The organism is Collinsella aerofaciens (assembly GCF_040910245.1).
Taxonomy (GTDB): Bacteria; Actinomycetota; Coriobacteriia; order Coriobacteriales; family Coriobacteriaceae; genus Collinsella.
Window position 1 is genome coordinate 1 of sequence record NZ_JBDGAY010000020.1, and the last position, 49,030, is coordinate 49,030.

At 61.7% G+C, this 49,030-nt stretch carries 33 protein-coding genes and 1 tRNA gene; 6 read left to right on the forward strand and 28 right to left on the reverse strand.

The annotated features are described in order from the left end of the window. Positions 1 to 129: 129 nt before the first annotated feature. Positions 130 to 1,104 (reverse strand): nucleoside hydrolase, encoded by a 975-nt coding sequence (locus AB5Z20_RS07570; protein WP_368156833.1) that lies wholly within the window; start codon positions 1,102 to 1,104, stop codon positions 130 to 132. 4 nt (positions 1,105 to 1,108) lie between these two features. Beyond that, positions 1,109 to 2,104 (reverse strand): ribokinase, encoded by a 996-nt coding sequence (locus AB5Z20_RS07575; RefSeq protein ID WP_368156834.1) that lies wholly within the window; start codon positions 2,102 to 2,104, stop codon positions 1,109 to 1,111. A 186-nt stretch (positions 2,105 to 2,290) separates the two neighbouring features. Between AB5Z20_RS07575 and AB5Z20_RS07580 the strand changes: the two genes are divergently transcribed. After that, positions 2,291 to 4,507, forward strand: a complete 2,217-nt coding sequence (locus tag AB5Z20_RS07580) for an acyltransferase family protein (protein ID WP_349090607.1) — start codon at positions 2,291 to 2,293, stop codon at positions 4,505 to 4,507. 545 nt (positions 4,508 to 5,052) lie between these two features. On the opposite strand, the gene AB5Z20_RS07585 is transcribed toward AB5Z20_RS07580, so the two are convergent. The 8 genes from AB5Z20_RS07585 to trhA all read right to left on the reverse strand — a co-directional run bounded on the left by AB5Z20_RS07585 (position 5,053) and on the right by trhA (position 14,284). Beyond that, complete coding sequence (locus AB5Z20_RS07585) at positions 5,053 to 6,249, reverse strand: Nramp family divalent metal transporter (RefSeq protein WP_368156859.1); 1,197 nt, start codon at positions 6,247 to 6,249, stop codon at positions 5,053 to 5,055. 74 nt (positions 6,250 to 6,323) lie between these two features. After that, positions 6,324 to 8,168 carry a magnesium transporter gene (locus AB5Z20_RS07590; RefSeq protein WP_368156835.1) on the reverse strand — a complete coding sequence of 615 codons (1,845 nt, stop codon included), beginning with the start codon at positions 8,166 to 8,168 and terminating at the stop codon, positions 6,324 to 6,326. 320 nt (positions 8,169 to 8,488) lie between these two features. Beyond that, a complete protein-coding gene (locus tag AB5Z20_RS07595) occupies positions 8,489 to 9,895 on the reverse strand; it encodes a polysaccharide deacetylase family protein (RefSeq protein ID WP_368156836.1) in 1,407 nt (468 codons plus the stop codon). A gap of 72 nt (positions 9,896 to 9,967) precedes the next feature. Beyond that, complete coding sequence (locus tag AB5Z20_RS07600) at positions 9,968 to 10,723, reverse strand: PRC-barrel domain containing protein (RefSeq protein WP_368156837.1); 756 nt, start codon at positions 10,721 to 10,723, stop codon at positions 9,968 to 9,970. Further along, positions 10,723 to 11,112 (reverse strand): YtxH domain-containing protein, encoded by a 390-nt coding sequence (locus AB5Z20_RS07605; protein WP_118080297.1) that lies wholly within the window; start codon positions 11,110 to 11,112, stop codon positions 10,723 to 10,725. Before AB5Z20_RS07605 ends, AB5Z20_RS07600 begins: the two co-directional genes overlap by 1 nt. Positions 11,113 to 11,248: 136 nt before the next feature. Then, complete coding sequence (locus tag AB5Z20_RS07610) at positions 11,249 to 12,094, reverse strand: cyanophycin synthetase family protein (RefSeq protein WP_368156838.1); 846 nt, start codon at positions 12,092 to 12,094, stop codon at positions 11,249 to 11,251. A gap of 24 nt (positions 12,095 to 12,118) precedes the next feature. Further along, positions 12,119 to 13,492: a hemolysin family protein gene (locus AB5Z20_RS07615; protein WP_368156839.1), complete on the reverse strand. Its 1,374-nt coding sequence runs from the start codon at positions 13,490 to 13,492 to the stop codon at positions 12,119 to 12,121. Between the two features lie 108 nt (positions 13,493 to 13,600). Then, positions 13,601 to 14,284 (reverse strand): PAQR family membrane homeostasis protein TrhA, encoded by a 684-nt coding sequence (trhA, locus tag AB5Z20_RS07620; protein ID WP_195239889.1) that lies wholly within the window; start codon positions 14,282 to 14,284, stop codon positions 13,601 to 13,603. Between the two features lie 186 nt (positions 14,285 to 14,470). Between trhA and AB5Z20_RS07625 the strand changes: the two genes are divergently transcribed. Then, positions 14,471 to 15,436 (forward strand): alpha/beta hydrolase, encoded by a 966-nt coding sequence (locus AB5Z20_RS07625; RefSeq protein WP_368156840.1) that lies wholly within the window; start codon positions 14,471 to 14,473, stop codon positions 15,434 to 15,436. A gap of 251 nt (positions 15,437 to 15,687) precedes the next feature. On the opposite strand, the gene AB5Z20_RS07630 is transcribed toward AB5Z20_RS07625, so the two are convergent. The 6 genes from AB5Z20_RS07630 to AB5Z20_RS07655 form a co-directional block, all read right to left on the reverse strand. Beyond that, on the reverse strand, positions 15,688 to 16,893 hold the full coding sequence (locus AB5Z20_RS07630; protein WP_368156841.1) for a DUF362 domain-containing protein: 1,206 nt from the start codon (positions 16,891 to 16,893) through the stop codon (positions 15,688 to 15,690). Between the two features lie 251 nt (positions 16,894 to 17,144). After that, the gene (locus AB5Z20_RS07635) at positions 17,145 to 19,811 is read right to left on the reverse strand and encodes an ABC transporter permease (protein WP_368156842.1); all 2,667 of its coding nucleotides are present in this window, start codon (positions 19,809 to 19,811) and stop codon (positions 17,145 to 17,147) included. A gap of 8 nt (positions 19,812 to 19,819) precedes the next feature. Continuing rightward, positions 19,820 to 20,533, reverse strand: a complete 714-nt coding sequence (locus AB5Z20_RS07640; protein ID WP_368156843.1) for an ABC transporter ATP-binding protein — start codon at positions 20,531 to 20,533, stop codon at positions 19,820 to 19,822. A gap of 128 nt (positions 20,534 to 20,661) precedes the next feature. Next, positions 20,662 to 21,867 (reverse strand): ABC transporter permease, encoded by a 1,206-nt coding sequence (locus AB5Z20_RS07645; protein ID WP_368156844.1) that lies wholly within the window; start codon positions 21,865 to 21,867, stop codon positions 20,662 to 20,664. Next, entirely contained in the window at positions 21,854 to 23,041 is a 1,188-nt protein-coding gene (locus AB5Z20_RS07650; RefSeq protein ID WP_368156845.1) for an ABC transporter permease, read from the reverse strand. The genes AB5Z20_RS07645 and AB5Z20_RS07650 overlap by 14 nt, the downstream gene beginning before the upstream one ends. Before the next feature lie 9 nt (positions 23,042 to 23,050). Further along, the gene (locus tag AB5Z20_RS07655) at positions 23,051 to 23,989 is read right to left on the reverse strand and encodes an ABC transporter ATP-binding protein (RefSeq protein ID WP_368156846.1); all 939 of its coding nucleotides are present in this window, start codon (positions 23,987 to 23,989) and stop codon (positions 23,051 to 23,053) included. Positions 23,990 to 24,199: 210 nt separating this feature from the next. On the opposite strand from AB5Z20_RS07655, the gene AB5Z20_RS07660 reads away from it, so the two are divergent. Then, the gene (locus tag AB5Z20_RS07660; protein WP_368156847.1) at positions 24,200 to 25,345 is read left to right on the forward strand and encodes a sensor histidine kinase; all 1,146 of its coding nucleotides are present in this window, start codon (positions 24,200 to 24,202) and stop codon (positions 25,343 to 25,345) included. Continuing rightward, a complete protein-coding gene (locus AB5Z20_RS07665; protein ID WP_368156848.1) occupies positions 25,342 to 25,971 on the forward strand; it encodes a response regulator in 630 nt (209 codons plus the stop codon). Before AB5Z20_RS07660 ends, AB5Z20_RS07665 begins: the two co-directional genes overlap by 4 nt. A 600-nt stretch (positions 25,972 to 26,571) precedes the next feature. Here the strand turns inward: AB5Z20_RS07665 and AB5Z20_RS07670 are convergent. The 9 genes from AB5Z20_RS07670 to AB5Z20_RS07710 form a co-directional block, all read right to left on the reverse strand. After that, complete coding sequence (locus AB5Z20_RS07670; protein ID WP_368156849.1) at positions 26,572 to 32,925, reverse strand: Spy0128 family protein; 6,354 nt, start codon at positions 32,923 to 32,925, stop codon at positions 26,572 to 26,574. 728 nt (positions 32,926 to 33,653) lie between these two features. Beyond that, on the reverse strand, positions 33,654 to 33,995 hold the full coding sequence (locus AB5Z20_RS07675; protein ID WP_117848367.1) for a 4Fe-4S dicluster domain-containing protein: 342 nt from the start codon (positions 33,993 to 33,995) through the stop codon (positions 33,654 to 33,656). A gap of 7 nt (positions 33,996 to 34,002) precedes the next feature. Continuing rightward, on the reverse strand, positions 34,003 to 35,091 hold the full coding sequence (locus AB5Z20_RS07680; protein ID WP_368156850.1) for a hydrogenase large subunit: 1,089 nt from the start codon (positions 35,089 to 35,091) through the stop codon (positions 34,003 to 34,005). A 5-nt stretch (positions 35,092 to 35,096) separates the two neighbouring features. Continuing rightward, positions 35,097 to 35,798: an NADH-quinone oxidoreductase subunit C gene (locus tag AB5Z20_RS07685; RefSeq protein WP_368156851.1), complete on the reverse strand. Its 702-nt coding sequence runs from the start codon at positions 35,796 to 35,798 to the stop codon at positions 35,097 to 35,099. Beyond that, positions 35,798 to 36,415 carry an NADH-quinone oxidoreductase subunit B family protein gene (locus tag AB5Z20_RS07690; RefSeq protein ID WP_368156852.1) on the reverse strand — a complete coding sequence of 206 codons (618 nt, stop codon included), beginning with the start codon at positions 36,413 to 36,415 and terminating at the stop codon, positions 35,798 to 35,800. The genes AB5Z20_RS07685 and AB5Z20_RS07690 overlap by 1 nt, the downstream gene beginning before the upstream one ends. Before the next feature lie 12 nt (positions 36,416 to 36,427). Then, positions 36,428 to 39,310, reverse strand: a complete 2,883-nt coding sequence (locus tag AB5Z20_RS07695) for a proton-conducting transporter transmembrane domain-containing protein (protein WP_368156853.1) — start codon at positions 39,308 to 39,310, stop codon at positions 36,428 to 36,430. 285 nt (positions 39,311 to 39,595) lie between these two features. Then, positions 39,596 to 39,991 carry a transposase gene (locus AB5Z20_RS07700; RefSeq protein ID WP_349090504.1) on the reverse strand — a complete coding sequence of 132 codons (396 nt, stop codon included), beginning with the start codon at positions 39,989 to 39,991 and terminating at the stop codon, positions 39,596 to 39,598. A gap of 448 nt (positions 39,992 to 40,439) precedes the next feature. Continuing rightward, positions 40,440 to 42,470, reverse strand: a complete 2,031-nt coding sequence (gene bilR / locus AB5Z20_RS07705; protein WP_368156854.1) for a bilirubin reductase, long form — start codon at positions 42,468 to 42,470, stop codon at positions 40,440 to 40,442. Between the two features lie 528 nt (positions 42,471 to 42,998). Continuing rightward, positions 42,999 to 43,075 (reverse strand) — tRNA-Met (locus tag AB5Z20_RS07710). Positions 43,076 to 43,271: 196 nt separating this feature from the next. Between AB5Z20_RS07710 and AB5Z20_RS07715 the strand changes: the two genes are divergently transcribed. Then, positions 43,272 to 44,045, forward strand: coding sequence for a type III pantothenate kinase (locus AB5Z20_RS07715; protein ID WP_368142638.1), 774 nt, complete (start codon positions 43,272 to 43,274; stop codon positions 44,043 to 44,045). A gap of 241 nt (positions 44,046 to 44,286) precedes the next feature. On the opposite strand, the gene AB5Z20_RS07720 is transcribed toward AB5Z20_RS07715, so the two are convergent. The 3 genes from AB5Z20_RS07720 to AB5Z20_RS07730 form a co-directional block, all read right to left on the reverse strand. Next, positions 44,287 to 44,988 (reverse strand): hypothetical protein, encoded by a 702-nt coding sequence (locus tag AB5Z20_RS07720; RefSeq protein ID WP_368156855.1) that lies wholly within the window; start codon positions 44,986 to 44,988, stop codon positions 44,287 to 44,289. Continuing rightward, on the reverse strand, positions 44,989 to 46,722 hold the full coding sequence (gene folP, locus AB5Z20_RS07725) for a dihydropteroate synthase (protein WP_368156856.1): 1,734 nt from the start codon (positions 46,720 to 46,722) through the stop codon (positions 44,989 to 44,991). Positions 46,723 to 46,816: 94 nt separating this feature from the next. Then, complete coding sequence (locus tag AB5Z20_RS07730; RefSeq protein ID WP_368156857.1) at positions 46,817 to 47,569, reverse strand: NAD-dependent protein deacylase; 753 nt, start codon at positions 47,567 to 47,569, stop codon at positions 46,817 to 46,819. Positions 47,570 to 47,682: 113 nt separating this feature from the next. Here AB5Z20_RS07730 and AB5Z20_RS07735 point away from each other — a divergent pair, with 113 nt between their 5' ends. Further along, positions 47,683 to 48,501: an exodeoxyribonuclease III gene (locus tag AB5Z20_RS07735; RefSeq protein ID WP_368156858.1), complete on the forward strand. Its 819-nt coding sequence runs from the start codon at positions 47,683 to 47,685 to the stop codon at positions 48,499 to 48,501. Positions 48,502 to 49,030: the final 529 nt, after the last annotated feature.

Below are 49,030 nucleotides of genomic sequence, written 5' to 3' on the forward strand. Positions count from 1 at the left end.
GGGGCCGCGGGGGCGTTCGGCTAACTGCGGGAACGGCCTATTCGCTCAATATGTTCGGTTGAGATCGGAAATCAACCGTCGGCCCGCCAGCGGCCACATCGAGCAGATGGGCGTGCTTCGATCCCGAGCCTAGCCTAGGATGCGGGCCATGCGCGCCTTGAACTCGGACAGAAAGCGCGGGGCGTCCACGGTGAGTGCCACAAGCGCGCTCTTGTCGGGGTCGGACAGGCGATGCTCGTCGCAGATAGTGCGGCCGCGATACTCGCCGAGCAGGTCGACGCGCAAGTTGCAACCAAGTGCGCCCACGAGCGTGGGATCAATCGCCACGGCAACGGCAAGCGGATCGTGCAGCGCGCAGCCGCCCAGGTAAGGGGCGTTCATCTCGTACGAGCCAATGTAGTGCTCGACCATACTCGCAAATGCGCAGCCCGCCATGGTGCCCGAGCCCGTCCAACCGGCAATGTCGCGGCGCGTGAGCACCACGCGATGCGTCACGTCCAGGCCCACCATGGTGAGCTTGCGGCCCGAGCGCAGCACGGCATCGGCCGCCTCGGGATCGCTTGCCATGTTGGCCTCGGCACCCGCACTCACGTTACCGGGCACGGTCAGGGCACCGCCCATTACCACCACGCGGCCGATAGACATCACCGCCGCCGCATCGCGCTCCAGGGCAAGCGCCAGGTTGGAGAGCGGGCCGGTCGCTACGTAGACCAGATCGGGACCATAGGTGCGCGCGGCATCGATCAGATAATCGACCGCAGCGTTGCCATCAGCCGATGTCGCCCCCACCGGCTCGTAGGGCGACGCGGGCACGCTCGCGCCGCCGATGCCGTTCTTACCGTGAATGAGCGCGGTGGACGCCGGCGGCGTATAAGGCTCAGTCGCCTGCAGAGGACGGTCGGCACCCAGGTACACCGGCACCTCGGGACGGCCCAACAGGTCGAGCACCGCCAGGCAGTTATGCGCCGACTGGTCGACGCGCACGTTGCCAAAGCACGTGGTGATGCCGGCGAGCTCCACCTCGGGGCTCGCGATGGCATAGGCAAGCGCCATCGCATCGTCTACGCCCATATCCAGATCAAGGATCAGCTTCTTGGTTGCCATTGTTCTACTCCGCTTCTCCGTCTTGTACTAAATCGTCTAAATCAAACACGCGCTCAACTTCGGCTCGCGTGGGAATCGACTGCTGAGCGCCCAGGCGCGACACCGTCACTGCCGAGGCGCGAGCACCCGTGGCCATGCACTCAAAGAGCGGCAAGCCCTCTAGGCGAGCTGCTGCCAACGCACCGATAAACGTATCGCCCGCGGCCGTGGTATCGACTACCGTGCTCGAAAGCGCCGGCATGCGCAGCAGCTCACCACCATCGCCGAGCGTAACCGAGCCGGCGCCGCCCAACGTGATGACCGCAGCTCCGGCACCCTTGGCGAGCAGGGCATTGAGCGCCGCGATGCAGCTCGCATCATCCGCGGGCAAGATGCCCGTCAGCACCTGGCATTCGGTCTCGTTGGGACAGACCAGGTCGACCGCAGGCCAGGCCTCCGCAGGCAACTCACAGGCAGGCGCTGGATTAAAAACCGCATAGAACCCCAGCTCGTGAGCGCAAACAAGTGCCTCGGCCGTCGCTGCAAGGTCACATTCGCCCTGGGCGATAAAGACGCTTCCGGCAGCTGGGGCAATATCGCTGGCGTCGCCGTCGAGCTCATCGGCCACCAGACAACGCAGGGCGCAGGCCACATCCTCGCCCGCAAGCGCGTGGTTGGCGCCCGGCGACAGCACGATGCGGTTGTCGCTCTCGCAGCGAATGATAGTCGCGGTACCGGTCTCCACGTCATCGCGACGTGCCACGAACTCAACGCCCACGCCGGCATCCTGAAGCCCCGCCACGAGCACATCGCCAAACGCATCGCGCCCGACCGCGCCGATCATGCACGTGCGCGCGCCCATGCGCGCAGCTGCCACGACCTGGTTGGCACCCTTACCACCGGCGTTGGTGATAAAACCGCTGCCGCCGACGGTCTCGCCCGCGCGCGGCATGCGCTCGCACGCCACCGAAAGGTCCATGTTCATGCTGCCGAACACCGCAACAATGCCGTTGTCTGCCATGGAAACCTCCTCGTCTGCGGGCCTTGCACCCACCGTCGACCGTCGATTGCGCGCCTTCGCACCTCTATAACTTTAGTTCACTTTGATGTGAACGCGCCCTTGAGGTTGCGCCAGCAGCAAGCATTCACAGGAGCAGGCAGCTACAATGAATATGTGCTGATTATTCTCGTCATTGGATGATGTTTTATGGAACAATTCCCACAATCGAGCCCGCGCGGCCCGCGCCGCGCGCCCGATAACCAGGCGCCGCACGAACGCCCGCGCGCCGACCGCCGCACCGGCGAGTCGCGCCACGCCGCAGGCTCCCATCGCGCGCCCGCCAATAAGGGCACCCACACCAACAGCGCTGCAAAAGAACGGGCGACCGCTCGCCCCAAGTCCCGCTACATTCCCGCGCTCGACGGTCTGCGTACGCTCGCCGTCGTCGCGGTGGTGCTCTATCACCTCAACCTCACGTGGGCTCAGGGCGGCCTGCTCGGCGTCACGATCTTCTTTGTGCTTTCGGGCTATCTGATCACGCGCTTGCTGCTCAACGAAGTCGCTAAGACCGGTCGCATCGACCTTAAGAGCTTCTGGATTCGCCGCATCCGTCGCCTGGTCCCCGCCGTGGTAACGGTAGTGTTCGTGACCTGCGCGCTGTGCACCATCTTTAACCACGTGATGCTCACCAAGATGCGCCCCGACATCCTGCCGTCGCTGCTGTTCTTCAACAACTGGTGGCAGATTGCCCAAAACGTCTCGTACTTCAATGCTCTGGGCGACCCCTCACCGCTCACGCACTTTTGGTCGCTTGCCATCGAGGAACAGTTCTACCTGATTTGGCCGCCACTGCTGTTTGCCATGGTATCCATGCATGTGAGCAAGCCCAACACGCGCCGCGTGGTTCTGGGCCTTGCCGCGGTATCTGCCCTCGCCATGATGGTGCTTTACAACCCTGCCGCCGACCCCAGCCGCGTGTACTACGGCACCGACACCCGCGTGTTCTCGCTGCTGCTGGGTGCCTGGATGGCCTTTATCCCCGATCGCGACCTGGCGCCGGTGCGTCTCGCACATCGTTTGGGGCTCAATCGCCTGGCTGGCGCCGCCAAGCACGGCAAGAACGCCGAGGGCAAGCCTGGCGAGAAGGCCGACGAATCAGCCGAGACCGCCCCGGCACAGCCGAGCGCCCTCGTGCGCTTTTGGTCCTCGCCCGCATCCATCGATGTGTTGGGCGTCGTGGGTCTGGTTGGCCTTGCCGCCATGGTCGCGCTCACCAACGGCTATACCGCGTTCCAGTATCGCGGCGGCACGCTGTTATGCTCCATCCTCACGCTCATGGTCATCGCGGCCTGCGTGCAGCCCCAGGGAATGGTTGCCCGCGCGCTGTCCGCCGAGCCGCTCGTGTGGGTTGGCAAGCGCTCGTACAGCATCTACCTGTGGCACTATCCGCTGCTGTTGCTCATGAACCCGGTCGCCAACATCAACGATACGCCCTGGTGGCAGTACATCTTGCAGGTACTTGTGGTGGTCGCCGTAGCCGAGTGCTCCTATCGCTTTATCGAAACGCCGTTTAGAAAGGGCGCCTTCGGCCGCACCGTCACCGAATTCCGCGATGGCACCACCACGCCCGCCAACTGGGCACGCACGCACGTCCCTGTCTGTGCAGCCTGCGCTGTCGTGTTGGTCGTTGCACTGGGCGGCCTGATCTTTGTGCCCGAGACGTCCGCGCTGAGCGGCGAGGGCGCCGAAGTTCTGAACAAGGAAGCCAAAAACACCGCGCCCACCGACCAGCAGGCGGCCGATGACACCGACAAGGACAACGACGGCTTCCCCGATGGCTCCTACGACCTGTTGATGATCGGTGACTCCGTGTCGCTACGCGCCGTTGATTCCTTTGACGGTGTGTTTCCGCACAGCCATATCGATGCCGAAAAGGGCCGCCAGTTTGATGCGGGCCGCGCGACATTTGAGGGCTATATCCAGCAGAACCTTGCCGGCAAGATCGTGGTCTTTGCCCTGGGCACCAACGGTTTGGTAACGGACGCCCAGGTCGACGCGATCATGGCCGACGCCGGCGAGCAGCGCATTGTCGTGTTTGTAAACACGCGTAGCCCGCAGCCGTGGGTCGGGTCCACGAACCAGGCCATCGCCAACGCCGCAACGCGCTACAAGAATGTACGCGTTATCGACTGGTACGGGTACAGCGCCAACCGCAACGACCTGTTTGACGGCGACGGCACGCACCTGTCGGCCACCGGCGTGGCCGAGTACCTCAATCTCATCCACGATGCGGTCAAGAAGGACCTGCCCGTGCACCCCGAGGACCACGTCAACGATCCGCAGCCGGCAGCCGTCAAGTCCGCCGCCGATGCACTCGTCAATGCCCTCGCCTACAAGCCACACAAGCTCGGCGGCGACAAGTAACGCGCAGTCAAATCCGCTTGCACCCGGAGGGGGCGTCGGCCACAACCGACGCCCCCTCCGGCAGTTAGGGACGTTCCAATGTGCCGGCACTTAGGGACACTCCTGACGCGGTCGATGAATGCCCTTCCGCGGCCGAATTCTGAGTTCCTCGCCACCCCGAGTGTCGTCTGCAAGCCCCGCACCCGCAGCAAACACCCCAAGGTTGCTCTTTTCGAGCCGGCCCCAAAGGGGCCGTGGGCAAAAAATGCCAAATATGAGTACTGATACCATTTTAGTAACAGGCAAAATGGCACAAAATGGAGTTCTTTCGGTCGCCATACCCCTTTGGACCGGCCAGAATAATCGGCTTAAAGCCTGGCTGTATCGATATTAATTAACAGATACTTTAGTTATGTTCATTATCTTCATTGTCTTAATTGTCACCGGATTAGCAACAGTACTCATATTTGGCATTTTTTGCCCACGCGTATATAACCAACCCCCTACATCAGGCAAAAACAGGCCGCAGCCCATCGCTGCGGCCTGTTCGAAACCCAAAAGAGGCGCTACGCGCTGTAGCCCATCGCTTGCAGTACAAACATGACGACCGTCAACACCGTAATCACGCCGATAGTCGCCCACGTGAGCACGTTCCATACGCGGCCGTTGCGGTTGGCGCCCATAATGTGGCGATCCGCCGCGATAACCACCTGGAATACCAAGACTACGGGCAGCAGCACGCCGTTGATGACCTGCGAGGTCATCATAATCTGGAACAGGTCAACACCGGGCATAAGCACCAGCACGGCAGAGATGCCAATGATGGCCGTAATGATGCCGCGATAGACCGGGGCCTCGTCCCAGCTGCGATCGGCACCGCGCTCCCAGCCAAATGCCTCACAGATGGCGCTGGACGTAACGCCTGGCAGCACACAGGCGGCCAAGAAGCTCGCCGCGACCAGGCCCGATGCAAACAGCACCGTGGACCACTGGCCCGCGATAGGCTCCAATGCGCGGGCGGCATCGGCAGCGTCGCTAATCTGAATGTCTGCAGGGAACAACACCGTACCGGTCGTGATGATAATAAAGCCAGCGATGACATCGGCGGCAATCGAGCCGCTCACGGTGTCGATGCGCTGCAGCACGATATCGTCCTCGCCCGCATTCTTATCGACCACGTTGTTCTGCGCCAAGAAAATCATCCACGGCGCGATGGTGGTACCAATCGTTGCGACCACAAGCGACACGTAGCTGGGGTCATTTTGGATGTTGGGCACAACCAGGTCGACCGCCACCTCGCCCCAGCTGGGACCAGCCATAAATGCAGCGACAATGTAGGTCACAAACACGCAGCTCACCAGCAGCAGAATCTTCTCGATGCGCTGGAAGCTGCCCGACATGGTAAGCATCCACACCAGCAGCGCCACGAGCGGCACCGAGATGCTCGCCGGAACGCCAAACAGAGCAAGGCCACTCGCGATACCCGCAAACTCCGAAATGGTCACGGCCGTATTAGCGATCAGCAGCGCCGCCATGGCCAGCACGCTCCTGCGCACGCCAAAGCGCTCGCGGATGAGCGACGCCAGGCCCTTGCCTGTGACGCAGCCGCAACGCGCCGCAGTCTCCTGCGTCACGATAAGCAGCACGGTCATGACGGGAAGCATCCACAGCATCTTGTAGCCATAGCTGGCACCAGCGCTGGAATACGTGGCGATGCCGCCGGCGTCATTACCCGAAAGCGCCGCCAGAAGGCCAGGGCCCATGGCGCCAAAGATGGCCGCGATGGTCAGCTTTTGCTTGGTGCTCGCCTTTTGCTTCGTGTTTTGCACGCGACCACCTACCCCATGACCGACATGGTGAGCAGCACTGCGGCGATGCAGTACGCCACGCATGAAATCATGACGGCAATGACGTTCATGGCGGTGCCCGACGTATTGAGGTCGTGCTCGTCACGCCAGAACAGCACCATCAGGTAAATCACGGCGCTCATGTTGCCAATCAGGCAGACGATGGCCGCGATGTTAAAGCAGCCGGTAAAGAGCTGCTCCTCAAACATGGGCGCGTCGAGGAACGCAGCGGTGCGCACCAGCTGGGCGCACAGGTAGGTCACGAGCGACAGAATCAGGCCCATGCCCGTGCTCTGGAAGAAAAATCCCAGATAAGGCTTGGGCTCATCGTCATGGCCGTCGTACTCCAAGAAGTAATTCTTGACGAACGACACCATGCGCGAGGCAGCCAGCAACACGAGCGGCATGGCGCACATGGGGAACACCACCAGATGCGCGGAGCCCAGCGCCGTCCCCAGCACTGTTGCCATGATGCACGAGGCAATGCCCCACACGACAACCCAGTACTGGCGATGCACAAACCAGCTGAGCACATTCGTCGAATCGTCGGACGCGCTATCGCCCGAGCCAACGCCTGCGATCTGCAGGTCCTCCTGGTGCTCCTCGGCGATAACATCCATGGCGTCGTCAAAGGTCACGATACCCAAGATGTGACGGTTCTCGTCGCAAACGGGAATGGCAACCAGGTCGTACTTGGTCATCTCGTCCGTTACGTCTTCCTGGTCATCGTCGGGCGATACATAAACCAGGTCGCGATAGGCCAGCTGGCCCAGCGTGGCGTCGCGGTCGGCCACGATCAGCGTGCGCAGCGAAAGCACGCCGGTGAGCATGCCGCTCGGGTCCTCGGTATAGACGTAGTAGACGCTCTCGAAGTCCTCATCAAGCTGGCGGATCGCCTCGATGGCGTCACCGACCGTCGCTGTGGCGGGCAGGGAGACAAACTCCGAGGTCATGATGCGGCCGGCGGTGTTGTCCTCATAGCCCAGCAGGTTACGAATCGCCTTCTCTTCCTGAACGCCCATCAGGCGCAACAGCTTCTCGGCCTTCTCGTAATCGAGCTCGTCGATCAGGTCGGCGGCGTCGTCCGGGTCCATCATGGCCAGCATCGACGATGCGTCCGTATCGGACAAGCCTTCGAGCATCTCGGTCATAAGCTCGTCGTCATCGAACTCCGAGATGGCCTCGGCGGCCTGGGCGGTATCGAGCTGCGCGAACACCTGCGCACGCAGGCGCGGGTCGAGCTGTTCGATAATGTCGGCAATGTCGGCGGGATGCAGCTCGCCGAGCGTCTTGTGCGACACCGACAGCTGGATGTTTTTAGTCGAACGATCGAGCAGGTCCATATAGGACCAGGCGATAATATCCTCGCCGAGCGGTTTGCCCAGGTGCTTCATAAAGCCCTCGACAACATGCTCAAGGGCGGGGCTGATCGCGCGCAGCAGACCGCGGGCGCCAACTTCGGCACCCAGCAGGCGCAGCTGATTTTCGCCCGACATGGAAAACTTGATATCGTTCACGCGCACGACCTTCATGCCCTGCGTGTCGACGATCTGCTTGTTAAGCACGTCGCGAGCAAGTAAGAGTTCGGTCGGCTGCAAGTACGAAAAACGGATTTCGGTGGCCGGCGACTTAAGGTGTACACCCGTCTCGTCGATACGGTCGACCCATTTGCGCCAGCTGATCATAAATGGCGTCTTGCCGGGTCCGCGGAACGCGAGCGACGTCACGTGCGGAAAAACTTCGCCGGTAGCAATGCCAAAATCGTTCACAACGCCGAGCTTTTCGCCATCGACGTCCAAAACCGGCAGTTTGAGCATCTCACTCAGATAATTCACTGGTGCTCCCCATCATTATCCCTTCGGACTGCGACCATGCCGGCGCGCCGTCCGTGGACTTTTAGATATGTATACGCATGCGCGGGCGGCACGCCGCTCGGCGCTCACACCCCGTGCATGCGCAAGAAGCACCTGCATGGGGTCATCGACTGTATGGTCGAGGTTTGGATTTCACCTGCAACCTTTCTCTTGACCCTTGTTATCCGCAGTAACTATAGCATCAGCATCGCGCCGTGGCGCCAAATTTATGCTCCAAACATCGCAGGCATACCAAACGCCGACGCATCCGTGACATAGTCATTGGGGACGTTCTTAAATAACTAGTCTGTGGTGTCGTCATCTTCGGCGAGCTGGGGGAACACGGCGTTTTTGGGCATGGTGACCTTCGCCAGCGAGTTGAGCTTTTTGCTCAGCGATGCGTCCGTCTTGACCAGATCGCTCAACGTCACGATTTTGTAACCGTCGGCAATAAGCCCGTCGATAATCTGCGGCAGCGCCACGAGCGTCTGCTCGGCACATTCATCACTGTCGGTCAGCAGCACAATGTTGCCCGGCGTCACCGAATCGAGCACCGTCGAGACCTGCTCGTCGGCACCGTTGAGCAGCCAGTCGCCCGAATCGATATTCCACGAGACCACGGCAGACGCCAGGTCCATCGCATCAATCCAGTTTTGCTCGTCAAAGGCTGCGTAGGGAGCGCGCAAAAGCATCGTCTTCACGCCGGTCGCGGACTTGATCGCCTCGGTGCCCTTCGATACCTGCTCGCGCACCGCATCGCGGTCCTGGCCCTTGAGCGATTCGTCGCTGTAACTGTTGGAGCCGACCTCGCAGCCGGCATCGACAATCGCCTTGGCCGTGGCGGGCGAGGCCTCGGCCGCATCACCCGACAGGAAGAACGTCGCGGTGACGCCCTTTTCCTTGAGCACCTGCAAGATCTGCTTGGTCGCGCCGCTCGGGCCCTCATCAAACGTCAGCGCCACGTACTTTTCGTTGCCCTTGGGTGCCACGCTCGCGCACTCGACCACGCAATCGGTGGCGGGCACGACCTCGCCGCGGTCCTGCGTCTTGCCCGATTGCTCGCCGACCCACACCTCGGAGCGGCCCTGGATACCCCACGTCTTGACGTACTCGATGGCACCCGTGCCCTCGACCTTGAGCTTGGGCTCGATAACCGTCGCCTGGACCTCGTGCTTCTCATACGTGTCACGGCCGTCCTTGACCGTCACCTTCTCGCCACCCGTAAGCTCGCGGCTTTTCCACTTGCCCTGTTTTATGCGCTTGCCGTCCACTTTTACCGACAGCTTTTCGCCGCCATGGCGAGTAAGCACGCTGTCGTCAACGGCCAGCAAGTCCCCGGCGTCGTAGGTATCGGTCAGCTCCTGGCCGTCGATGAGATTTTGCAGCGTAGAGCCGACGCGCACTGCAGTCTCCTGGCCGTTGAGGACGACATCCACGCTGCGGTTGACGTAGCCCACGACGGCAGCGATAAACAGCACGAGCGCGCAACCCACGGCGATGAGCGCATAGGGCAGGCGGGACGGTCGGCGCGGCGAGCGCCCGTTGCCGATGCGAGCGCTGCGGTCGCTAAAGCCGCGGCTATGGTTGAGATACATCGCGCCGGGCTTACGGTGACGCTTGCGCTGACCGCTGGGCAGCTGCCCCAGGTCGCGGCGCGCCGTCGGACGCGCACCCGAGCGCCCGTTTAAGTTAGATCCGTTTTGGCGCATGTGCCCTCCCCCATAAACGCAGCAAGCCGGAGCAACAGGTCTCCGGCTTGCCTCCCATCAATTGGTACGTCGCTATTTGCTGGCTTTCGACGAGCCCCCGCTCGCCTTTTGGTATTCGTCCTTAAAGGCCTTGAACATACCGCGCGTCTTGCCGAGCTGCTTGCCCAGCGCGCGACTGCCCTTGTCCACGGCGACCGAACCCTTGTCATCGAGCACCTTGGCGCCCTTCTTGACCTTATCGCCCACCATGACGCTTGCCTCGGCAGCCTTTGCGGCGGCGCCGCCCGAATACCCGAGCGACTTGACCTCGTCCGAAACGATCATCGCGCCGTCCGCATAGCCGCGCAGCATCGTCGGCGGCATCTGCGTGTCGCCCACCAGCACACTCGAGGCAGTGCCGGCGGTCACGTAGAACGTCTGCACGATGCCCGAACGCGGCTTGAACTCCACATCCGAGCAATAGCCCACGACATCGCCCGACTCCGTGCGCACGTCCATGCCAACCCAGATAATGCAATCGTCCAGGTTGATGTCGAGGCGCTTGGCCGCAGCGGCATCGTAGGTGCCCTTGACGTCGTCAACCGCGATGGCGCCCTCGTAGACACCAATGGCATCGAGCGCCACAAACCGGTCGGGGCGCTCGATCATGCCCGCGATATCGGACTGGCGAACCATAAAGCCCACCACGCGCGTACCGCCCGGGGTAAAGACCGGAAAGTGAATCTTGCCGAGCTTTTTAGGGCTGCGCGGCGTGCCGTCCTTTTTGGTGCGCTTATCCTCGGTAGGCTTGCGATAGATCTTGGCGCCGACAAAATCCCCGGCGCGCATTATGCCTCGGTCGAAGGCTCCGCGGCCTCAGCGTCGGCCTCGACGGCGTTCTCGACCACGACATCGGCGGCGGGCGTCACGTTACCGCCCGAGATGGCGTCGTTGAGTTGCTCGCGCAGCTGGTCCATGCGCTCGCGGGCAAGGTCGACCTTGGCGCGCAGGTCATCGGTCTTGGCGTCGACCATCGGGCCAAAATCGTTGACCGCGGCGCGGGCCTCCTCGGCACCGTGCTCGTAGGTGTCGCGCATGTTATCCCAGGCGTCGTTGGCGATATCGGCAGCCATGGCGCGGGTCTCGGCGCCCGAGCGCGGAGCCAGGGCAACGCCGATGATGGCGCCGGCGGCGGCACCGAAGAGCGCACCCGAGATAAAGTTGAAAGTCTTACCCATGTTCATTCCTCTCCTGCGGGCACCTCGGCGCCCACCGTTTGAATGCTGTCCATTATACCCGCAGCACAGCGCTTGCCGTCTTGCTCATCTGCGTACGGTAAAGGCGCAGGTACATGATGGTGATAAGCGGGTGAGCCTACTCCTGCGGCATGGCAGGCATGGCCACTGTAGCGCCCGGGTCCTCGCCGGCGCCGTCAACGAGCGGCAGCGCTCCCTCGCGCGCGGGGGCCACCGGAGCCGTCGCCGCGCCACCGTAGACGGCAGCGGGGGCCTCGTGGCTTTCGGCGGTCGCGCCCTCGGTATCGATTGCCTCCTGCGGCTCGTCGTCAAAGCTCGGGACGCCCTGGGGCTCCGCGGGCTCGGCCTCGACGGTCTCCTCGGCAGGGGCATCGTTGACAGACTCGGCGGCAGCCTCGGCAGGAGCATCGCCCTCGGGCACATCCTCGGCCACGTCCTCGCCGTTCGCAGCGGCAACGGCCTCGTGCGGGTCCTTGCCCTCGGCCTCGGCACGCATGCCCAGCACCAGGTTGCGCAGGCCCGCGACCGTGCCTTCCACGTCGGGGGCCGGCTGGTCGGCGTGCAGGTACGCCCAGTCCATCATAAAGGTCGCCGAAGACAGCGCACCGATGGCCAGCGCGTCGTCGGGACACGAAAGCTCGACCTCAAAGACACGCTCGTCGTGCTCGCTCACGCGCGTGCGGCCGCACGAAATGCTGCCAGCGAGACCGGTCTCGTTCATGAGCTCGACCGTCACGTGCTCCAGCAGGTGGCAAAGCTCGGTCTGGCCCATGCAATCCTGGAACTCGCGACCCGAATCGCCCAGGCACAGATGCTTGGCAATCGCGGGCACCAGGTAGTACACGCGCGCCGTGGCCTCGATATCCTCCGAGGTCATGAGCGGCATGCCGGGGTTCACCAGCACATGCGCGCAAATCTTGTCCTCGCTGACGGTGACCTTAAGGATGTTGAACAGGCCTGCCATAACTCTCCCCTACTCTTCCTTGCCCTACTCGTCGCCATCGTGCGGGTCCGCAGAGCCCGCACCCGACGCCGCCGGCTTCTCGGCCGAGGACTCGGAATCCTTCTTATCGGTTTCGGCCGGAGCGATCACGCGAATGAGCGAGATGCGCTGGCCACGCATCGACTGTACCTTGAACTTGTACCCTGCGACCTCAAACACCTCTCCGATGTCGGGCACCGAGTCGCAAAGCTCCAAAATCCAGCCGGCGATGGTCTCATAATCATCGCTTTCCTCGAGCGGCCAACCAAGCTCAATCGCGTCATCGCACGAAAAACGCCCATCGACGAGCCACTCGCGGCGCGAAAGGCGCGTGAGGTACTTGTTGTCGGGGTCGAACTCGTCCTCGATCTCGCCGACGATCTCCTCGACGATGTCCTCGATGGTGATGATGCCGGCCGTGCCGCCGTACTCGTCCACGACAACCACGATCTGGTCGTGCGAGGTCTGCATCTCGGACAGCAGCGGCAGGATATCCTTGGTGTCGGGCACAAAGGTGGCGTCGCGCAGGTAATCGGCGATGGGCTGGTCGCCCTTGCCGTCGAGCGCGGGCTGAATCAGGTCCTTGATGTGCGCGATGCCCGCGACGTTGTCGGGGTCCTCGTGATAGACGGGGATGCGGCTGAAACCGGTCTGGCGCATGGTGGACAACACGTCGGCGACTGTCTCGTCGTCCTCGCACATAGTGGTGTCCACGCGCGGCACCATGACCTCGCGAGCCACGGTGTCGCCCAGGTCGAAGATCTCGTGGATCATGCGCTTTTCCTCGTCGAGCAGGTCGTCCTGCTCCGAGACCATGTACTTGATTTCTTCCTCCGAGACGTTCTGGCGGTCGTCGGCGCTCTTGATGCGCAGGATGCGGGCCAGGCCGTCGGAGCAGGCACCGGTCAGCCACACGAGCGGGCGGGCGATCTTTTGGAACACCGAAAGCGGCCCCACGACTTGTTTGGACACGCCCTCGGCATTGGCCAGACCAATGCGCTTGGGCACGAGCTCGCCGATCACGATGGACACGAAGGCGACGGCGACGGTGATGATGACCGGCGCCAGGCCGCGCGCGATGGCAGAGAGCGGCGCGATGCCAAAGCTCATGAGCCACGTGGCAAGCGGGTCGGACAGGCTCGTCGATGCGACGGCGGACGAGGCGAAGCCCACGAGCGTGATAGCGACCTGGATGGTGGCGAGCAGCTGGTCGGAGTCGGCGGCCAGCTTAATGGCGCGCTCGGCGCGCTTGTCGCCTTCCTCGGCATCGTGCTCCAACACGGCGCGCTTAGCCGTGGTGAGCGCCATCTCGGACATGGAGAAGTAGCCGTTGATGAGGGTCAAAACGAGGGTGGTGATAAGGGAGATGGTTATGTCCATCGGGAGTTTCTCGAACCTCCAAGATTCGGGACGTTAGGGTAAAACGTTGATGGCGGATAGGGCAATTGCGCTGGCGACCGAGCGGGGGCACGGGCGCTGGCGTGGTCGCTAGATTACGAAGAGGATCACCGCCATGAACTGGAAGATGCTGCCGGCGAGCACCCACAGGTGAAACACGCTGTGCAGATAGCGCACGTTTTTGGCGATATAGAACGGCACGCCCGCGGTGTAGCACACGCCGCCGACGGCGAGCAGGGCAAGCGCCACGGGGTTGAGCAGTGCCACAAGTTCGGGCAGCTTAAAGACAACGAGCCAGCCCATCAGCAGGTAGACCAGGCCACTTACCCAGTGCGGTTGACGCTCGCGCATAAAGCACTCGAGGGCGATGCCGATAATGGCGATGGCCCATACGGCAAAGAACAGCATAGGACCGCCGTCGTTTGCGAGCGTGATGAGACAAAACGGCGTATAGCTGCCGGCTATGAGCAGGTAGATGCAGCTGTGGTCGATAATGCGAAACACGCGCTTGGCGCGAGCGGGCTGAATCGCATGGTAGAGCGTGGAGGCAAGGTATTCGAGGATAATGCTGACACCATAGACAATCGCCGCGGCCATGTGGGCCGGGCCTCCGCCGCGCAGGGCAGCAAATACGATCAGGAGTACCAGGCCCGCGATACCCAGCAGGCAGCCGACACCATGGGTGACGGAGTTCATGATCTCCTCGCCCACCGTGTAGTGTGGAACGGCCGCGGTCTTGGGTCGCGGCTTAGAACTGTCGCTCGAATCGGACATGCCGGTTACATCCTCCAACGTAAAGAGTTCTCAACACTATATCAAAGCGTCTAGGTACGTGCGAAATTTGCACCATACGTGACCCTTTGTTTACCCATTCTTTGCCTGTTGACGCATCAACGGCGAACGTCCATAATGCGCTTGCATTAAATGTTGACGTATTAACATCTTATAGGAGAATACCGCATGGCTCAAAACGCACGTTCCCATCGAAAGCTCAAGATGGCCGGCATCGTTGCACTGGTGGTTGTCGTTGTGCTGCTCGGATTTGCCGGCAACTTTCTGTTTGACTTCGCGCTGAATCCCCAAGCGCCGTACACCATGAAGATGATGCAGGATAGCAAGAACGACAAAGAAGGCGAGCAGCCGGATGCCGAGGACACCGAGGCGCGGACATGGTTTAAAGAAAACCGCAAGAGCAGCAGCCTCACCGCAGATGACGGAACCGAGCTCGCCGCTTGGTTTTTTGCCGCCTCGGAGAACACCCACGATTACGCCGTCTGCCTGCATGGATATACCAACGAGCCCATCGGCATGGCCCGATACGTCAAGCGATTCCACGACCGCGGCATGAACGTGCTCGCGCCTGCCGCCCGCGCCCACGAGCGCTCCGGCGGCGACTATATCGGCATGGGCTGGCCCGAGCGGCTCGATATCGTTGCATGGATTGGGCGGATCGTTGCGGCCGACCCCGAGGCGCGCATCCTGGTCTTTGGCGAGTCGATGGGTGCAGCAACTGCCATGAACGTCGCGGGGGAATCTCTACCCGCAAACGTAAAATGCATTATCGAGGACTGTGGTTATACGAGTGTTTGGGACGAGTTTTCCCTGCAACTCAAGGACGTGTTCGGCCTGCCCAGCTTTCCCTTGCTCGATGTAGCAAACTTGGTGTGCAACGTGCGCGCGGGCTACGACTTTCATAAGGCGAGCAGTGTGGAGCAACTCAAACACGCGACGGTTCCCATGCTGTTTATCCACGGTGACCAGGACACCTTTGTGCCGTACAGCATGCTCGACCAAAACTACGATGCGTGCGCCAGCAAGGTCAAGCAAAAGCTCACCATCCATGGCGCCACCCACGCCAAGAGTGCGCAAGTTGACCCCGAGCTCTACTGGAATACAGTCGACGACTTCCTCGACGAGTATTTTTAGGCAAAAAGCAACGTCTGGGGCTTTATCTGACCCCCTATTTTCGGAAGTATGCGGCAAAATCTGGAACTGCCGACCAGACCGCAGTTTTACCAACAATTTATCAGGGGTTTTGTTGCCAAAAAATGTCGTGTGCTCGGCGATCTCGAAATTTGCCGCATACTTCCGAAAAGCCGCCCGTGGGCGCTGTGCTCACGGGCGGCTTTTGCTAACGTTGCGCTACAAAAGCGCTTATTTTGTCCAATAGCTAGGCGCTATTTGACCTCGATGAGCTCGTACTTTCTCGTGCCCAGGCCGATCTTCTCGGCGTGCGCGATGCAGGTGCGCCAGTCGGTGTCGGGATGCGTGATGCAGAAGGGGTCCTTGGCCTGATCGCCCTCCAGATGCTCGTGGTTGTGCTCCATCTTGGCCGCGCTATCGGTGAGCTCGGTGTTGGGCAGCAGCTCGGATGCCATGACGGCGTCGGCGCAGGCCTGGTCGATGGCGACCGGGTCGAAGCTCGCGAACATGCCGATATCGTTGACGATGGGCGTGTCGTTTTCGGGATGGCAGTCGCAGTTGGGGCTAATGTCCATGGCGAGCGAAATGTGGAAGCTCGGGCGGCCGTCGACGACGGCCTTGGTGTACTCGGCGATCTTACAGTTGAGCACGTCGGCCGCGGCGTCATAGCCGGGCTTGATGGCGTCCTGGTTGCACACGCCGATGCAGCGGCCGCAACCCACGCAGCGATCGTGGTCGATGGCGGCCACGTGGACCGTGCGGGTGTTACCGTTGGCAAGCTCGCGCTCGCGGGTGTCGTCAAACGAGATAGCGTTGTGCGCACAGACCTTTTCGCAGGCACGGCAGCCAACACAGTGCTCGGTCGCGACGTTCGGCTTGCCGGCGGCATGCTGCTCCATCTTGCCGGCACGGCTGCCGCCTCCCATGCCCAGGTTCTTCATGGCGCCGCCAAAGCCGGCCTGCTCATGGCCCTTAAAGTGGGTGAGGCTGATCACGATATCGGCGTCCATGAGAGCCTGACCGATCTTGGCCTCGCGCACGTACTCGCCGCCCTCGACCGGGACGAGTGCCTCGTCGGTGCCCTTGAGGCCGTCGGCGATGATGATCTGGCAGCCCGTGGCATACGGGGTAAAACCGTTCTGGTAGGCGGTATCGATGTGCTCGAGCGCGTTTTTGCGGCTACCCACATAGAGCGTATTGCAGTCGGTGAGGAAGGGCTTGCCTCCCAGCTCCTTCACGACATCCGCGACGGCGCGAGCGTAGTTGGGGCGCAAAAAGCTCAGATTGCCCAGCTCGCCAAAGTGAATCTTGATGGCGACGAACTTGTTCTCAAAGTCGATCTGCTCGATACCGGCGTGACGGATGAGGCGCTTGAGCTTGTCGAGCTGGCTCTCGCGAGCATGCGTGCGCAGGTTGGTAAAGTACACCTTTGCCGGTGCTGCGGGTGCGGTTGCGGTCATAGATCTATCCCCTCGGTCTATATGGCGTTACAGACATAAGAGGATGGTACCCGTTGAAGCAGGGTTAATGTCAAGCACGGCGCCCAGTCATTGGGTAGTCATTGGGGACAGACTTAAATGACTGAAACCACTCATTGGGGACAGACTTAAATGAGTGCCGCCAGGGACAGTCCTTGCCGGCCCGGCCAGCGAGCCGGCGAATCGGCAAAGACCGTCCCCGATGACTAGTCGTTTAAGAACGTCCCCGATGACTACTCTTGGACTTTGAGGGCTTCGGCCAGGCTGACGCGCTTGATAGAACGCGTGTGTAGCAGCGCCACGACCAGGTAGGTCGCAAAGCCAATGCCCACGCACGCCGTCATGGACCAAGCGGGCACGTAGATCTCGATATTGCCGTTGTAGGCGAGCAGCATCGAGCGGAAGATGGCCGTAAGCGAGCCAATAATGACCGGCAGGCTCAGCACAAGCGACGCCACCACGCACAGCGTGATCGAGCGGATGTACAGATGCGAGATCTCGCTATCGCGATAGCCAAAGACTTTCATGTAGCTGATCGAACGGGCGCTGTGGTCGATCACAGCCTTGGTCAACAGGTACATAAACAGCAGGAAAATAAACACCGCGAGCCCAACCATCATGCCGATCATTTTGCTCATCATGCCGATAAACTGGTCGCCCACGGCGCGCATGTCGTCGGGCGTGGTGTCGCCGGCAAAGTAACGAGCATCGAGATCGAGCTTCTCGTCGCTCACATAGCCGTTAAAGTAGGCGGCGTCGTTGTCGAACAGCTCGTTAAAGTCGTCGATACTCATATAGATATTCATGTCCGACTTGGAGCCCCAGGCACAGTCCTTGCCCGCGTACTCAAGGGAATAACGCTCGCCCTCGTACTTGTCGCCGAGCATGACCTTCTGACCCTCGCTCCAGCCAAACTTATCGAGCAGACCGCCGCCAAAGACGATGCGCCCATCGCCGACGTTGAGGTCTTTCCAATAGCGCGAATCGGATGAAATGCCGTAGACGGAAATCGTCTCCTCGCCATTACCATCGCCGCGGTCGTATTGCAGCTGGTAAACGGCGTATTTCTCGGCCTGTGCGATTGCGCCCGCGCCGTTGTCGGTCGTATTGACCGGGTGAATATCGTCGTTGTCAGTGTCAATCTTGGAGGCTTTGTCGATCAGGTCGATAGCCTCATCACGGTTGCAGCCGAGGGCATCGGCAAGATCATCGAGGCGCGCATAAAGCGCATCCTTCTTGTCCTGGACCTTGGCAAGCGCATCCTGCGCCGCAGTCAGGCTCTCGGCAGACGGAGATGCGGTCGCGGCATCGGCTGCCGTCTGCGCCGCATCGGCCGCGTCGTCAAGCTCGTCATCGGCATCCTGGGCAGCGGTTAGCAGCGCGCCGTCAACCGACTGCAAGCGCTCGAGTGCCGACCACTGCTCGCGCTCCTCGGCGGTGCCCTCGAGCTCCAGCGGCGCCTTGAGCGTGTACTGGTGCTCGGCGACCAGGCTCGTCTTCAGGTTGTCCGCGTAGTGCGTCATCGTGGGCAGAATCGCCAGGCCAAAAAGCATCAGCAGCGACGCAAATGCAATGCCCACGAAGAGCGTGGCGAAGTTGCCCAGGTTGCGCAGGAAGATACGCAGGCGGAATCGCGAGACAAAACCCATGCGCTCCGGCAGCTGCAGGCCGCGCTTGGTACCCGATTTGACGCTCGCCTCGTGACGAAGGAATTGCAACGGCGTCTTGCCCATTTTGCGAAGCAGGCCCACCAGCGTGATGAGGATGAGCGCGGCGGCGGGAACCACGGCGCACTTCACAAAGATCTCCCAGCTCCAGTACACCTGGAAGGGCGGCAGGCTGTACGAACCGTAATAGAGGCTGCGCATGGGCTCGGTAAAGAACACAACGCCGAGTGCAGTGCCCAAAAGCGCCGCGACCACGCCCACGATGGCGGGAAGCGCGAGGTAGTGCAGCACGATCTCGCGTCGACGATAGCCGCTGGCGAGCAGCGTGCCGATGATGGCGCTCTCCTCCTCGATGGTGGCGTCGGTAAGGACCACAAAGACAAACGCCATGATCACGATGATGATGTCGAGCAGCGTCATCAACATCATGGAGTCGCCGTCTACGTCGTCGCGTGCGTAGCCAATGCCCTGGTTGGAATCGGCGTCGATCAGATCGTCCACGCGTGCATCGGCATCGGTCAGCGCCTCGACCATATCCTGCTCGGCGTCGATGCGGTCTGCAGCGGAGAGATCGCGATCGGCAAAGGTGAAGGAGTAGGTGTAGGCGGGTGCGCCACCGGCATCCTCGAGCGCGGCAAAGCCGGCATCGGTGACCTCGGCCACGCCGTACGTGATGGTGTTCACCGTAAAGTCCGAATTGTTGAGGAACAGCGCCTGGCTATCGGGCTGGGTCATGATGCCGCAGATGGTGTAGGTGCGGCCCTCAAGCTCAACCTTATCGCCCACGGCGAGATCGTTGTTGGTGGCGAAGACGCGGTCGATGGCCACCTCGTCGTCCGTCTTGGGCTCCTTGCCCTCACAGTAGGACGCGATATCGACCTTGGTGCGGTGCGCATAGGTGCGCAGCGTGCGCTTGGTGCCATCGTCGCCGGCGGTCTTTTTGATGATAGCGTCGATGGAGAAATTCTTGTAGAGCGTGACGCCGCCGACGTCGCCGGCTGCATCCTCGGCGGCCTTGAGTTGATCGTCGGTAGCCTCGAAGGAAGTGGTCACGCGGCCGTCCTCAATCGTGTACGCATCGCGCATGTCGTCGATAAGGCAGCCAATGGAATGCGCCGCGAGCAAAAAGCCCGATGTAAGGGCGATGCTTCCGCACATAAGCAAAAAAATGCCCAGGTACTTGCCGATATTGCGGCGCAGCTCGCGCGGGAGACGTTTTGCGAGAGGTGTCATGGCGCCGCCTACCAATCGAGCTCGGCGGCCGCGACGGGCGACTCGTTGAGTTCATCCTCGACAATGCGACCGTCGCGCAGGCGCAGCACGCGGTTAGCCATGCGGGCGATGGCGGCGTTGTGCGTGACGATGATGATGGTGCAGCCGTAGGTGCGGTTGACATCCTCCATGAGCTGCAAGATTTCCTTGGACGTCTTGTAGTCAAGCGCGCCCGTGGGCTCGTCGCACAGCAGCAGGCCCGGGTTTTTGACAAGCGCGCGGCCGATGGCGCAGCGCTGCTGTTGGCCGCCAGAGACCTGGCGCGGGAACTTGTTGCGGTGCTCGTAGAGGCCCAGTGAACGCAGCAGGTCGTCGATATTGAGCGGGTTTTTGGACAGGTGTGCCGTGACCTCGATGTTTTCCTTGATGGTGAGGTCGGGCACCAGGTTATAGAACTGGAACACAAAGCCCAGCTCGCGACGGCGATACTCACCCAGGTCGCCGGCGTTGAGCGTGATGAGGTCGCAGCCGTCCACCAGAATAGAGCCGGCATCGGCATCCTCCAGGCCGCCGATCAGGTTAAGAAACGTCGATTTGCCCGAACCCGAAGGCCCCAGCATGACGCAGATCTCTCCGCGGTTGATGGACGTGTCGATGCCGTCGAGCACCGTCAGGCGTGCATCTCCATCGCCGTAGTGCTTTTTGAGATCCTTAACCTGGACGTAGGCTTCCTGCGTTGCCATGGTATCCCCCATTGTTAGCCTCGTACTACTTTATGAGCGTTATAGTAAACCTTGGCGAACTATTTTTGAGCGAGGCCTGGGATTTATTTCAGACTAGTCATTGGGGACGCTCTTAAATGACTAGGTGGCTAGACGCGGGATTTGGCGCGTGCGAGGGCCAGGCCTGCGGCGGCGATGGCCACGGCAAAGAGTGCCGTGACACCCAGGTCGCAGGCGATGTCGCCCAGCACGGTGGACGTCAGGTCCGCGGCGAGTGCCTTGCTGATCGCGTCGTTCACCCAATATGTCGGCACAAAATGCGCCACCGTCTGCACGGCCGGGCCCATCAGCGACAGGGGCATCCAGGCGCCGCCCAAAAACGTCATGAGCATGCCAAGCAGGTTGCCCACGCCGTTGAGCAGCTCCTCGCGTGCGCCCAAGCTCGAAAGGGCAAAGCCAACGGCCAGCGGCGTGCACGCCAGCGCAAACGTCGCCGCCAGCGCCAGGCACACACGGCCCACGCCGACCTCGGCAACCGCGCCGGCAAAGCCCACGACGCCCATCATGCTCGACACAAACCAGATGCAGACGGTGAGCACGGCAGCGGCCGCAAACACGGCGAGCGAACGCTGGCGCTCGGAGACCGGGCCGGCCTCCATGCGGCGCACGCGCTCGGGCTCGTTCATGCCCGAGAACACCAATCCCACCGACACGATGACCGACGAGATAATCGCGTACGCGCCAAAGTTGAAATACGACTCGAGCGTGGCGGCGGCTGTCGAGTCAACCTTGACCTGCTCGATCTCGACCTTGGCGCGCTTCGCGGCCGCATGCTCGGCAGCCTTGGCGACGCTACCGTTAGAGGCGGCGGGCTCAAGTGCGGCCGCAGCGCCCGCGAGCGAGATCCAGCGCGAGGCCTCGGCAGACGAAAGCGCTGCCGCCATGGTGCCGGCGCCGTAGGTCACATCGAGCTTGGGCAGGGACTCCCCCGCGCGGGCGGCTGCAACGAGGTCGCCCTCAAACCCCTCCGGGATAAAGAACACGCAATCGGCGCTGCCCTTGGCGCTGTTGCTCTTGGCGAGCGCATCCGCAAGGTCGTACGTGTCGTCACCAACGCCCGTGACCAGCTCGAAGCGCGACCCCAGGTGCTTGGTAAGCGCCCGCGAAAGGTCGCTATTGTCGCGGTCGACCACGATCACGTTGGTGTCGTAGGGCTTGTACTCGGTAAGCTGCGACGAGTTCCAGCTCACCGAGGCCGCGATGAATACGCCCATGAGCGAGATGAACACCGTATAGATGAGCAGGTAGAACGGGTGCGCCAGCGCCATGCGAAGCGCGGTCTTAAAGGTGCTCATAGCGGCTCCTTCCAAAGATCAGCGTAGCGGCGGCGACAAACACCAGCGCCATAAGGACCAGCGCGCCGGCGCGAACGGCAAAGGGGCCCAGGTCCTCAAAGAAATACAGGCGGTTGAACATGTCGCAGATGAGCTTGACGGGGTTGAGCCAGCACTCGGCCGGGCAGGCGCGGGCAACGTCGTCGGCAAGTGCCATCGCCGGCTCGCCGTAGAGGCCGGCGAACAGGGCGCACGTGGTGGCAAAGCCCGTGAGGATGCCCGACTTGGACGCCTTGCCACCCTTAACAGGAAGCGTGCCCACAAAGAGCCCCAGGCCCGTGGCGGCAAGCGCGGATGCAGCACCGCCCAGCAGGCACAGCCCCTCGCGCCCGCCAAAGTCGACGCCAACGACTAGGCGCACGTAGCTAATCGCGACCGCCATCGAGGCAAAGGAAACCAGCCACGAGCCGACAAAGATACCGGCCAGCGACGCTGTCTTGGAAAGGCCGCCCACGCAGCGGCGCGCGCCAAGGCCCGACAGATTGGGCTGCAGGTCGACGACACTCAAGGCGGCAAACTCGGCAGACATCATCGCGACCAGGCCAAAGAGCGCGTAGTAGTAGATGACCGTGCCATCGGGCGTGGTGCGTGTCAGGCTTACGCGGCGGGTGCCACCCTTGAGCGACAGGGCGCGCGCAACCGCCTCCGGGTCGGCGAGCGCCGCCGGGTTGTCCTGGGCAATCTGGCGCATGAGCTCGGCATTTTGTGTATACGAGCTTGCCACCGTCTCAAGGATGCTGCGGTCAGTGAGCACCGACGACGCACGCGAGTTGTCATAGCTCGAAAGCAACGTGAGTTTGGGCGTGCCCGCGGCATCCACCGTGTAAATGCCCGCGACCTCGCCGGCCTTGAGTGCTTTGCGCGCGGCAGCCAAGTCTTCGTACTCGCTCACATCGAGCAGCTGGTCGTCGCCCTCCTTGGCAAGCAACGTCGCCACGTCCTTAAAGGACGAAGCATCCCAGGCCTCATCCGCTACGACGGCCACCGGCACCGGGTCGACCTTGCCGTCAGAGCTCAGGTTCGCAAACATAAACATGAACATCGTTGAAAGCGCAATGGGAAAGATCGCGCCCCAGACCCACGTGCTCGGCCGGCGCAGCAGCGTCTTGACCGTAATGATAATGGTGTTGAACATGGCCGCCCCCTAGTCGCGCAGCTCGCGGCCGGTGATCTCGAGGAACACGTCGTTGAGGGTCGGTGGCTCGCTCCACACGCGGCCGAGCGCAACGTCGGCGGCGCGCAATGTGTCGAGGATGTCGACCAGGTTGTGCGGACTCGCCTCGCAGGTGCAGACGAGTTCGCCGCCGGACAGATCGACGCTGAGCACGTGCTCGAGGGCGCGCAACCGCTCGACCGTGGCGGGCTCGACGGCGCCTACCTCGACGGTCACGCGCTCGCCCATCTGAATCATTCGCTTGAGCTCGTCGTTGGTACCCTGCGCCAGCACGCGCCCGCCGTCCATAATCATGATGCGGCTGCAGATCTGCTCGACTTCCTCCATGTAATGGCTGGTATACACCACCGTGGCGCCCTCGTCGCGCAGGCGGCAGATGCCCTCCAGGATGGCGTTGCGGCTCTGCGGGTCGACCGCCACCGTGGGCTCGTCAAAAAAGATAAGCTCGGGCTTGTGCGCGATACCGCAGGCAATGTTGAGGCGACGCGCCAGGCCACCCGAGAGCTTGCCGGGGCGGAACTTGGTAAAGTCGCCCAGCCCGACAAAGTCGATCGCCTCGTCCACCAGCGCGCGGCGGCGCTTGCGGTCGTTGACGTAGAGGCTGCAGAAATAGTCAATGTTCTCGCGCACCGTGAGCTCGTCGAACACCGCCACCTGCTGCGGCACCACGCCGATGCGGCGCTTGAGGTCGTAGCGGGCGGGTGTCATGGGCTCGCCGAACAGCTCGATGGTGCCCTTGTCGTAAGCGAGCAGCTGCAAAATGCAGTTGATGGACGTGGTCTTGCCCGAGCCGTTGGGTCCGAGCAGGCCAAAGATCTCGCCGGGGGCGATGCTCAGGTTAAAGTGGTCGAGCGCGATAAGATCGTCGTAGCGCTTGACGAGGTTTTCGACGTGGACGATGTCTGTCATGAGGCGGCCCTTCTGTTGATTGCGGCCCGGTACGATTGCATCATCGCAGGAGCCGCCGGCGCGCGCCAGTGAGCTTTGTCACGAGTGCGAGGGGGCGGAGGCGAAACCCCCGCTCGCGCGAGCGATCGTCCCCGCTTTGCCGCGCGGGAGGAATGTCACAGTTGCGCAGGCAGCCCCTCCACCACGCGCGGCTTCGCGTACAATACCCGTATGAACAGGCTTTTCGACAAATCGATCGTGCTGGCGTGCTGTATTGCGGCCGCCACGGGCCTTGCTGTGGACGCTTGCCTGGTCGCGGCGTTTTGCCTTGGAGTTATCGCCACCTCGCTGGCCGAGGTCGCACAGGGAGAACGCACGCGCCGTGTAAGCGAGGCCGCGAGTTACGCTTACATCATCGCGGCCGTCTTCGTGCCGCCGTTTGTGCCGTTTGCGCCTCTCGCCCTTTATGACATCGCGCGGCGCGTGCGCCGCGAACACGCCTGGGTCGCGCTGGGCATTGGTTCCGTCTTTGCCTTTGCGCTCGTCGCGGACCTTCGCACCGACGCGCTCACCTCCCGAACGCTCCTGCTGACCGCCATCCTTTCGGTTGCCGCCACCTTGCTATCGCTACGTACCGCCCAGTTGGAGCGCGAGCAGCGGCACATGCGCCGCACCCGCGACGAGCTGCAGGAACGAGCCCTCGCGCTCGAAGCGCGCAACCGCGATCTTGCCGACCGCCAGGACTACGAAGTCGAGCTCGCGACGCTCGCCGAACGCGCCCGCATCGCGCGCGAAATCCACGATAACGTGGGCCACCAGCTCACGCGCGCCTCACTGCAGGCCGAAGCCCTGCGCGTGGTTCACGCCGACGAGCCCGGCGTCGCCGCCGATTTCGCCGACGTCAAACGCACGGTTGACGAGGCGCTCCAGCTTGTGCGCACCAGCGTCCACGCGCTCAACGACAACGCCGTCGACCTTTCCATGCAGCTCGAACGCATTGTTGAAGGCGCGCGCTCGGACAGCGGCCCGCAGATTGAGCTTGAGGTTATGACCGAGCATGCACCCGCAAACGTCGCGAACTGCTTTGCGGCGGTCCTGCGCGAGGCGCTCTCCAACACCATGCGCCACGCTTGCGCCCAGACCGTCACCGTACGATGCATGGAGCATCCGTCGTTTTACCAGCTCATCGTTACCGACGATGGCGTGGGCGGGGTCCAAGCAATCGGCCGTGGCGCCGCGGAGGGCATGGGGCTCGCCTCCATGCGCGAGCGCATCGAGGCGCTTGGCGGCACCTTCACCGCCGGTCCGCGCGCCGGCGTCGGCGGCTGGCGCGTGTTTGCCACCGTTCCCAAACAGCAAGGAGATGAGGACCGATGAGGCTCATCGTTGTCGACGACGACCGCTTGGTGGTCGATTCGCTCAAGATTATCCTGGGCGCCCAGCCGCAGATCGAGGTGGTGGGCACCGGCGCCAACGGCAACGATGCGTTGGCGCTCTACGCCGAGCACGCACCCGATATCGCACTGCTCGACATTCAGATGCCGGAGCGCGACGGCCTTTCGTCGGCACGCGAGATCCTCGAGCGCGACCCTGCGGCGCGCGTGGTGTTTCTGACGACATTCTCGGATGACGAGTACATTGTGTCGGCGCTCAAACTGGGTGCCCGCGGCTACCTGATCAAGACCGATGTCGCCGCCATTCCTCCGGCATTGACGCAAGTCATGGACGGCAAACGCGTACTCGAGGGCAAGGCGATCGAGGACATCGATTTTGACGGAACGGGCGTTGAGGCGGGCACACTCCGCCGACCCGCGGCCTTTGCCAGCCTGACCGACCGCGAGTTCGAAGTCGCCGAGCTTATCGCCCGCGGCCTCGACAACAAGGAGATTGCCGCCACCGCCTATATGGGCGAAGGCACCGTACGCAACCACATCAGCTCGATCCTTGCCAAAATGGGTCTACGCAACCGCACGCAGATCGCCATCGCCTACCTGCGCGGGTAATTACCTAGCGGCAGACCACCCCGGCATAGCAAAATGGCTGCTACCGATTTAATGCCATTTCAAAACTATGCCGGATTACGGGGCTAAAGCCAGAACCCCCATCCATACCCGCGTTTTCTGCAAAATGACGGCTCGTCTACCTGCGGTTTTATTTTCACGAATATCGGTATGGTTGGGGACTCGTGACTCAGCCCCGTAATCCGGCATAGTTTTGTTCGGGCGGCCCCGTACGAGTGCCTCTGCCAGCCTCGCGGGACCAAAATGATCCGTTTTCCTACGTCCCCAAGGGATCAGCCGGAACCGCTCGCCACGAAATGGGCCCATCTACTACGTTTGACTCGATACCCCTGAACATACCTTCGTTTTGAACAAAACCGCAGGCGTTCTACCTGCGGTTTTGTTTTCGCGTTTTTTGGCATGGTTAGGGGTAAGGGGCTAAACGTAGTAGATGGGCCGATTTCGTGGCACCCCCGGCGCACAAAAGCGCCGCCACGGAGGAGGGAGATACCTCCGTGGCGGCTGGGGGTTGGGGGTGGGGGCTGTGTTCTGGCTCCCCGCCAGCCGCCCGGGGCCTTTTGGCCCCGGGCGCTACCAGCGTGCCTAGCGCTTACGGATACCCCAGACCAGAGCTCCGACGCCGGCCATGGCGATAACGAATGCCATGAGCAGTGCGGCGGCCTGCTGGTCACCCGTGGTGGGCAGGAAACCCTTGACCGTCTTGACGATGTTCGTCACGGTCTTGGGCGTGCCGGGATCGGGCGTCGGCACGGGCGTCTCGGGCTTCTTGTACGTGTTGTTGAACACGATACCCTCGACGCTCTTGTCGCCCTTGGTAAAGGCGACATTCGCCTTGAGGTTGCCCTCGCCGTCATCGGCCACGTTGACGGTCGCGGTAAAGACGGACTTGTCGTAGGTCATACCGGCCTCGTCGCCCTTGACCTCGCTGATGGTGTAGACGTACGTACCGGGCTCGTCGTACTCGAACTTGTCGAAGTTGATCTTGCCGTCGGCATCGTTGGTGACAGTGGACTCGATGTCCTCGCCAACGAGCTTAAAGCTAAACTCGTCCTTCTTGAGCTCGCGTCCCTCGAGCACCTTGATGGCACCGATGGAGACCTGCGTGGGCATGGCATGATACTTGTTGGTAAAGCCAGCCGACTCAGTAGTTCCCTCGATCTTGTGCGTCGCGGTCAGCGTGCCGTCGCCGTTGTCGGAGACGGTGGTCACGACGGTGTAGGTCGTGCCGTCATAGGTGACGCCCTTGTACAGGCCGAGCGCGTTGGGGCAAGCCTCGCGCAGCATGTACGTGTGCGCGCCAGGTGCCTCGTAGCGGATCGGGCTCAGCGCGACGGTGCCATTGGCGTCGTTGGTGCCGGTCGCGACAACCACGCCGTCCTCGAGCAGCTCAAACGTGAACTCGCCTGCTGCAAGGTCGCGTCCGGTCAGACGCTTGACCGTCTTGACCTGATCAGTCACGGAAGAATCGATAGGCGTCACGCTGTAGGTGTTGGTGAACGTGAAGGCAGCACCGTCGTCGCCTTCGCGCACGACCTTCAGATGTCCGGCACCGTCGTCAGTCACGGTGTAGGAAACCTTGCGCGTGGCGCTGGCATCGTTGGTCACGCCAGGGGCGCTACCGGATTCGGTCACCGTGTAGGTAAAGGTGTGCGAGCGCGGAGCGGTGGGAGCTGCGGGCTCGGACTCGTCGTTGGCGTCGGACTCGTCGCCATCGACCTCGGCGTCGTTCTCATTGGCGGCGTTCTCATCGGCGTCAACTTCGGCCTTGTCAGCGTTGGCCTCAGCGTCGCTCGGCACGTCGTCAGAAGCGTCGGTCGTCACGCCCAGGGCGCGGTTGAGGTCCTCGAGCGTAAAGTGGATCTTGCCAAAGTCCACGTTGCCGACCTCGTCGTTGGTTGCGGTCGCGCGCTCGGGCATCGGGGCGCCCGCTTCGTCGGCAGTCACGGTAAAGGTGAACTTGCCCGTGATGTCGGCCGGGGTCAGGCCCTCGGCAGCCTGGAGCTTCTTGGTGCCGGCGAGCGCAGCGTCAACGGCATCGGCGCCGTAGACGTTCTCGAACAAGGGCTCGACGCCACCGTAGTCGACCGTTGCCGTCAGGATGCCGTCGCCGTTGTCGACGACGATGACCTTAAAGCCAAAGTACCACGTTGTAGCGGAAACGCCATTCGGCAGCCCGTTTATAGCTTCGTAGGCAATGTAGTTAATGGTCCAAGCGAGCTTACCGTCCTTGTCAGTGCGATGGGCAAGCCCTGCCGCCTCAAGATTAGCAAGCATCTTGGTGTCGTAGTGCAGCGCATCAAAGCTCACATGCCCGCCGATATTGGGCTTGAGGTTTTCGTAACCCACAAGCTCACCCTGATAGGCAATGCCGAACCAGAACTCGCCGTCAACCATCGGGCGACCGGTCAGGGTCTTGGCGGCAACGACCTGAGCAGCGGTGCCACCAGGCGTGTTAGTCGTCGCACTATAGCTATTGACGAACGGGACCACGGCGCTCTCGACCGCAGCCGCGCCGGTCTTGTACTCGGTCACCAGCGTGCCCTCGGGACCGCCGGAGACGGTCGTCGTGGCGGTGAGCGTGCTGGCGCCGTCATCGGCAATGGCGATCGTCACGGTGCGCTCGGCGTCATCGTAGGTGTAACCGGGCTTGCCGTCATTCTTCTCAGACACGGTGTACGCAAAGGTCTTGCCGGCGTCAGCCTGCGTAAACTTGACCTCATGGCCCGCCAGAATGTCAATCAGACCGACCGTTGCCTCTGCCGTCGCAGGGGACTTGAAGTTGTTGGCGCCGGGCAGCAGGCCGAGCGCCTTGGCCGAAGCCTCGTCGGCGGGCGTCACGGTAAAGGTGAACAGGCCCTCGGTCATGGGACGTCCGGAGAGGCTCTTGCTGAGCTTGAGGCCGCCGGCCGCGGCATAGTCGAGCTCGGAGCGGTACGTGTTGGTGAAGCGGCCGTTTTCCTTCTTGGTGACGCTGGCGAGCAGCTTGCCCTCGCCGTCCTCAGTCACGATTACTTCAGCGGTCGCAACATGCCCGTCATACGTCATGCCGGCCGCGTTGCCCGCGTTCTCGCGGATCTCGTACTTGTAGGTTCCGGCAGCCGTGTAGCGAATCTTGCCGAACTTGATGGCGGCGATGCCGTCCTCCGCGTCCTTCTTGCTCACGGTTACGGTTGCGGGATCGGGCAGCGGGGTGCCCTCGGGGGCGGTGATGGTAAAGCCGAACTCGTCCGCATCCGTCCAGTCGCGGCCGTCGATAGCCTTGCTCAAGTCAAAGTCGAGCTCTGCGTCGAGCGGGGTCACACTGTAGGTGTTCTTGAACTCGGCAGGCTCGTCGCCCTTCAGGACATGCTTCGCCTCGAGCGTGCCGTCGCCCTTGTCGGTGATGGTGGTCTCGATGGTGTACTTGGCGTCACTGTAGGTGATGCCCTTGCTGGTGATTCCACCGTTGACCTCGCGCAGCGTGTAGGCGTGCTTGCCAGCCTCGGCGTACTTCACGGCGCCCATCGTGATCTTGCCGTCGGCAGCGTTGGTGCCGGTGGCGACGACATCGTTACCCTCGACGAGCTCGAAGGAGAACTCGCCCTCCTTGAGGTCGCGGCCAGTCAGGACCTTGGTCGCCTTGATCTCGTCGGTGACGTGCGTCTCAACAGGCGTCACGTTATAGGTGTTGGTGAACGTAAAGGCTGCGTTGCCATCCGACTTGCTGGACACCCTCAGATTACCCTCGCCGTCATCAGTCACGGTGAAGGAAACCGTACGCGAAGGCTCGACGTCGTTGGTCACGCCAGCGACCTCGCCGGACTCTGTCACGGTGTAGGTAAAGGTGTGCTCGCGCTTCTCGGGCTTCTTGCCCAGAGCCTTGTTGAGATCGTCGAGCGTAAAGGTGATCTTGCCAAAGTCGACCTTGCCCTTGGCATCATTGGTCACGCTCGCGTTCGCGGGCATGGGTGCGCCCTCTTCACCGGTCACGGTAAAGGTGAACTTACCGGTAATGTCAGCCGGGGTCAGGCCATTGGGAACCAGCAGATTCTTCTTGCCCACAAGCGATGCCTCGACAGGCGCGGCAGTGTAGGTGTTCACAAACTCGTTGCCGGCATCGCCGTAGACAGCCGTCGCCGTCAGGGTACCATCGCCGTTGTCGACAACGGTTACACATGCGTCAATTGCCGACACGGTGGCGCTCACGCCCGCAGGCAGCTTGCCGATCTGCTCGGCAGCAGTGTAGCGAATGGTCCACGTGGGCTTGTCTGAGCTGTCGTCAAACGACGCCTTGTCTTCCTCGACAAGCTTGACAAGCGACTTGGTCGTGTACGTCAGCGGACCGAACTCAACCTTGCCACTCTTGTTGGTTGCGTTCAGCAGGACCTCGTCGTGCCCCGCGTAGCTCAACGTAAACTTGAATTCACCGTCGGCCATCAGGCGCCCCGTGAGCGTCTTGGTAGCCTCAAGAGTCAGCGGGGTTTCCGTCTTGGCGCTATAGGTGTTCGTGAACTTAGTCTCACCCGAGGTCTTTTCAACGTCGGCCTTAAGCTCGCCCTTGGCGTTAACCGTCACAGTCACCTTGAACGTGGCAACGTTCTTGCTGTAGGTAATGCCACCGGCGTCGCCCTTGACCTCGCGGACCTCATAGGTGTACTCGCCCGGCTTGTTGTAGGTGATCTCGCCGAAGTTAATGGCAGCCTTGCCCTCTTCGCTCAAATCGTCATTGGTCACGGTCACGGTCGCGGACGCGGGCATCGGAGCATCGTTCTCGGACGTCGCGGAGAGTTCAAACTTAAACTCGTCCGCATCCGTCCACTCGCGACCCTCGAGCACCTTGGTCAGGCCAAAGCCGGCCTTGGTATCCACCGTTGTCGGCGTCACGTTAAAGCTGATCTTACCGTTGTTGCCCAGGTGAACGTCAACCTCTGTGGCGTTCGGCTTGGCAGACATGTTGTTCCACTTGGGGTTGAGCACATCGGTCGCGGTGCCGGTGGGGTTACCGCCCACGCGCTCCTTGGTGGTGTGCAGCTCGTCAATAAAGGCAAGACGTGCGGTTCCCTTGCTAAACGACAGGTTTCCGCTCGCATCGGACACGACAGCGCCCTTAAAGCCCGCGGCGCGTCCGCCGGTAAACTCGATAACAGCAGTGCGGGATTCGGCCTTACCGTCTGCGCCCTTTGCCTCAAACTCGTCCTTGTAGTAATAGATGCCGTCGGCAGCCAGCGAATCCTTCGCAGGCTGCGTGCAATCCTCGTCCACATAAATGGGAGTCTGCTTCTGGAAATAGTAATAGCGGTTGGTGTCGGCAGGCTCAAAGTTTGCGATCGTATCGCCCAGCGCGCCAGCGTTCCACTTGTTCGCGTAGAAGTTCACGGTCTTGGAACCGTTCTCCGCGGTGATCGTATTGCTCTCGATGTAGCCCTTGAGCCCCGCTACCTTCTCGGGCGTAAACAGGTTGTCGAGCGCGTCTCTCTTAACGCTCGAGGTGTAGTTCACCCGGATGGGCTCAGTATCGTCGACCGTAAGAACACCATCGGTGATCTTAAAGTGGCGCAGCGGAATCAGCGACGCAGGAATCTTAACCGTTACGATATCGCCGGTCCGGGGCTTGCTCTTTTCGGCATGCTGAACGGTAATGACCAGGTTTGCAGCCGCGCCAGTAAATTTGTAGGTGTCGACATTGCCCTCGTTCTTTATTGCCGGTTTGGCAAACGTTTCGCCGTTGTACACGACAGACGTAAAGTTGTCGACCCGCATAAAGTCGCCCAGCTCGTCAGTAAACGTAATGTAGCCAGACTTATGCTCGCCATATCCACTGTGAGTTTTGGTTGGGTAGCCAGCCTGGATAATGCTTCCGGAGATATCTTTGAAGATTTCCTCGAGCTCGGCGGCGCTGGTTGCCGACTTGTAGTAATTGGCGTTTTCTGCGCGCGCACCAAAGTTGATGGTCCATTCGCCCCAGAAAGAAATGCTGGATGAGGCGGCAGGATAGTTGCTCGACACGGCATGCATGAACTTATTCTCTTTGCTTGTGCCATCAGCCGTGAGGTCGGCACTGGGATTTGCACCGTCAAAGATGCCGATCGTATAAATGTCGGCACCTTTATTCTTGAGACTCTTGGCACTATTAATGGCGCTATTGGCAACACTTGCTTGGAATCCACTAGAACTCGTAGGTGAACCATCAGTGAAGAAGACGACGATCTTCTTGGCGTCGGCGCGACCAAACGAAAATTGCTCATCAGCCAGCTCCAAGCCATAGTCGGCGCGCGTGGAACCGTCAGGACTGATAGAGTTGACCGTGCTCTTTAGGCTCTCCGCACCTTTGTCCTTGCAGGGCGTCAGATTCTTCATGGTCTGCGAGTAGTTGTAGGTGTCCCCCCAACTATCGCGATATTTTTTGTTGCCAACCTCAGTAGTCTTATCGCCTGCAAACTTAACGATGGCAACCTGATGTTGTTTGGATTCATCTGTGATGCTTTGGTTTTGCGTGGCGATGGTGTCAATAAAGCGATTGGCGGCCGTCTTCAGCGCATCGATGCGCTTTGTACGGTCGCCCTTAACCATGGGATCACTCATCGAGCCAGAAGCGTCCAGCACCAGCACGATGTCGAGCGGCTTGCCGGAAACCGTCGTATCGGATGTCGAAGAGATGGCTGACAGCGTGGTCAGGAAATCCGACTCTTCGTTTGCCGCGGTTTCCTTGACCGTCTTGTCGGTCCAGATTCGGCCGACGTTTTGAGTTGTTACTTCCTTGCCGTCATAGCCGCCGGCCCAGAACTTCCAGTAGTTGCCGGTATCGGGGTCGACGACCGTTTTTCCGGTCATGGCCGGTCCGTCCATTCCTGTGCTGGACCTGGCGTTGGCCTCGGGCAGCATGGCAAATGCTGTAGCCGGCAACACAAGCACTACGGCAAGTATCACCGCCAAGAGACCCCTCGTGTACTTACTCATCGCGTCTCCCTTCTCGCGGTCTCAGACCTTGCATCAGCCTAAAGTTACGGAATGAGACACAATTAGGGCAGGTGACACATGTTCCAGATTCGGTTTTGGGCGTGAGACAAATGTCTCACCAAAGTTGAGACACGGCGTTTTCGCAGGAAAACAGGTGCGACTCGGAGCCATCAGGCAAAAATGATCCGTTTTCCTCCGTCCCCGGGGAATCAATTGGTGGTGCTCACCACGAAACTGGCCCATCTACTACGTTTGACTCGATACCCCCGACCATAACCGCTTTTCATGAAAAACCGCAGGTGTTCTACCTGCGGTTTCATTTCGCATTGCTTGCCGTGGTTGAGGGTAGCGGCTTAAACGTAGTAGATGGGCCCATTTCGTGGCAGACGGGTCACGCGGCAGCCCTCGCAAGGCCAAAATAGTCCGTTTTCCTCCGTCCACGGGAGTTAAAGGGCTGTTACGAATATGGTACTATCTCAAAACTATGCCGGATTACGGGGCTAAAGTCGGAACCCTCATCCATACCTTCATTTTTTCAAAAACGGCAGGCTATCTACCTGCGGTTTTGTTTTTGCGATTTTCTGTATGGTCGGAGGTTCGCTATCCAGCCCCGTAATCCGGCATGGTTTTGTTCGTGGCGGTACAACCGCGCGTTTAAGCGCGGGGCCGGCGGGGCAATTTTGCCCCACCGGCCCCTATTCCAGCTCTATTCCAGCTCTATACCAGCGCTATTCCGGTTTGGTTTCTACCGTGGGAGTCTTGTTCGCCGCAACTGGAGTGCGAGCGGTGTCCATGCTCAGACAGTGCTTGGGGCAGCTTTCGATGCACTCGCCGCACACTACGCAGGCGTACGGGTCAATCGACCAGGTACCGCCTTTGCGATCGACCGCGAGCGCGCCCGCCGGGCAACGCCGCGCGCACATGCCGCAGCAAATGCACACGTCCATGTCGTTAACGATGTGCCCGCGCAGTCGCTCGGGCGCCGCGAGCTTCTCCTGCGGATAGCACACCGTGACCGGCCGCTTGACCATAGAACCCAAGGCCGTCTTGGCAAATGTCAGCAAACTCATGCCACGCCTACCTTTCCGTGCAGCTAATGCAGGGGTCGATGGTCAGGATAATCATGGGCACGTTGGCAAGGAGCACGCCCTGCAGCGCATGCGTCAGACCCGCCAGGTTCTGCGACGTCGGCGTACGCACGCGAAAACGGTCCAGGTTCTTGGTGCCGTTACCGCGCACATAGTAATACGCCTCGCCGCGCGGCTGCTCAATCACAACCTCGCCACGTGCGCCGTCGGCCGGCGTGAGCTTGGTGCGCCCGCCGATGCCGTCGTGCGGAATCTTGCCCACAAGCTCCTTGATGATGTCCATGGCCTGCGTGACCTCGGCGCAACGCACCTGGCAGCGGGCATAGCAGTCGCCATCGGTGGCAACAATCGGCTCAAACGCGGCCAGATCCGCATAGGCACCGTCGCCAAACATGCGCACGTCGTAGTCCACACCCGAGGCGCGACCGAACGGGCCGACCATCGAAAGCTCCAGCGCATCCTTCTTGCTGATCACGCCCACGCCATGCAAGCGCTCGCCGCAGCTGTCGTCGTCCAAAAACGTATGCACCAGGGCTTCGTAGTCGGGGCGCATGGAGTCGAGCGTCTGGACAATACCCGCCAGCTCGGAGTCCTCGATGTCGTGCTTAAGGCCGCCGATCTCGTTAATCGAAAGGATCACGCGGCCGCCGCAGGTGCTCTCAAAAATCTTGAGAATCTGCTCGCGCAGGGTCCACGAGCGATAGAACAGCGCCTCGAAGCCAAAGGCATCGGCGAGCAGGCCCAGCCACAGCAGGTGTGAGTGAATGCGCGAAAGCTCGTGCAAAATGGTGCGGATATACTGCACGCGGCCGGGCACCTCGATGTCGAGCATGCGCTCGCAGGCGCTGGCATAGCCGCAGCTATGGCCCACGGCGCAGATGCCGCAGATGCGCTCGGCGATGTACCCAAACTGATGCATATCGCGCTTTTCGGTGAGCTTCTCGAGTCCGCGGTGCACAAAGCCGATCTGCGGAATTGCCTCGATGACGCGGTCGTCCTCGATCACCAGGTCCAGATGAAGCGGCTCGGGCAGCACCGGGTGCTGCGGGCCAAACGGAATAACGGAGCGATGTGCCATGGACCTTACGCCTCCTTTTTCTGCTTGTCGCGGGCGGCCTTGGCGGCAAGCGCCGCGCGGACCTTGGCCGCTTTCTCGGGATCCATGGCGGCGAGCTTTGCTTCCAGCTCGGCGGCTTTGAGCGCGGCCTTGGCGGCAGCTTCATCGTGCTGAGCATCGGAGCCGGCAGCCGCAGCGGGCTGAGCGACAGTAGCACCCGCAGCACCCTCCCCCGCAGCGGCCGCGGCAGCGGCGGCCTTCTCGGCCGCAGCCTTGCGCGCCTTGGCCTCGGCAGCGGCACGGACCTTCATGGCCTTCTCGCGCGCAGCCTTCACCTCGGGCGTGATAACGCTCATGGGTTCGGCAGTCGAGACCTGGTAGAAAAAGCCCTTAAAGTCGAGCTGCATGTCGGTGATGGCAAGTCCAAATAGGTCGTGGGCCTCATTTTCAAACGGGAACACCGCGGGGTAATACGAGCTGATGGACGGAATCTCCTGGCACTGGTCGATGCCCTCAACCACCAGGTTCTCAATCGCATAGCTGCCGTCCTGAGCGATCCGCTCCTGAGCAGCACGAACGTTGATAAACGTATAGACCAGGCGATACGATCCGTCGTCCACACAGCGCTCGGCGTGCATTTGCACAAAGCGCGCGCCGACGCCCTTGAGCGCCTGGACATGCGACAGGAGCTCGTCGATCCCGACGGTGGTATAGATTGCCTTTTGCATTACTCGGCCTCCTTTGCAGCGACGGGCGTCTCAGCAGGTGCGTCGCCAGCGGCGGGCGCGGCGGGCTTCTCGGCAGGCGCGTCACCGGCACCGTCAGCCCCGGCCCCCGCAGCCACAAACCCGTCCTCGCCCAGCTCAACGCCACCGTCCCAGGTTGCGGCACCGCCCACGGTGAGCGGGTCACCGCCAGCACGCATCACGGCCTCCTTCTGGTCCAGGATGCCGCACGCCTCCACAATGGCATCGATTACGGTCTCGGGGCGAATGGCGCACCCGGGCGCGTACACGTCCACGGGAATCGCGCGGTCCACGCCGCCGATCACGTTATAGGCATCGCGGAATACGCCGCCCGAACACGCGCAAATTCCGCACGCCACCACGCACTTGGGCTCGAGCATCTGGTTGTAGATCTGGCGCACGACGGGCAGGTTCTGCGCGTTGACCGAACCCGTCACCAAAAAGATATCCGCATGCTTGGGGTTGCCGGTATTGACCACGCCAAAGCGCTCCGCATCGAACAGCGGCGTGAGCGAGGCCAGCACCTCAATATCGCATCCGTTGCAGCTCGAGCCGTCGTAATGAATAACCCACGGCGAGCGCGACATTTTATGATCCATGGATGCCGCCTCCTAAATAAACACGTCGACGAGGATGGGCATAAGGTTGAGCAGGCCAAACACCAGCGCCACGCCCCATCCGAGCTTAAAGCAGCTGCGCCAAGTGCTGCGCGCGAAGGTGTTGTCGATCAGGACCTCGACAAAGTACGTCGCGGCCATCACGACCAGGGCGACCACCCAGCTCACCGGGTTGTCCCAAACAAAGAACATGCCCACCCACATCAAAAACAGCACGGTCTCGCACCAGTGCATAAGGGTCATCTTGGCCAGCGTGCCGCCGCTCATCTCGGTGGCGACGCCCTGGACGATCTCCTGATGCGCGTGATGCGAGTACGAAAGGTCAAACGGCGACTTGCGCAACTTGATGGTAAGCACCGCGAGCAGCGCGAGGAAAATGGGCGCGCTGTACACGATGATGGGGGCCGACTGCCCCGTCACGGCGATGGAATCGAAGCTGTCGGTGGCAAGGTACAGGCCCACGCTCATCAGCAGAACGGCAGGCTCGTAACTCATAACCTGCAGCAGCTCGCGGTCGGCGCCGACCTGGGCAAACGGGCTTTGCGTCGAGGCGGACGCCAGCACCACAAAGATCGCGGCGAGCGTCACCATAAAGGCGCACAGCAGCGTGTTGGAGCCCGACACAAAGATGCCGCCGCCCACGACGGTAAAGATGAGCGCGCACGCCATATAGGTATCGTCCATGGTATTTACGCTGGCGGGGGCCTTGCGCAGCAGCTTGGCAACGTCGTAGAAGGGCTGCAGCAGGCGCGGGCCCACGCGGCCCTGCATACGGGCGGACAGCTTGCGATCGATGCCGTCGATCAGGCCACCAACCAAAGGCGCCAGCAAGGCAAACGCCACGGTGCCAATAAAAATGCCCACGACGCCCGAACCTTCAAAATACTTGCCGCGCAGCACCGAAGGCGCGCTCATGGCAAGCCGCTCGGGCCCAATCCACGCGCAACACAGCAGCGCAAACAAGATAATGCTGCAGCACACGACGCTACCCGCGGGGCCGATGCGCTTCTCGCCAAGGGCGTCCTCCGAGTACCAATTGCGCTTTTCGGCCTTCACCTCGTGTCCCATCGAGCCGCGGAAATGGCGATATTTGTCGGTTCCCACGCCCGAAAGGTACACGTTGACGCGCGGCTTATTGCTCACGCGGAACGACGTCAGCAGCACCACGGCGATAAACGCCACGATAACCACCATCAGATACATGGCGTCCTTGCCGATAACGTACGGCACGCGGCCAAACACCATGGCGAGGTAAGGCGACACCAGACCGCTCGAGATGAGCGGGAAGGCCACGCAGCACAGAATCAGCAGCGCGGCGATGGTGTTGAGCGCCATCCATTCGGTCTTATGGACATTGACCTCAACGTTTTGAGCCGTGGGGTCGACGCCCGAAAGCTTGGCGAGCCACTTGCCCCAGAAGAAGAACGTCGCGGCCGAGCCAAAGGCAAGCACCATGATCATGAGCACGTTGCCGGTCTGCGCAAACGCCACCAGGGCGCCCCACTTGGACACGAGCATGCCAAACGGCGCCACAAACATGCCCATGATGCCCAGCATCATCAGGCGCGTCAGGTGCGGCATGCGGCTGAACATACCGTCCATGTCCTCGATATTGCGGCTGCCGATATGGTGCTCGGCGGTGCCCACACACAGGAACAGCAGCGACTTTGCCACCGTGTGGAAAAGGATCAGGAAGATGGCGGCCCACACGGCCTCGGGCGCGCCGACGCCCAGGCAGGCACTGATGAGGCCTAAGTTGGAAATGGTGGAGTACGCGAGCACGCGTTTGGCGTTGCTCTGCGAGATCGCCATAAGGGCAGCGAGCAAAAACGTGATGGCACCCACACTCGTGACCATAAAGCCCGTCACGGGATAGATAGCATAGAGCGGGCTCAGCTTGACCATCAGGAACACGCCGGCTTTGACCATGGTTGACGAGTGCAGCAGGGCGCTCGTGGGCGTGGGGGCAACCATGGCACCGAGCAGCCAGGTATGGAACGGCATCTGCGCGGCCTTGGTAAGGGCGGCGAGCGACAGCAGGATGACCGGCATCACCAGCAGCGCGGATTGCGCGGTGCCGGCGCCGGAAAGCTCGATCATGCCCGAGATGGTCAGCGGCATGCCGTTAACGTGCAGGTACATGAGTCCGGCCAAAAACGCGATGCCGCCCAGCATGTTGAGGATGATCTGGGTGAAAGCGTTTTTAATGGCCTCGGGCGTGCGCGTGTAGCCAATCATAAGGAACGAGCACACGGTGGTGATTTCCCAGCCGCAGAACAGCCACTCAAGGTTGTCGCTCGTCACGATGACGAACATGGCCGAGAGAAACAGGAACATGAGCGCCAGGAACTGCGGGCGACGGTCGGGCGCGGTCTGCCCGCGCAGCGCGGCCTCGTGCTCGTCATGGGCCTGGAAGTCCTTCATGTAGCCCAGGGCATACACGCAGATGAGGCTGCCGACGATGCCGACGGCAAGCACCATGATCACGCTCATGTAGTCCAGGTAGAGCGGCGTCGCCGTGACGGCTTCGGCCGCGGGCAGCGTCATGGCTGCAAAGGCGAGCGAGCCCACCAGCTGGACTATGCCGAGCACCATGGTGAGCGCGTTCCTATATTTGTATGCGTTGTACAGGATGACGGCGCACAGGATGACATCGATGGCGGAGCTGATGATCGAGAGCACATGCGAGGTACCGGGGGCAACCTCAAAGCTCTGCGGACCCGTGCCAAAAAACATGACGGAGACTACAACTGTCACCGCCATAATAATGCCGGAGCCTATGAGCCCCACCGCATCGCGGGCGCGGTCACCGCGCGCGAGCAGCATGCCCAGCGCCGGTACCAGCGGAAACAGGGTAAGGAAATACAGTAGCGTCATACCATCACTCCCCCATGCAAAAATGCTGCAATTGTTTAACGTTATAGCTCAATTGAGGAGTAGCGGCGGCAGGTTTTCGGTCAACTGGGGAGTTTTAGGCGTACGGGGCAAGGGCGTGTCCGCTTTGGAGCAGTGGGGCGACGCTCCCCCTATTGCAGCGATGGGCGCGCGGGCACTGCACGCGGTTTATTGGCCACTTTGAAGGATGTCCCGATAGGCACGCGGCGATCCGAAAAGTCGGCACGGCAAGAAAAATGCGCCCCCGTGGGCGCACCATCCCGTTCGCTATTCCGCCTTTTTAACGCGCGGCTTGCGACCCCGCGGCTTATCGACCAGCGCCGCCTCGCCGCCGTCGCGGTACAGGCGGCACCAAGCCTTGACCGAAGACTCGCTAGGAATCTTGTACTTGATCATGGCCTCGCGAACCGTCAGGCCGTTTTCCAGGCGATCCTTTACCACGGCGAGCTTGACGTCGTACGAATACGTGCGGTGATGCGAGCCCGCGTTAAGCACTGCGTCGGCACCGCCCACGGCGTATGCGCGAGCCCACTGACGAGCCGTGGCCTGGGGAATGCTGAGCTCCGCGGCGAGGGCACGATGACCGACCCCCTCTTGGAGGACCTCGACGGCACGCTGCCTAACCTCGGGCGCATGCGTGCGAGTCCTTGTTGCTTCTGACATACCTGCCACTTCTTAGCCCTAAACGTTTACCTGTTTTCTTACGTGCATGTTAGATAGTAGCATTTTGCTGTTTGCTCAAAGCAGTTAATTAAAATAGACGCGGCATTATCTGGGCATTTGACACCTATTTACGGCGTTTCTTTATCGATTATTTACGCTGGTAGCTAGCTCGCAGCTAATCGTCATTCGTTTGCCAACAAAATTGGCATCTCTTTATGTCCTTTGGTCTAGAGGGAATAGTTATTAAACCCTCCCCCAATAATTTTGAGCGGCCTGCAAGGTAGTAGATGTCCTCACTCCTCATGATTACCGCGCATTGCCATCCATCAGAGCAAAACAAAAAGGCGGGGCCTGCTGCGCTTGCAGACCCCGCCCCGGTTGACACCCGATGGGACGCAGCCGGGCGAGGCGGATCCGTGCTACCGCCCCGCCCCGCCGCGATGTTCAACTACAGCTCGTTGGCCGCGTGATACGCCGTGCGAATGGCGCTCGCAATGTCGGCAGTGCGCTCGCCCGAGCAGTCGCCCACGCAGGTCACGGGCACCGTCACGCCGTCCAGGTCAAACGCGTTGGCCTTGGAGCCCACGGCCATCACCACGTAATCGCAGGCGATCTTCACCTGGTCCTCGGCGCCGTCCTCGGTGGTGCGAATGGCCTCCACGCCCTCGTCGGTAATGGCGGTCAGGCGGGTCTTCACGTGCTGCTCCACGTTGTGCTCTGCAAAGTCGCTCATAATCAGCGGCAGAATGGTCTCGGACTCGCCCGCGGCAATCTTGTCGAGCATCTCCACGATCGCCACCTCGCAGCCGTGCTGCAGCAGGTACTCGGCAGTCTCGGTGCCCACCAGGCCGCCGCCAATGACAGCGACGCGGCCCGTAAGCTCCGCCTTGCCGGCCAGCACGTCCCAGCTCGAGACGACCTTCTCCGAGTCGGCACCCGGAACGGGGATAACCACGTCGTGCGCGCCCACGGCCACAATCGCGGCGTCGGCGGCGTTGAGGTCCTCAGTAGTAGCGGCATGGTTGAGCTCAACCTTCACGCCCAGGCCGGGCAGAATCTTCTCGTAATACTCGACCGAGCGCATGATCTCGTCCTTGCGCGGAGGCGCGGCCGCCAGCACAATCTGGCCGCCCAGATGATCGCTCGCCTCGTAGACGGTCACATCGTAGCCGCGCTTGGCCGCCACGCGTGCGGCCTCCAGGCCGGCAATACCGCCGCCCACCACGGCGATCTTCTTGTCGCCCTCGCCCGGCTTGATGGCGACGGTCGCCTCGTCGCCGTTCTCGGCGTTGAGCACGCACGAGATGTACTTGCGGTTTTGAATCGCATCGACGCAGCCCTTGTTGCAGTTGAGGCACTCGCGGATGGGCTCACCCGTGGCAGCCTTCAGCGCAATGTCGGGGTCGCACATGAGCGAGCGGCCATAGGCGATGATGTCGGCCGCGCCGTCTTCCAGAATCTTCTCGCCGGCCTCGACCGAGATGACACGGCCCACGGTTGCCACCGGCACGGAGACCAGGGCCTTGACGCGCTCGGCCACGGGCAGCGTCCAGTTGTAGGGCATGGCGCCCATGGGCGGAATGGTGTCGCCCATGTTGCCGGTGTGGTTGGCCTGTGCAACCTGGATCATGTCGATGCCCGCGCCCTCGAGCAGCTTGGCGAACTCGCAGGCCTCGTCAGGCTGCAGGCCGCCCTTGCCGCGCGGCGTGCCGTCGGGGTTCTCCATGATCACGGGGAGCTTGTACTCCACCATCAGCTGCGGCGCGGCTTCCTTAATGGCAGCGACGACCTCGAGCGCGTAGCGAACGCGGTTCTCGAACGAGCCACCGTACTCGTCGGTGCGCTGGTTGAGGATGGCCGAGCACAGCGAACCCACCAGGCGATCGCCGTGGACCTCGATGGCGTCGATGCCGGCCTGCTGCGCACGGGCGGCCGAGGCAGCGATGGCTTCCTTGATCTGGGTGAGCTGTTCTACGCTTGCCTCGTTCACAAAGTGCTGCATGTCGTGGTGCAGCTTGGCGTAGGCCTGATTGCGGATCTCGTTGGACTCGGCCATCTTGGCGGCAAAGGTCTCCTCGTCGCCGGCGGCCTTGGCCTCCTGCGCGGCCTTGGCAGCGGCCATGGATCCCATGACCATGCGGCCGACACCGGGCACGTCATACTCGGGGTGGAACAGCTGCAGCGCGACCTTGGCGCTGTGCTTGTGGACGGCGTCGGCCAGTGCCTTAAACGTAGGGATCTGGGCGTCGGTTGCCAGCTTGGGCGTGGGGCTCGCGGTCATGACGGGAGCGACGTCGCCGATGACGATGTAGCTCACGCCGCCACGGGCCAAGCGCTCGTAAAAAGCCAGGCTGCGCTCGCCAATGGAGCCGTCGCGCTCCTCGTAGCCGGTGGTCAGCGGCGGGAACATAATGCGGTTTTTGAGCTCAAGGGGGCCAACCGTAATGGGCTGGAGCAGCTTAGATGCAGGTGCGGTCATGGATATTCCTCTCTTGTAGGCGCGACGGCGATGATGCCGCGTAGTTGTCTAGAGGATATGGCATGGGGGTACGACAGCACAACGAAAATCGGCGAATATCAGGTGGCGGCAGGTGGATGGGACGGGGCGGCCCGTCGGTTTGTCTCAATCTGTAACAACCACTCGGCAAAACCGGGTCTTACTGTTGCAGATCAAGATATTCATCTCGACCCATCCTCAACAATCTAGATCTGTAACATCTAGACCCACCTTTGGCCCCTACCTGTTACAGATCGAGACAAACAGAACCCGCCTGCTAGAAAATCTCAATCCGTAACAACAACTCGGCAAAATCCGTCCCTCGTGTTACAGATTTAGACAAACACGACCCAACCCACCGGTATATCTCGATCTGTAACATCTAGCCGTCCAAATCGGGTCTAGATGTTACAGATTGAGATTTTGTTTGAGAGGCCGAGAATTGGACCGAAAACACAGTCCCGCGATAACAAAAAAGCCCGCCGGCCAGGCCGACGAGCTGCAAGTTCTTGGTCGCGGGGGCAGGATTTGAACCTACGACCTCCGGGTTATGAGCCCGGCGAGCTACCAGACTGCTCCACCCCGCAATGTCTGGGCGCCTCATGTGCGCAAGAAAGAATATTACGTGGGAGTTCGGTAAACGGCAAGGAAAATCTCGTAGAGCATAATTCCTTCATATTTAAACCCCTCAGTACATATCATCGTAAACGAATCGCAGCCGAGCGCCGGCGGCGGCGCGTATACAATGGTGCGCGTCCTTTTACGCCGACACCTGGAGTAGACATGCTGCTCGCTATCGATATGGGAAACACGCAGACGGCCATGGGTCTGTTTGACGGAGACGAGCTGGTGCAGTCGTGGCGCATGCCCACCGACCGCTCCTATACCGCCGACGAGATCCACGTGCGCCTGATGGGCTTCTTTAAGATGTACGACCTTTCGCTCGGTGCGGTCGACGCGATCGCCTTTGCCGGCGTGGTGCCGCAGCTCTCGCGCGAGTGGCACGCCGTGGCCGACCGCATCGCGGCGGACGCCATCGTCATTGGGCCGCAGACGGCGGCCGTGACCAAGCTGCGGGCGGCACGCCCCCAGGCCGTTGGTGCCGACCGCATCGCCAACGCCGTCGCTGCCGAGACCTTCTACGGCGCTCCGGCGATCGTGGTGGACTTTGGCACCGCAACCAATATCGACGTCATCGACGAGGACGGCTATTACATTGGTGGAGCGATTGCGCCGGGCATCCGCATTTCGATGGACGCGCTCGCCGCCCGAGCCGCCAAGCTCGCCAGCGTTCCGCTCGAGGCGCCCGAGCATGCCATCGGCCGCGATACCGAGGAGTGCATCAAGGTCGGCGCCGTAACGGGCGCCGCCGCCATGGCCGAGGGCCTGGTCGCGCGCATGAAGCGCGAGCTGGGGCGCGAGGACGCCACCGTTATCGCCACGGGCGGCCTCGCCAGCATCGTCGCCGATTCGACCGATGCCTTCGACGTGGTCGACGGCCAACTCACCATCAAAGGCATCTGCGAAATCTACCGCCGCATGCAGGAGCTGGGGTAGGACGGGGACCTAAGTCGAGCACGCCCGATGCCACAGTCCCCGCAAACGTTCGCCAAGCCTATTCCTCAAATACACCCAGCACAGCGATATCGTGCATGTTTCCTATTCCTCAAAAACGAAAATATTTCAGTTTTGAGGAATAGGACCGAGATGCCGCCCTGCAGTCACGCGAAAGCCCTCCCCGGTGCAAGCCGAGGAGGGCTCCGTTGTCATCGTTATCTTTGAGCGCGGGCGCCTCGCGTTACAGCCCGCGAATCCGTACGGCCTCGGGCGGAAACTCTTGCTCGCCGGCGTCGGTCTTAATGGTCGCGCGGCCCCAGATGTCCAGGCCCGCAAACACACCGACCGCAAGTGGCAAGCCGTTGGGCGACACCGCCGCAACTTGGCGGCCCAGCAGCGGCACCATGTCGAAGTACTCGCCCAGCACCGGGGCCAGCGGGCCGGCAGCGCCCTGTGGTGTGTTGGCGGCAACCGCCCAGGCGTCAACGCGAGCGAGCACCGCCGCGGCCAGCGCCTCGACCAGCACTTCGTCGGCCACATCTACACCGAGCTCGCTCAGTGCCGAACGCTCAATATCCACCGTCACAGCACCAAACATGCCCGCGGCACCGGCACCGCCGTTGACAGCGAGGCGCGCGAGCGACGTCTCAAACGCAGGCGCGCCGCACGCAATGTCACTCGGCCACTGGATGCCCACTTTGCCGGCAAGCCCCAGGCCCGGCGTTGCGGCCGTGCCCACAAGCGCGTCCATCATGCCCATTGCGGCCACAAACGGCAGGCCGTGGAAGGCGTGCATGTTCACATCGGGGCGCACGACCAGCGAAAACGTCAGCGATGCATCGCCCTCGCTCCACGCGCACCAGCCCGCGGACACACCCTCGCGGCCCGCGTCACGCGCCGCATCGAGCTCGGTACCGGCGGCAACAGCATTCATCTCGATCATCTACATACGCCCCAATTCGCCCACGATATGGCCCACGCGGTCCTCGGGCTCCTTGACCTCGACGCCGTTGTAGCGGAAGAACCGCGCCGGGTCGTGCATCAGGTCCTCGAGCGGCACCAGCACAAAGTCGCGCTCGCCGATCAGCGGATGCGGCAGACGCAGCTTCTTGCCGCCGTGGGTCTCACCATCCATCCACAGCAGGTCCAAGTCGATGGTGCGCGGGCCATTGGCCTTGGCCTTTTTGGAGCGGTCGCGCCCCAGCTCGGCCTCGATCTTCATGAGCTCATCGAGCAGCACCAACGGCGCCAGTTCGGTCTTAATCTCGATGACGGCGTTGGCAAACGCGTCCTGGCGCGTCTCGTAGGCCGGCTCGCTCTCGTAGATGCGCGAGCAGTTGGACACGCAGGTGAGCGGGATCTCGGCAATCATGTCGCGCGCAGCGCGGATGTTGTCGCAGCGATGCCCCAGGTTGGAACCCACGGCCACAAACGCGCGGCGCGGCTGCGGCTTGGCAACGGCCCAGTAACCGTTCAGGAACTGCGCAAAGCCCGCAACGTCATGCACACGCACGATGTTGGCGCCGGCCTGGATGGCACCCAGGCACACGCCAAATGTGGCGGCATCGCGCGCGGCGGCCTCAGTCACACCCGAGACGGCGCCCACAAATCGCTTGCGTGACACGGCGCACATGAGCGGATAGCCCAGCGACGCCATCTTGGCGGTCTCGCGCTGGATGACGATGTCTTCGTTGGCCGTCTTGCCAAAGCCCGGGCCGGGATCGATGCAGATACGGTCGCGCGACACGCCGGCATGGATGAGCGTGCGGGCCTGGTCGGACAGAAAGCCCATGACGCGACGCATGATGGGCGCAGAATCGGGCAGGGTAAAGCGACGGAGCTGCGAGGTGGGCACGTAGGCTTCCTCGCGGCGGGCGCTGCGGCGCATCATGGCGGCCAGGTGGTCGCTGGGCCCTGGTGCGGCTTCGGTAGCTGCGGGCACGGTCTCGGGCTCTGCAGTCTCGGCGGCAGGAGCGGTCTGCTCGGCAGCCGGCGTCTCTGGCTCGGACTCGGGCGCGGGCTCCGGTTCGCCAAACGGCAGCGAGGGCTGTACCACACCGCCCGGAAGCTTGGCCTCAACCTTGGGCTCGCCCAGCAACTTGCCGCGACGGCGACGGGCCGGCTTCTCGGCCTCGCGCGCAGCCTCGGCAGCCGCTTCGCGCGCCTTCTCGGCAACAAACGCCGCAGCCGAGGTGTCGAGCTGCACCGTCGCGTGCGTGCGGGCGGGTGCGGCGACCTCGCCGGCGTGCATTACGATGACGCCGCAGGTGCTCGTCTTAACGAACTCAACCATCTTGGGATCGGTGAAACCCGTCACGTCGTTGACGATCGAGGCACCGCAGCGCACAGCCGCCTTGGCAACCGCCACATGACGCGTGTCGATGGAGACAATGGCACCCTCTTTGGCGAGCGCGCGCACGACGGGCAGCACGCGACGCGCCTCCTCGTCAGGGTTGACCGGGGTAAAGCCGGGGCGCGTGGACTCACCGCCCACGTCGATGATGTCGGCGCCGGCATCGAGCATCGCCAGGCCGTACTCGATAGCGGCATCCTGGTCAAAGTGCTCACCGCCGTCGCTAAACGAATCGGGCGTCACGTTGAGGACGCCCATGATGCGCGGACGGTCAAAGCTGAGCTCGTACTTTCCGCACCGCCATGTCTTGCTGTCGTTCGCCATGAACATCCTCCTAAAATGCCCACGCCGCCGCGCTCGGGCGCTGGCGGCGGGGTCGCTTTGCAATCAGTCTTTCTATTGTATCCGCGCGCGCGGGCTAGAACGCAAACGCGGCCGCGATGTCGCAAGAAATCAGCAGGTCGGCATTTGCATCCTGATCGGTGGGCGCCAAATTGCAAATGGCCAGCGTATCGCCAGTAAAGTAACGCGTGAGGCCCGCCGCCGGATACACCACGAGCGAGGTTCCGCCCACGACGAGGGCGTCGGCTGCGGCGATGGCAGCAACGGCGCCGGTAAGCACACGCTCATCGAGCGGTTCTTCGTAGAGGACCACATCGGGCTTGATGCGACCGCCGCACGCAGGACACATGGGCACGCCCGCGGCATCCTCGTGCTCGCGCGCGCAAATCCATTCGGCGCTGTAGACCGCGCCGCACGTCTGGCAGATATTGCGATGGACTGATCCGTGCAGCTCGAACACGCGCTGCGAGCCGGCCATCTGGTGCAGGCCGTCGATATTTTGCGTCACCACGGCGTCGAGCTTGCCGGCGCGCTCCAGCTCCGCCAGCTTGGCGTGGCAGTGGTTGGGCTTGGCGTTAAGGGCGATCATCTTGGTCCGGTAGAAGTCGAAAAACTCCGCCGGATGCGCCTCGTAGAAGCTGGGCGAGAGCATAGTCTCGGGCGGATAGGAAAACCGCTGGTGATACAGGCCATCCACGCTGCGGAAATCGGGGATGCCACTCGCCGTGGAAACGCCCGCGCCGCCAAAGAAGACCACGTTGCTATGGGTTTCGAACAGCTCCGCCAGCGCGGCGGAGGCCTGTTTGGGGTCCGATATTGCCTGCGTCATATATGTCCTCCGTCCGTGTCTTAGGGACGGCGGCGTTCGCACTATCACTCGCGGACTCCGCCCCGCTCTTGTTGCGTTAATCTTAAGCCTGCCAACCCCGTCGAAAGGACACCATGCCTCAGACTTACACTTTCGCCTCGTGGAACGTCAACGGCCTGCGCGCCGTGCTCAAAAAGGACCCGAGCTTTATCCAGATCGCGCAAGAACTCGACGTCGATATCCTGGCGCTGCAGGAGACCAAGCTGCAAGAAGGCCAGGTCGATATCGATCTGCCCGGCTATCACCAAACCTGGAGCTACGCCGAACGCAAAGGCTATTCGGGCACTGCGGTCTTTAGCCGCCAGGAACCGCTGCGCGTGCTGCACGCCGATGCGCTGCTACCCTACGCCGGCGAGGGTGGGACCGCCGAGCTCGTCGCCCGAGCCGCAACCGAGGGCCGCGTCTGTGCGCTCGAGTTCGACAAGTTTTGGTTCGTGGACGTCTATACGCCCAACGCCCAAAATGAGCTCGCGCGCATCGATGTACGCATGGCCTGGGACGATGCCTATCGCGGTTTTTTGGCGGGCCTCGAGCGCGAGACCGGAAAGCCCGTCGTAACCTGCGGCGACTTTAACGTGGCTCACGAGGAGATCGACCTTAAGAACCCCAAGTCCAACCGCGGCAACGCCGGCTTTTCGGACGAGGAGCGCGGCAAGTTTACCGAGCTGCTCGACGCCGGTTTTACCGACACCTGGCGCGCGGCCAATCCGGACGTCGAGGGCGTCTACAGCTGGTGGAGCTACCGCTTTAATGCCCGCAAGAACAACGCAGGCTGGCGCATCGACTACTTCCTGGTAAGCGACGCAATCGCCGGCAACGTACGCGACACCGGCATCCGCGGCGACATCTTCGGCAGTGATCACTGCCCCGTCACCCTCACCCTGGAGCTCTAACCCCCAAACGATCCCCCGGGGACGGAGGGAAACAGATCATTTTGGCTCTCCGAGGACACCTGCGTAATACATCTGCCGCGAAAAGCGCCCATCTACTACGTTTAAGCCGTTACCCTCAACCATAACCATGTTCTACGAAAAACCGCAGGCTTTCTACCTGCGGTTTTCTTTTCACATTGTTCACTGTGGTTGAGGACGGCGACCTAAACGTAGTAGATGGACCGCTTTCGTGGCGAGCACTCCCAGCTGGTCCCCAGTGACGGAGGAAAATTGGTCATTTAGCCTTCTGGAGCCCGCTGCGACCGTCATACGAGTCGGCGTGCGCAAAACTATGCCAGTTTACGGGGCTGAATCGCAGATCCCTGACCACACGCAATTCGAGCAAAATAAAGCCGCAGGTAAACGGCTTGCCCTATTACGGAAAATGCCGGTATGGTCGGTCTGTGTCAATCCAGCCCCGTAAACCGGCATAGTTTTGATATGACACCAAGGCAATATTGATTCTCGCCCCGGCGCAACCGCCATTACA

Bases quoted from the DNA above. Each gene is read 5' to 3' on its own strand.
- AB5Z20_RS07585 (WP_368156859.1), bottom strand. From the start codon at position 6,249: ATGGGCCCTGGCCTTCTGGCGGCGCTTTCGGGTAATGACGCCGGCGGC.
- AB5Z20_RS07675 (WP_117848367.1), bottom strand. From the start codon at position 33,995: ATGAGTTTGCTGACATTTGCCAAGACGGCCTTGGGTTCTATGGTCAAG.
- AB5Z20_RS07600 (WP_368156837.1), bottom strand. From the start codon at position 10,723: ATGCGCGCCGGGGATTTTGTCGGCGCCAAGATCTATCGCAAGCCTACC.
- trhA (WP_195239889.1), bottom strand. From the start codon at position 14,284: ATGTCCGATTCGAGCGACAGTTCTAAGCCGCGACCCAAGACCGCGGCC.
- AB5Z20_RS07595 (WP_368156836.1), bottom strand. From the start codon at position 9,895: ATGCGCCAAAACGGATCTAACTTAAACGGGCGCTCGGGTGCGCGTCCG.
- AB5Z20_RS07730 (WP_368156857.1), bottom strand. From the start codon at position 47,569: ATGACGCAGGCAATATCGGACCCCAAACAGGCCTCCGCCGCGCTGGCG.
- AB5Z20_RS07655 (WP_368156846.1), bottom strand. From the start codon at position 23,989: ATGACAGACATCGTCCACGTCGAAAACCTCGTCAAGCGCTACGACGAT.
- AB5Z20_RS07650 (WP_368156845.1), bottom strand. From the start codon at position 23,041: ATGTTCAACACCATTATCATTACGGTCAAGACGCTGCTGCGCCGGCCG.
- AB5Z20_RS07715 (WP_368142638.1), top strand. From the start codon at position 43,272: ATGCTGCTCGCTATCGATATGGGAAACACGCAGACGGCCATGGGTCTG.
- AB5Z20_RS07645 (WP_368156844.1), bottom strand. From the start codon at position 21,867: ATGAGCACCTTTAAGACCGCGCTTCGCATGGCGCTGGCGCACCCGTTC.
- AB5Z20_RS07690 (WP_368156852.1), bottom strand. From the start codon at position 36,415: ATGGATCATAAAATGTCGCGCTCGCCGTGGGTTATTCATTACGACGGC.
- AB5Z20_RS07665 (WP_368156848.1), top strand. From the start codon at position 25,342: ATGAGGCTCATCGTTGTCGACGACGACCGCTTGGTGGTCGATTCGCTC.
- AB5Z20_RS07735 (WP_368156858.1), top strand. From the start codon at position 47,683: ATGCCTCAGACTTACACTTTCGCCTCGTGGAACGTCAACGGCCTGCGC.
- AB5Z20_RS07685 (WP_368156851.1), bottom strand. From the start codon at position 35,798: ATGCAAAAGGCAATCTATACCACCGTCGGGATCGACGAGCTCCTGTCG.
- AB5Z20_RS07700 (WP_349090504.1), bottom strand. From the start codon at position 39,991: ATGTCAGAAGCAACAAGGACTCGCACGCATGCGCCCGAGGTTAGGCAG.
- AB5Z20_RS07640 (WP_368156843.1), bottom strand. From the start codon at position 20,533: ATGGCAACGCAGGAAGCCTACGTCCAGGTTAAGGATCTCAAAAAGCAC.
- AB5Z20_RS07720 (WP_368156855.1), bottom strand. From the start codon at position 44,988: ATGATCGAGATGAATGCTGTTGCCGCCGGTACCGAGCTCGATGCGGCG.
- AB5Z20_RS07695 (WP_368156853.1), bottom strand. From the start codon at position 39,310: ATGACGCTACTGTATTTCCTTACCCTGTTTCCGCTGGTACCGGCGCTG.
- AB5Z20_RS07660 (WP_368156847.1), top strand. From the start codon at position 24,200: ATGAACAGGCTTTTCGACAAATCGATCGTGCTGGCGTGCTGTATTGCG.
- AB5Z20_RS07610 (WP_368156838.1), bottom strand. From the start codon at position 12,094: ATGGCAGGCCTGTTCAACATCCTTAAGGTCACCGTCAGCGAGGACAAG.
- AB5Z20_RS07615 (WP_368156839.1), bottom strand. From the start codon at position 13,492: ATGGACATAACCATCTCCCTTATCACCACCCTCGTTTTGACCCTCATC.
- AB5Z20_RS07580 (WP_349090607.1), top strand. From the start codon at position 2,291: ATGGAACAATTCCCACAATCGAGCCCGCGCGGCCCGCGCCGCGCGCCC.
- AB5Z20_RS07625 (WP_368156840.1), top strand. From the start codon at position 14,471: ATGGCTCAAAACGCACGTTCCCATCGAAAGCTCAAGATGGCCGGCATC.
- AB5Z20_RS07635 (WP_368156842.1), bottom strand. From the start codon at position 19,811: ATGACACCTCTCGCAAAACGTCTCCCGCGCGAGCTGCGCCGCAATATC.
- AB5Z20_RS07630 (WP_368156841.1), bottom strand. From the start codon at position 16,893: ATGACCGCAACCGCACCCGCAGCACCGGCAAAGGTGTACTTTACCAAC.
- AB5Z20_RS07670 (WP_368156849.1), bottom strand. From the start codon at position 32,925: ATGAGTAAGTACACGAGGGGTCTCTTGGCGGTGATACTTGCCGTAGTG.
- AB5Z20_RS07575 (WP_368156834.1), bottom strand. From the start codon at position 2,104: ATGGCAGACAACGGCATTGTTGCGGTGTTCGGCAGCATGAACATGGAC.
- AB5Z20_RS07605 (WP_118080297.1), bottom strand. From the start codon at position 11,112: ATGGGTAAGACTTTCAACTTTATCTCGGGTGCGCTCTTCGGTGCCGCC.
- AB5Z20_RS07570 (WP_368156833.1), bottom strand. From the start codon at position 1,104: ATGGCAACCAAGAAGCTGATCCTTGATCTGGATATGGGCGTAGACGAT.
- folP (WP_368156856.1), bottom strand. From the start codon at position 46,722: ATGGCGAACGACAGCAAGACATGGCGGTGCGGAAAGTACGAGCTCAGC.
- AB5Z20_RS07680 (WP_368156850.1), bottom strand. From the start codon at position 35,091: ATGGCACATCGCTCCGTTATTCCGTTTGGCCCGCAGCACCCGGTGCTG.
- bilR (WP_368156854.1), bottom strand. From the start codon at position 42,470: ATGACCGCACCTGCATCTAAGCTGCTCCAGCCCATTACGGTTGGCCCC.